The following is a 46964-nucleotide window of genomic DNA, read 5'->3' as shown; positions in this document are numbered from 1 at the left end:
CGCCCCGTTGAATCTGTAGTTAGTGACTTGATGAATTCGTCCATCAAGCTGTCAATTTCGGGAGTTTGTCAACAATGAGCACCAGACTGAAAAAAATTGACTTGGCCAACGCCTTGGGAGTCGATCCCAGCCTCATCACCAGGTACACCGACCGAGGAATGCCTACCACCTCAGTCGCTGCAGCGCTGGAGTGGAAGGAGAGAAACATCCGGCCGCGCGTGAAGGTGGCCAGTGTCGAGAACCCTGGGCTTTTTGATTACGACCAGTCCCGCGCCAAGAGAGAGCACTTCGCAGCCTTGCAGGCCGAGGCGCAGGCGCGCAAAGAACTCGGGGAGCTGGTCGAGATTGCCGATGTTGAGCGCATGGCGGCCCAAATGGGCACCACCATTCGCCTGGCCCTGGAAGGATTGCCTGCCATGCTGGCACCTCAAATTTGCGGGCGCAGCGAGGAGGAAATTGTGGGGGTACTGGCATCCAACGTGGAGCGAGTCCTTGCGGAGATGTCGCGAACCCTGGATGCCATGGGCGAGGCAGAGAGTGCGCGGGGTGGGCGCCATGGGTAAGTGCTCAAGCTTCCGATTCTGTCCGTGTCTTTCTGGTTCTGCGGGTCCTTCAAAAAGGCCTCTGCTGCGGGTGATTCGAGCCGCGTGTTCGGACTGTTCCGCGACCTTCCTAAGGGGGCTATTGCATGACCACGATTGACCTTGACCAACAAGCCACCCAGGCGGCGTTTGGCGAACTGGTGGGTATTGCGCAACCCACCGTGAGCACGCTCATGTCCGAGGGCAAGCTACCCAGCTCTGGTTCGCTGCGCGAGCTGCTGCTGGCCTACTGCCAGCGCCTGCGCGACCAGGCCGCCGGGCGCCTGGGCGAAAACGCCACCCTCGACCTGGTGCAGGAACGCGCCGCCCTGGCGCGTGAGCAGCGCGAGGGCCAGGCCATCAAGAACGCCGTGGCGCGCAAGGAATTCGCCCCCATTGGCCTGCTTGCCGATGTGCTGGGCATGGCCAGCAGTGCCGTGGTGGATCGCTTCGACCAGTTGGATGGTGCGCTGCGCAAAGCCTGCCCCGACCTGCCGGACGAAGCCAAGACAGTGCTGCAGCAGGTGATTGCCAACGCGCGCAATGAGTGGATCAGATCCACCGAGCGGGCGGTTTTTGACCACATCGATGCCATGCCGAGCGCTGGTGACGACCAGGACGACGACACCGCCGAGGAGTCCGCGCCATGAACGCACCCCTGAAACTGGTTCTGATACTGCCATGTCACGAACAGGATGTGATCGGCTTTCGTGGCATCCATGGCGTCATCCCTGAAATCGTGCGCTTGCCGGGCGAGTCCATGCGCCTCATGTTGGAGCGAACAAGCCAGGCGGCCAAGGGTAGCGGGTCGTACATGCTGGCACCAGTGGTGCGGCAGAGGGGCGCAGCATGAGCGCCGCCGTCGAACTGCTGCAGCGCGCCGCCGCTGGCGAACACGTCATGCTGCCCGCCGACCTGGCACGCAAGCTGCTGGCCGCCGCGAATGATGGCGAGGTGGCCACGGCGCTGGGCCTGGGGCTCGCGCAGCGGGTGCGCATGCGCAACGCCGCCCTGGTCGAAGCCGCGCGAGTCCTCTCGACGGACGGGTGCACCACCTGGCAGACCGCCGCCCGTCTGGCCCAGGCTGCGCGGCGCTTTGAACGGGCGCTGTTGCCTGCATTGCAAGCTGGGCAGGCCTTGACCCTCACGCCGCACGAGGCGGCGCTGTGGCGGGCCTACCAGGTGCGCGGCACGCGCATGCTCAGATCCCCGCGAAAGCTGTATTCCTTGCTGATGCTGGAGGGCTGACCAAAAGGGAGGGCGCGGGCAGTGGGGACCGTGGACATTGGATGCAAAGGAGAAACCCCATGTCCATGAACCCCACCAGCCCGCCTCCCATCGACTACGAGCGCTTCGACGCCCGCGAGGTTGCCGCCGCCGCCCCCGATTGGATGGCCCACGCCTTCGGTCAAGCGCTGCCAGGGCGCACCCTTCACCCCATTGCGCGCAGCCTTGACCTTGCAACCGTGGCCCACGCCTTCGGTGTGCTGAACGGCGCACAATCCGGCCCTGCTGGCACGCGTGGCTCTGCTGTCGTTGCGCGCGGCGCCGCGACAAGCGGCTTTCTTGATCTGTTCCGCAGGTACACGGCCCCCGTGCTGCTGCAGGCATACCAGGCCGCAACCCAACGGCCCTACGCGGCCACGCTGGAGCTTCCAGACTTTCGGGCGCAGTCGATCTTTTCGATCGATGCCGCCGTGGGTCTTGAGCGCCTGAATGGCGAGTTCTCTGTCATTTCCCGCCGCCGCGCATTCAATGAAAACACGGCCTACGCCCTGGCGAGCATGCAAAGCTACGCCAAGATTTTCGAGATCAGTCGCGATGACTTGCTGGGCAACGACACCAAGAGCCTCGTGAATTTGCTCCTCGGCGCCGGTTCTCTGGCTGCTGCTGTCGAAGCCGGATTGCTGGCCAGTGCAGTGGAGGACGCACCCGCCCTGTCAGACGGCGCGGTATTCGACGCCACCAACACCGTGGCTTCGGCACTGAGCGCTGAAACCCTAGGTCAGGCCGTTGGCATGCTGCGCACCCAAGGCGCAACAGGCCGACCGCTCAACATTGCGCCCAAGCACCTGGTTGTCGAGCCAGGCCTGGAAATGTTGGCGCGCAAGCTGATTTGCGACGCAGACATGGGCGGTCAGATTCAGATCAGCACCTTGCCGGGCCTGGCTGCCGGCCGCTGGCTGGTGTTGGGTGATCCTGAGCTTGTGCCCTGCCTGACGCTGGTCACGCTGGAGGGTGACTCTCTGAACTACCATGTGCAGCGCCCCTTCAAAAGCGACGGGGTGGATTTGCGCGTACTCCTGACCTCTGGCGCCATGCTCGCGGGCCGCATCGGCATCGTGCGGGGTGGCGCATGATCGGGCGCACCAAGCCACCCAGCGTTGCAGAGCTGACCGCCTGGTTGGAAGAGGAAATGCAGGCTTGTCGTTTCAACTACGCCAGCTCTATGGCAGACCCCGAGCGCGCCTCGTTTTGGGCGCGGCGCCAGGGCTACCTTGAGGCCACGGCCGAGGTGATCGGCTGGTTCCAAGCCGAGCTTGCCGAAAAGTGAACCTAGACACCGAATGAAAAAGCCCTCTTCGTACCGGGGCACCGTGCATGCTGGTGGTTCATGGTTGACAGCAATGCAGGCCAGCAGCGGACGCGCCAATTAAGGCGCTGTGAGCTGGCCACTTTTCCCCGCCCGGCCATGCGCCGGGTTTTTTATTGGCGACCGGCCGCCGGGGGGGTTTTGCGGTGTTGTGGGGGCAAAAATGGGGGCAAGTAGAAAGTTCTAAAGCAAAAAATCAAGCATTCATGCGGGTTTCAAGTCATTTTTCGAATGACTCCGTCCCAAGGCTTGATGGAATCTGCGGCGGTTTGTCATCGCTGCCCTTGCCCCAGCGGCAAAACAAAGCCACCTTGCATTCAGCGGGGTGGCTTTTGTTTTTGGGCCCCGTGCCAGCGGGCCCGCGCGGTGCTGTTGCGGTCGCAGGGCCGACGTTGAGCAGACTCAATGGAAGATGGCGCGCTGCAAGGCAGGATGGCTGCATTGTCCCTAGCTTGTGGAGCCGCCCATGAAGACAGATTGGGTTCTTGTGGCCAACGGATCGATGGCCCGGGTGTTGAGCCGCACCGCGCCTGACGCTGCGCTGGTTCCTGTGATGACAGTGCCCTTTCCGGACGGCCGGCTCAAGGCGCACGACCAGGACAAGGATAGGCCAGGCCATGGAGCCAGCGACACCAGCAGCGCCAGCATCCGGTTCGAGCCGCGCACGACCCGGCGGCGCAAGCTCCTGCAGCAATTCGCCCGGGAAATGTCGCACCGGCTGGACCAAGGCCGCAACGACAGGCACTTCGAATCCTTGACCATCGTCGCCTCCAGCCCCTTCCTGGGCGAGCTGCGTTCCGCGCTGTCACCCCAGGTGAACAAATGTGTGGCGGGCGTCTACGACGTCGACCTGACCGAACTGAGCGCGGACAAGATTGAGAGCCGATTGCGGGATCTGGCGGCCTGAGCTTTGCGGGGGCCAGTGCAGGAGGCGTCGGAGGTCCTCCAAAATTGGTTAGCGGCTTGTCTTAGTTGAAACAAGTGGAACCGGACGCCGCAAGATCGCGGCCGCTGCCTATCATGCGCACAGAAAGCGGTGTGGATGCATGAGGCCGGCTGGATGGCCGATCCCGGGTCGGATGGATGCATCACTTCGCAGTCACGCGGCGATGCCTCTGGAGGACCACCTTGCGCGAGCAGAAGTTCTTGTCAGCACCCAGATTGTTGCTGGTGGATGGCCTCGCTTTGGTGCGAGAAGGCCTCAAGAGCTTGTTTTCCGCGCAAAAAGAGAGCTGGACGATCTTGGAGGCGCAGTCTGGCCCCCAGGCGCTGGACATTCTGCGCCGCGAGCCGGTGGACGTGGCCATCATCGATCTGACCGCGCCGGCCATCAACGGGCTGGAATTGACGCGGCGGATCCAGGCAGAGTTCGGCAAGGTCGCGGTGCTTGTGCTCGCCCTGCACTGCCAGGAGCAGTACATCGTCCGTGCACTGAAGGCGGGAGCACGGGGATACCTCACCATGGATGCCACGCCCACCGAACTGATGGCAGCGATTCGCAAGGTGGCCTTGGGCGGCGTCTATCTGTCGAGCCATGCGGCCGACAGGGTCGTGCTGGAGCTCAATGGCCAAGCGCAGGCGCCGGAGGTCCAGTCATTGTCAAATCGTGAGCTGGACATTCTTCAGCGCATTGTCGACGGCCAGCGCCCCATGGAAATTGCCCACGCCTTGAGCCTGTCGATCAAGACCGTCAGCACGCACAAGAGGCATATCCAGGACAAGCTGCGACTGCCATCGACCGCGGCACTGGTGCGCTTCGGCCTGGAGCACAGACTGGGGCAGGACCTCATGGCAGGACCTCCCGGGTGCCCTGGTGTGGGCACCTGCGTGGATCACGCGGATACGGCGTGCTGAAAGCCATGGGCAGTGCACTCCGACCGATGAGGGCACCCCCATGGACGCGCTGATGAGAGCCATGGTGCTGGAGCATCCAGGCCAGGGACTTCGCCTCGTTCCATGTCCGGTGCCGCGGCCTGGACCAGAACAGATCTTGATCGCCGTGGAGGCGTGCGGGGTCTGCCGGACCGATTTCCATCTGGTGGATGGGGAGCTGCCGGACATGGTCCTGCCCATGACGCCGGGGCACGAGATTGTCGGCCGCGTGGCGGCCATCGGTGCGGCGGTGGATCGCTGGACGATAGGCCAGCGTGTCGGTGTGCCCTGGTTGGGCTGGACCTGCGGCGCATGCCGCTATTGTCGTGCCGGGCAGGAGAACCTGTGCACGCAGGCCCGGTTCACCGGCTACCAGATCCCAGGGGGCTTCGCGCAATACACGCTGGCAGATCAGCGCTACTGTTTTGCATTGCCCGAGGGCCCGGCGGCCGAGGAGTTGGCGCCTCTGCTGTGCGCCGGCCTGATCGGCTATCGGGCAGCTCGCCTCGCTGGATCTGCGCAGCGCCTGGGGGTGTACGGCTTCGGGGCTGCGGGCCATCTGGTCACCCAACTGGCTCGCCGGTGGGGATGCGAGGTGTATGCGCTCACCAGACCGGGTGACGAGAGCACGCAAGCGTTCGCGAGGTCGCTTGGTGCCGTGTGGGCCGGTGGCGCGGACGAGGCGCCGCCCTCTCTGCTGGATGCGGCGTTGATCTTCGCACCGGACGGCAGTCTGGTCCCGACGGCCCTGCGGCACATCAGACCCGGTGGTTGCGTGGTGTGCGCTGGCATCCACATGAGCGATATCCCCTCGTTCCCGTACGCACTGCTCTGGGGCGAGAGAGTGCTGCGCTCGGTCGCCAACCTGACCAGGCGGGATGGCGAGGAGTTCTTTGCGCTGGTGGCACAGGCGCCGTTGAAGGCGCAGGTCCACGTCTTTGCGCTGGAGGACGCCAACCAGGCGCTGGATCGCTTGCGCCGGGGCGACATTCAGGGCGCTGCAGTCCTGTCCATGCGCAGCGGCGCGCAGTGACCGCAGAGGTCCCAGGCATCCGCGCGTGCGCTGGGGGCCTTGCGCCGCATGCGGGATGGCCGGCGCTTGCAGCGCGGGCCTCTGTCCTTCGGATTGAGTGTACTCAATGCCCTGGGATGCCTCGGGGGTGATCATGGGGACGCTGGGGGTTTGGGGATCTGCCCCGCCATTCCACTGCCACGAGGAGTCACCAATGAACGGAGTCAGAACAAGGGACCTGCTGCTGGGCGATCCCTTTGACCCGGCATTGCGCAGCTTTCTGCGCCCGTGGGCCCCCAGCCGAGGAGATGAGTATGCAAGCGAGTGAATCGACCCTGCTCTGGATGTTCGAACGCATGCTGGAGATCAGGCACTTCGAAGAGACCATGGCGTCTGTCTACCTTGAGGGAAAGCTGCCGCCCCACATCCAGAAAGGGCTGGCCTTCGACATCGGTGCAGGGCCGGTGCCAGGAGAGATGCATCTGGCGGCAGGCCAGGAGCCCGTGGCGGTGGGGGTCTGCGCGCACCTCCAGCAGACCGATACCGTGGTGGGCACCCACCGCCCGCACCACTTTGCCATTGCCAAGGGGGTGCCGATGGACCGCATGGCTGCCGAGATGTTTGGGAAGGCCACCGGCCTGGGCAAGGGCAAGGGCGGTCATATGCATTTGTTCGACCCCGTCCACCGGTTCAGCTGCAGCGGCATCATCGGCGCGAGCCTGCCCCCGGCCTGTGGCGCGGCGCTGGCCGCCCGAAAGCTGCAGAAGGACTGGGTCGCGGTGGCGTTTTTCGGCGAGGGAGCGGCCAATCAGGGCGCATTTCATGAGTCCCTCAACCTGGCGGCGCTGTGGAAGCTGCCCGTGATCTTTGTGTGCGAGGACAACAAGTGGGCCATTTCCGTGGCCAAGGAGAACGCCACGTCCATCGAATGGGTCGCCGATCGTGCCGCCGGGTATGGCATGCCTGGCGTCAAGGTGGCCACCAACGATGCGCTGGCGGTCTACGAAGCTGCCGGGCCGGCGGTGGCCCGTGCCCGCAGCGGCGCAGGGCCGACCCTGATCGAGGTGAAGACCGATCGCTACATGGGCCACTTCCAGGGGGACCCCGAGGTGTACCGGCCCAAGGATGAAGTCGCGCAATTGAAGAAGTCGGACCCCATCGAGAAACTGAGCGCGTATCTCCAAAGGCAGGGGCATCTGGACGAAGCCGCCGCGGCCGGTCTTGCCGAGCAGGCCAAACGGCGCGTGTCCGAGGCGTTCGAGTTCGCGCGCCGCAGCCCATATCCCGATCCGCAGGACGCCTTGCAGGACGTCTTTGTCTGAGTTTTGCCGCACGACATTTCTGGAGAGCGAAATGAGCAACAGTCGAAAGCTGACGATGGCACAGGCAATCGCCGAAGCCATCAGCCAGGAGATGCAGCGCGATGCGTCGGTCTTTGTCATGGGCGAGGACATCGGCCGGTACGGCGGTATCTTTGGTGCCACTGCCGGGCTGCTGGACCGGTTCGGGCCGGAGCGGATCATGGATACCCCCATCTCCGAAACCGCATTCATCGGCACGGCCACCGGCGCGGCGGCGGCGGGTCTGCGCCCGATCGCGGAGCTGATGTTTGTGGACTTCTTCGGTGTCTGCATGGACCAGATCTACAACCACCTGGCCAAGAACACCTACATGTCCGGGGGGAACCTGAAACTTCCGGTGGTGCTGACCACCGCGATCGGCGGGGGCTACAACGATGCCGCCCAGCACTCCCAGTGCCTGTATGCCACCTTCGCCCACATGCCGGGCCTGAAGGTGGTTGTTCCGTCCAATGCGTATGACGCCAAGGGGCTGATGATCCAGGCCATCCGGGACGACAACCCGGTGCTGTTCATGTACCACAAGGGTATCATGGGCCTGCCCTGGATGGCCTATCTGGAGGGCAGCAGCAATGAGGTGCCCGAGGCGTCCTACACCGTCCCCTTTGGACAGGCGCGTGTGGCCAGGGAAGGAGAGGACGTCACCATCGTCACGCTCAGCCAGATGGTGCAGAAGGCATTGCTGGCCGCCGAGGTTCTGGAGAAGAGCGGCCTCCGTGTGGAGGTCCTCGATCTGCGGGCGCTGGTGCCGCTCGACCGTGAGGCGGTTCTCAGGTCGGTGCGCAAGACGGGCCGCCTTCTGGTCGCCGATGAGGACTACCTCGGGTTCGGCCTGACCGGCGAGATCGCAGCCATCGTGGCCGAGAACCTGGACACGCTGCGGCTCAAGGCGCCTGTGCGCCGGGTGGCAGTGCCCAATGTGCCCATTCCCTACAGCCGGCCCCTGGAGCGGTTTGCGATCCCGCAGGTCGAGACCCTGATCGCCGCCGTGCAGGACCTGGCCCGCCAATCACTGCCGACGCTCATGGAGGCCTGATGAACATCGCGCTGCCAGTCTCTGCCTGGGAGGGCATCGACGAAACGACCGAAGCCCTGCTCGATCGCTGGCTCGTTCAGGAAGGTGAGGCGGTGCACCAAGGCCAGGCGCTGGCTTCGGCCGTCCTGGTCAAGAGCACCCTGGATATCGAGTCCCCCGCCGCGGGCCGGGTACACCGCATTCTGGTCGAGCCGGGCGAGCGATTCCAGCGCGGGCAGGCGCTGGCCGTGCTGGAGGTGTCGCCGTAGACACACCGTGAAGTGCTGCTTTGCGCGCACGTGAAGGGAGTTTTGCCATGGGCCGCATCCTGATCGTCTATTACTCCCGCACGGGCCATACCAAACGCCTCGCCCAGGAACTGGCGCGCCGGTGCGATGCCGACCTGGAACGCATTGGGGAGCGGGGCTCCCGCCGGGGAGCAGGCGGCTATCTGCGGTCGTCTGTGGAAGCCATGCTGGGCTGGCGCCCCCCTCTGAAGCCCGCACGCCACAACCCGCGGGACTACGACCTTGTGATCCTGGGAACCCCCGTGTGGTTCTGGAACATGTCCAGTCCCATGCGCGCGTGGATACACCGGCATCGCGACGACCTCACCCAGGTGGCGATGTTTTGCACGTACGGCGGCTCCGGGTACACCGACGCGCTGGATGGCATGGAGCGCCTGTGCGGACATGCCGCCGTGGCGCGGCTGGCGCTGACGCAAAGCGCCGCCGAGCAATGCCAGCACGACCCGGCGCTGGACCGCTTCCTGCTGGAGCTCGGGGGGATGGGTTCGGCCGGCGTGGCATCCGACGCAGACCAAGGCCGGGCCCACGCCTGAAACACCATGAGAATGGCGCTGCCGCTGCTGTGGGCCCTGTCGGCATCTGCAGTGCTGGGTCCGTCCTGGGCGGCGGAACGCAACGTGCTGGAGTTCGGGGTCTTGGTTCGACCACAGACCGTGGTGGAGGGTGACTTCACCGCCATCGGCCGGCGCGTGGTGGTGGACCAGGCCGTGGCCTGTGACGCGCTGCTTCTGGGGGGCACGATCGACGTGCGTGCGCCCGTGGGCGAAGACGTGCGGGCTGCCGGCGGCGACATCATGCTGGAGAGCCTGGTCGGTGGCGACCTCATGGCCGCGGGCGGCAATCTTGCGCTCCTGCGCAGCGCACAAGTGGCTGGCCGCGCCGAGATGGCAGGCGGCACCGTGTTGGTGGATGGCCGGGTGGATGGCGCGTTGAATGTGCGAGCCCGCCGACTCGTGCTCAATGGATCGGTGGGCGGCAGCGTCCAGGCGGACATCGAGACACTCGATCTCGGACCGCAGGCCCGGGTGGGTGGAGCGCTGCGCCACACGGCAACGGCCATCACCAAGGACTCGGCCGCCGTGGTCTCCGGCCCACTGGAGCGGGTCGATCAGTTGTTCGGCGACGACGCACGCTGGAGCCGGGAGGGACGGCGCCCCATGCATGCAGGCGGCTGGCCCACCTGGAATGCCTGGTGGTTGATGGTGCCGCTGTCCATGGGCTTGCTCGGCATAGTGACCCTGGCCGGTGTGCTGCTGTTGGCGTTTTCGGGTTTTGCCGGCCAGGCGGCGCGCCAGATTGAACAGGCCCCTTGGCGGGCTTTGGGCGTGGGCGCTCTGTGCCTGCTGGCCTTGCCGGCGCTGTCCGTGCTGCTCTTCTTCACCCTCCTGGGCATCCCGCTGGGGCTGGTGATCCTGGCCTTGTACCCTCCGTTGCTGCTGCTGGGCTGGTTGATGGGGGCCTTGTTTGCGGCGCGCAGATTGCCATCGTCCGCGGGGGGCGACGAGCCCAACGCCACGGCGGTCGGCTACGGCAGGATGCTCGTGGCCGTGATCGCGCTGCTGGTGGTGGGGGCCGTGCCTGTGGTCGGGTCCTGGCTGACAACCGCCACCACGGCCGCCGGCCTGGGGGGCTGCGTGCTGGAGTGGCGCCGTCTTCTGGCCAGAAGGGCGGAAAGCGCTGCTGGAGCGGCACCCCCTGTGAACAGGCTCTGAGACGCACCGCAGGCAAGGGCGGGCGCGTTGCGGCGAGAGAACGGCCGCTGTCAGAGCGGCAGTGGCGCCGTTCCAGGGGGCGCCCGTGCAGCGGTTCTGCGCGCCGGTCCAGACCGCCTTAATGGCGCCGCCTGCTCCGGCGGCCTTCGGGTGCTGCGGGAGAATGTCCGCAGCCCTTCCAGGTCGAGGATCTCGACGTAGCGGTCATTGACCTGCAGCAGGCCGGCCGTGGCAAGCGTGGTGAAAGCCCGGCTCACGGTTTCGTGGGCCACGCCCAGCATGCTGGCCAGGTCCCGGCGGCCCATGCGCAGGACGAAGCGGCGCGGTGATTGGCCCCTGGCGGCCAACTGGCTGGAATGCCGCAGCAGGAACCGCGCCAGGCGCACCTCCGAAGACACCGCTGCCATGATGTCCAGCAGGTCATGGGTGTGCGAGAGCGCAAGGCTCAGCGCCCTGTGCAGCTCCCGCTCGAAAGCCGGCACCTGGCGGCAGAACCCGTCAAGGTCGGACCACAGGATCGCGAACACCGTGGAATCCTCCAACGCGACTGCACTGGTGGGGTGGTGCTTGATGCACAGAGCGTCGTAGGCCAGCAGCGCCCCGCGGTCTGCAAAGGCCAGTACCTGCTCATATCCTTCCTCGTCGGAGTGGGCGATCTTGAAAGTGCCTGTGCGCACGACGTACAGCGCCTCCGAAGGGGCGCCTGCGTGCATAAGGTACCGGCCGGCCGGCACCCGCCGGAGGCAGACGGCCAGGGGGGCGGCGGTGGGCAATCCGCTGGAGGGGCTCTGCGCGCCGGTGGTCAAAACGTGCAGCAGATCGGCCAAGCTACCGCGTTCTGTGGGGGAGGAATCTCCGGCCGGCGCGCTCGCTCCGTGCGCCGCCGGCGCGCTGTCATGCGGGTGATTCATGCTCGACTCCAGGGCCGGAGATGACGGGGATCTCCAATGCGCAGAGCATGCCAGCGGTCACGCCGGCACACCATCGGAATCGGGCGCCGCGTGCGCTCGGAAATCCTTGTTCTGCGCCGCGCCGGATTCCGAGGGCGTGATCAGAAAAATCCTGCCTGCACCGGGCCCGCCGCCCCCGCAAAAACGACGGATGTGAAGAAGCGCAGGTGCAGTACGGACCCGGTCTATCCTGCCCAGGCCGGCGTGATGCCGCCTGGGCGCTCAGCGGCTGGTCAGCGCTTGCCGAAGCCCATCCGCCTTGCCGGTCACGATGCGGCCGGCCAGAACATCGTCCAGCCGCACGGATTGGCCGTAAAACGCGTCGGTCTGGTTCCGGCTGAACATGATGTCGCTGACGCTGGCGCTGACGGCATTGCCGAACAGCCCCACGTTGGAAGACCATGCCACGATGTCGCCCGCCTCCGCGGACGAGGCGACGGACCAATTCACCACGGTCAGCCCCACATCGGCATTCAGCGAGAAGTTGGAGTTTTTCCGGAATGCGTCCACCGCTTTGCTGCTGTTCAGCACGAGTGCAGCAGGCCCCGATTGCGCCCCGATCTGCAAGCCCACGCTGATCGAACCCACATGGTAGAAGACCGGCTCACTCCAGGAGCCGTCGGCCAGTCTGGCCAGGAGCAGGCCCGCTCCACCCCCGCCTCCCAGCCCGAGGGCGATGCGCGTGTACGAAGGCACCAAGAAAAGACCCTGGGCCTGTGTCAGCAAGCGGTCGAGTCTGGCGTCGGATCGCATGGTCTGGACGATCTTGACAGCATCCTCGACATGCTTGCTGGCGGCGCTGGCACTCCTGGCCGCGCGGGTGTCTGCCGGATCGGGATCGGCGGCCGTTGCTTGCGCGAAGGCGGCGCTGACCAGGCACAGGCTCAGCAACAGGCCCTCCCAAACGCCTGCGTGGCCGGCGGTTTTCCACAGAGTGATCATTTTCAGCTCCCGTGCATTGAAGACGAATCCCCGCCCGCCGCCGCCAGAGGCAAGGGACCCAGCGTGCAAGATTAATGCGCAGAGGCTCGGCCCCATTGAGCACACGCAACACGGAGCGGATTGCTGGCGCGACGGGGGCCGGACTCTGGGCCGTGGGGGCGCGGCAGCGGCCCAGACGCCTGCGGAGCGCCGGCGCAGTGGCCCAACCCGGAGCCCGCCCAAGCGCGGTCCGGCAGGCCGGTGGGAGGATCAGTGCCCGCCGATGTGCAGGGCCACCTTGCCGAACTGCGCGCCGGACTCCAGGCGCTCCAACGCCGCGTGCACTTCTTCCAGCGGGAACTCGCTGTCGATCACGGGGCGCAGGCCGGTGCGCTCGACGAAGCCGAGCAGCGCGTGGAACTCGCCCAGGCTGCCCAGGCTGGAGCCGAAGATCTGCAACTGGCGCACGAAGAGGCGGCGCAGGTCGGCCCCGGGCTGGTCGCCGGTGGTAGCGCCGCAGGTGACCAGGCGGCCGCCGCGCACCAGCGACTTCAGGGTCGTGGACCAGACGGCCGCGCCCACGTTCTCGAACACCACGTCCACGCCGCGCCCGTCCGTGAGGGCCATGACTTCTTTCACCACATCCTGGGTCTTGCCGTTAATCCCCTGGTCGGCGCCCAGGGCGCGTGCGCGTTCGAGCTTGGTGTCCTCGCGCGAGGTCACGAGCACGCGCGCGCCTATGGCCTTGGCCAGTTGCAGGGCCGCCAGCGACACGCCGCCGCCGATGCCGAAGACCAGCACCGTCTCCCAGGGCTGCAGGCGCGCCTTGGAAAACAGCATGCGCCAGGCCGTGAGGTGGTTGACCCCGAGGGCGGCGGCTTGCGCCCAGCCCAGGTGGGGCGGCTTGGGAAAGACCTGCGCCGCCGGCACCTGGATCCATTGGGCGAAGGTGCCGTCGCGGTGCTCGCCCAGGAACTGGATGCGCGTGCACAGCGCGCTGTCGCCGCGCTGGCAGAACTCGCAGCGGCCGCAGCCCACGCCGGGGTGGATCACGACCTCCTGGCCCGGGCGCAGCAGCGGGTCGGCGGCGTCGCAGGCCTCGACCACGCCGGCTGCGTCCAGGCCCAGGATCTGCGGCAGGCGGTGCGTGATGCCCGCGCCGCTATTGCGCATGTACAGGTCCACCTGGTTGAGGGTGGCGGCCTGCACGCGCACGCGCACCTCGCCGGGTGCGCGCTCGGGCAGGCGGTGCGCGCCCACCTGCACCACCTCGTTGCCGCCGTGGCCGGTGATGAATGCTGCTTTCATGGCTGGTTAGTCCGTTCCTGGCGCTGCGGCCCGGCGCCAGGCCGGGCCGGGCCGCGGGCCATCACATCTTGCACAGCGGCGAGGCGGCGGGCGCGATGGACGCCGGGTAGGTCTGCTCGATCACCGGACGCAGCACGCCGTCGGCCATCTTCACGCGGGCGACGTAGTTGGGGATGATCATCTGGTTGTCCGCCGCACGCACGGTGGCCTTGCCGTACAGCGTGTCCACCTGGGCGCCGCGCAGGGCCTTGGTCACGTCTTCGGGCTTGACGCTCTTGGCCAGGGCCACGCCCTGGAACAGCACCAACGCGCCGTTGTAGGCCTGGGCTTCGGTGTCGGACGGCAGGCGGTTGTGCTTGGCCTTGAACGCCGCCACGAAGGCCTTGGACGCCTCGGAATCGACGTCGGGCGTGTAGCCCACGTTGCCCGGCATGCCCTCCATCAGCTTGCCCGTGGCGTTGATGATGAAGTCGGACACGACGGCGTGGCCGATCATCGGCGTCTTCAGGCCAAAGTCGGCGGCCTGCTTGATGAAGGGGATGGCGCCCGCCACTTCCGCCACCCAGATGGCATCGACGTTGGCGGCCTTGAGCTGCTGGATGTAGGGCGCGTAGTCCTTGGTGCCCATGGGCACGAAGAGCTTGAGTGCCACCTTCTTGCCCTGGGCGGTGATGGCCGCCTCGAACGACTTGGCCGAATCGTGGCCCCAGACGTAGTCGGCCGCCATGATGGCGAAGTTGTTGCCCTTGATGGTCTTGGCCCACTCGCTGATCATCGCCAGGTCCATGGCGTCGGAGTGGTTGGTGCGGATGAAGCGCGGGTTGCAGGCGTCCTGCGTCAGCTTGTCGGCCTTGGAGATGGTGCCGATCAGCGCCGCATCCCAGCGCGCCAGGTTCTGGCTGATGGCCAGCGAGATCGACGAGGCGATGGGCCCGATCAGCAGGTTGTGGCCTTCGCGCGCCAGCTTCTCGGCGGCGCGGCGGCCGGCGTCGGGCGTGCTCTCATCGTCGCCCTCAGCCAGGAGGATCTTGCGGCCGTCCACGCCGCCCTTGGCGTTGGCCTCGTCCACGGCGAACTTGATGCCGTTGATCACATGCGTGCCCATGGCGGAGTAGGCGCCCGACTTGGTGGACACCAGGCCGATCTTGATGGGGTCCTTGGCCTGGGCCGCGGCGCCCAGGGGCAGGGCGGCCAGCAGCGCGGCGGCGGCAAGCATTTGGTGCATTTTTGTGGTCTTGAACATGGTTGTCTCCTGAAAAATTACCGGAGAAGGTCCGGCGGCCGTTATCACTGGCGTCACACCATCACGTGCTGTTCGAGGTCCTTGAGGCAGGTGCGGGAGTTCTCCACCGGGCCCTCGGCCACCACCGCGCCCTTGGCCATGGCCAGGTAGCGCTGCGCCACGCGCACCACCAGGCTCATGTTCTGTTCGATCAAGAGCAGGGCCGTGCCCTGGGCCGCGACCTGGTTGAAGATGTCGGCGAGCTGGTCCACGATGACGGGCGCCAGGCCTTCGGTGGGCTCGTCGAGCAGGATCAGGCCGGGGTTGGCCATGAGCGCGCGGCCCACGGCCAGCATCTGCTGCTGCCCGCCCGACAGCGCCGTGCCCGGCGTGTGGGCGCGTTCCTGCAGGATGGGGAAGAGCTGGTAGATCGCGGGCACGGTCCACGGCCCCTTGCGGCCCGTGGCGGCGCCCAGGAGCAGGTTCTCCTCCACCGTCAGATTGGCCACGATGCGCCGCCCCTGCGGCACGACGACGATGCCGTGCTGGGCGGCGATGTAGGGCCGGGGGCGCTGCATCGTCACGCCGCCGAACTGGAGGGCCCCGGCGCGCATCTGCGCCAGCCCGAGGATGGTGTTGACCACCGTGGTCTTGCCCACGCCGTTGCGGCCGATGAGCGCCACGCGCTCGCCCGCGTTCACATGCAGGCCCAGGCCGTGCAGGATGTGGGCCGCGCCATAGAAGGCATGGACGCCATGCAGGTTCAACAAGGCGCTCATGCGGCACTCCCCAGGTAGGCTTCGCGCACCCGCGGATCGGCGCGCACGGCGGCCGGCTCGCCGCTGGCGATGACGCGGCCGAGTTCAAACACGGTGACGGCGTCCGAAATGCCGAACACCACATCCATGTCGTGCTCCACCAGCAGCACCGAGACGTCCCAGCGCGCGGTCATCGTGCGCAGGTGCTGCGCCAGGTCCATCGACTCCTTCACCGACAGGCCGGCCATGGGCTCGTCGAGCATGAGCAGCTTGGGCCGGCCCACCAGGGCCAGGGCCAGGTCCAGGCGGCGTTGCTCGCCGTAGCCCAGGTCTTCGGCGATGGCATGGCTCAGGCGGGCCAGGTCCAGCTCCTCGAGCACGGCGTCGGCATCGGCGCCGGGGTCGGGCACGCCCATCTTGTAGGACGCCAGCTCCACCTGCTTGCGCACCGGCATGCCGCCGAAGATGCTGGTGCGCTGGAAGCTGCGCGAGAGGCCGCGCTGGCGGCGCTCGACGGCGCCCAGGTGGCTCACGTCCTCGCCATCCAGCAGGACCGTGCCGCGCGTGAGGCGCCGGCGGCCGGTGATGGCGTCGATGACGGTGGACTTGCCCGCCCCGTTGGGGCCGATGAGGCCGCGGATCTGGCCCTTTTCCAGGGTGAGGCCCACCCCGTCCAGCGCCTTGACGCCGCCGTAGTGGATGGCCACGTCCTGCACTTCAAGCACGTAGGGATTCATGTCGGTCTCCTTGGCGCCGTGCGCTCAGTGGCCGCCGGCAGGATGCATGCCCCGGGCCTTGTGGCCCTTGAGCAGCCGCTGCGCCGCGCCGAGGACGCCATCGGGCGCGAACACGATGACCAGGATCAGGATCGCCCCGAAGATCGCCATCGAATGCGTGGCGTACTCGCCCAGCAGGTCCTTGAACAGGAAGTACAGGATGGCACCCACGATGGGCCCCAGGGCCTTCTTGAAGCCGCCCACCACCACCATCAGCAGCGTGATGGCCGAGACGCTCCAGTGCAGGTTCTCCGGCGAGACGAAACCCGTGTTGAACACCGACAGCAGCCCGGCGATGCCCGTGACCATGGCCGACAGCGCATACACCAGGGCGCGCGGCACGGTGGTGGTGAAGCCGATGAAGCGGGCGCGCTCCTCGTTGTCGCGGATGGCCTCGGTGATGGCGCCAAAGCGCGTGCGCAGGATCAGCAGCAGCGCCACGGTCACCAGCACCATCAGCACCCAGGCGATCATGAACAGCGTGGCCGGCTTGAGCAGCACCGACTGCGGCAGGCCGAACAGGGTGGCGGGCCAGTTCACGCTCATGCCGTCGGCGCCGCCGGTCAGGCCCCGGGCGCGCGAGGCCAGCAGGTAGGCCATCTGGCCGATGGCCAGCGTCAGCATGCCGAACGCAATGCCCGGCACGCGCACGATGACCAGGCCGATGAGAAAGGCCAGCACGCCGATCGCCAGCAGCACGGCCAGCAGGGCCCACTCGGCCGGCATCCAGTCGAGCGCCAGGACGACGCCCATGCCGTAGCCCGCCGCGCCGAAGAACAGCGCGTGGCCAAAGCTGACCAGGCCGTTCTGCTTGAGCAGCACGCCCACGCCCAGGGCGAAGATGGCGTAGATGACGGCCTGCGTGAACATGCCCAGGAGGCTGCTGGAGGTGGTCAGCAGCATGATGGCCGCCCCGGCCAGCAGGGCCAGGAGCGTGAAGGCGCCGGTGCGCATGAGTTCCATGTGTGTCTCCCTCGGCGGTCAGGTGCGGCTGCCGGCCAGCCCGGAGGGCTTCCAGACCAGGATGGCGATCATGAAAATGAAGGGCAGCAGCACCGACACCTCCGGCAGGTACACGGCGCCCACGGCCTGCATCATTCCGAGCAGCAGCGCGGCGATGAAGGCCCCGGCCAGCGAGCCCAGGCCGCCGATCACCACGACCACGAAGGAGTCGATCAGCACGTCCGAGCTCATGTGCGGCGACAGCGACAGAAAGGGCCCCGCCACCACACCGGCCAGGCCGGCCAGCGCGCTGCCCAGGCCCACCACGGCGGCGCTCAGCGCATCGGTGTTGACACCCTGCATGGAGGTGGTCACCGGGTCGGTGCTGGCCGCGCGCACGAACAGGCCCACACGGGAAAAGCGCAGCCACAGCGTCAGCCCCAGGGCCACCGCCGCGCCCACCGCGATCACGCCGAGCCGGTAGGCCGGCACCTCGTTGCCCCAGAGGCTGACCGAGAAGTTCAGCAGCTCGGGCGTGAACAGCGACAGGTTGGCCTTGCCCCAGATGAAGACCACCAGGTCCTCCAGGATGAGCAGCAGGCCGAAGGTCACCAGCATCACGTTGAGCGGCTCGCGGTCCTGCAGCAGGCGAAAGCCGTAGCGGTCGAGCAGCACGCCCACCACCGCCATGATGGCGGGCGCCACCAGCAGCGCCACCCAGAAGTTGCTGTGCTGCGCCACCGAGAAGCCCAGGTAGGCCCCCAGCATGTAGAGCGCGCCGTGGGCGAAGTTCACCACGCGGCGCAGGCCGTAGATCAGCGCCAGGCCCGAGCTCATCACGATGAGCAGGGCGCCGTACACCAACCCGTTGAAGAGATGGATCGTCAGCATGTCTTTGTCTCCTGGTGCCGTGGCCTGCCGTTCATGCAGCGGCTGCCGGCACCTTTTGCTATTGTTTTAGTAGCTTATGGCGCTTGGTTTTACTGGCGAAACGGCATCAAACACCTCAAATTCCACAGGGGCCAACCACCGCCTCAGCGGTGCTCGAAGGCGGGTGTGCGCTTGTCCAGGAAGGCGTGCATGCCTTCATGGGCGTCGTGGCTGGCAAAGCGGCCGTACAGGGCGCGGCGCTCGAACAGGATGCCCTCGCTCAGCGGGCTTTCCCAGGCGCGGTTCACCGACTCCTTGATCGCCACCAGCGCCGGCAGCGAATACGACGCGATCTGCGCCGCCAGCGCCTGGGTCTGCTCCAGCAGCCCGGCGTCGGGCACCACGCGCGAGACCAGGCCGTAGCGGTCGGCCTCCTGCGCGTCGAGCATGCGGGCCGAGAGGCACATGTCCATGGCCTTGGCCTTGCCGATGGCGCGCGGCAGGCGCTGCGTGCCACCCGCGCCGGGCAGCATGGCGAGCTTGATCTCGGGCAGGGCGAAGCGCGCCGACTCGGCCGCCACGATGACGTCGCAGGCCAGCGCCAGCTCGCAGCCGCCGCCCATGGCGTAGCCGGCCACGGCGGCGATCACGGGCTTGCGCACGCTGCGGATGGCTTCCCAGTTGCGTGTGATGAACTGGCCCGCGGTGACGTCCATGAACGTCCAATCGGCCATGGCCTCGATGTCGGCCCCGGCGGCAAAGGCCTTGTCGCTTCCCGTGATGACGATGGCGCCGATGCCGGGGTCGGCATCGAAGGCCCGCAGGGCCGCGCCCAGTTCGTCCATCAGGGCGTCGTTGAGGGCGTTGAGCTGGCGCGGGCGGTGGAGGGTGATCCAGCCCACCCGGCCCTGCGCCTGCACCTGGATCGTGCTGTGCGTCATGCTGTGCTCCGCTCAGGCCTGGCGCATCAGCTCGCGCAGCTTGAACTTCTGGATCTTTCCGGACGGCGTGGCGGGCATGGCGTCGAGGATCTCCAGGCGCTCGGGGATGTACTGCAGCGTCACCTTCTGCGCCTTGAGGTAGTCCACCAGCGTGGGCAGGTCCAGCGTTTCACCGGCCTTGAGCACCACCACGGCGCAGGCGCGTTCGCCCAGGCGCTCGTCGGGGTAGGCGACGATGGCCGCCTGCGCCACGGCGGGGTGGCGGTAGAGCAGGGACTCGATCTCGACGACCGGAATGTTCTCGCCGCCGCGGATGATCACGTCCTTGCTGCGCCCGGTGATGCGGATGTAGCCCTGCGCGTCAATGCGCGCCAGGTCGCCGGTCTCGAACCAGTCGTCGGCGTCCGTGCCGTTGAGGTGCGGGCGCTTGAGGTAGCCGCCGAAGTTGGAGCAGGCGCGCAGCAGCAGGCGCCCGGGCTCGCCCGGGGGCAGGGTCTTGCCGTCGCCGTCCACCACCTTGACTTCCACGCCGGGCAGGGGGCAGCCGTCGGTGGAGGCCGGGCGCTCGTCCGGGTCTTCCGGGAGCGTGAGCGTCACGGCGCCGTTCTCCGACATGCCCCAGGCCGAGACGATCTTGGCGCCCAGCGCGCTGCGCGCCTGCTCGACCATCGGCCCGGGAATGGGCGCGCCCGCGCACAGGAAGGTGCGCAGGGAGGGCACGCCGGCGCCGCCGGCCTGCACGTCCGCGGCCACGGTGCGCGCCAGGTCGGTGAGGAAGGGGGTGGAGGCCATGGTGAAGCTCACGTGCTCATTGCGGATGAGTTCGATGGCCTTCTGGGGCTCCCAGATGTCCTGCAGCACGGCGCTGGCCTGGAGCATGATGGGCATCATCAGCCCGTACATGAAGCCGGTCTGGTGCGCCATGGGCGAGGCCATGAGCACCACGTCCTCGCTGCCCAGGTGCAGGCGCTGGGCGTAGGGGATGATGTTGGCCATCACCGTGTTGGCCGAGTGCATCACGCCCTTGGGCTCGCCCGTGGTGCCCGAGGTGTAGATGAGCTGCGTCACGTCGTCCGGGCCGGGGCGGCTGCGCGTGAGGATGTCCTGCGCGTCGGGGGCGTTTTCCCACTCCGGGCCGCTGAGCAGCGCCTCGAAGCTGTTGGCGCCCGTGCCATCGACGGCCACCACGTGCTGCAGGTGGGGCAGGCTGGGCTGCAGGGCGGTGATCATCTGCTCGAAGTCGAACCCCCGGAACACCTTGGGCGCGATGATGACCTTGGCCTCGCCGTGCTGCAGCATGAAGGACAGTTCGCGCTCGCGGAAGATGTGCATCAGCGGGTTCATCACCGCGCCGATGCGCGAGCACGCCAGGTAGGTCAGCGTGAACTGCCACCAGTTGGGCAACTGGCAGGCGACGATGTCGTTGCGGCCCACGCCCAGGCGCGTCAGGCCCACGGCAATGCGGTCGGCCATGCGCACCAGTTCGCGGTAGGTGAAGCGGCGCAGCTCGCCCGTCTCCACGCGCAGCGCCGTCAGCGCCAGCTTGTCGGGGCAGGCGGCGAGGCAGGCGTCCAGGTCGTCGTTGATGGTGCGGTCGTGCCAGAGGCCCTTGGCGATCATGTGCGCGCGGCGCGGGGGCAGCAGGATGGCGTCGAAATGCATGGTGTGTCTCCGGGTGTCTTTATCAAAAATAGGAGCTGCTGGCGCTTGCTGTACAAGGGTTTCTGCATGTTTTCATACGAAAACCCTTGCGCAGAGAGCGTGAGCCGCTATGATTTTTTTCAGGCGGGAACGAACTTGCGGCCGGCGCGGGCGCGGGCGATGATGGTTTTCATGATCTGCGCCGTGCCGTCGCCGATCTGGAAGCCCAGCACGTCGCGCAGGCGCTGCTCCATGGGGCCGCGGTCGTAGCCGCCGTGGCCGAAGCACAGCAGGCACTGGTGGATCACGTCGTAGGCCAGCTTGGGGCCCCACCACTTGGCCATGCCGGCCTCGGCGGTGTGCGGCAGGCCCTGGTCCTTGAGCCACAGGCCCTGCAGGCACAGGAGGCGCGCGCCCTCGACCTCGGTGTCGTACTGCGCGAGCGGGTGCGTCACGCCCTGGAAGCTTGATAGCGGCTGGCCGAAGGCCTGACGCTCGGTGATGTACTGCCAGGTCTCTTCGAGCGCCACGCGCGCCACGGCCAGGCACTGCAGGCCGATGAGCGAGCGCGAGAAGTCGAAGCCGTGCATCACCTGCACGAAGCCCTTGTTCTCGTCGCCCAGGCGGTGGCTCACGGGCACGCGCACGTTCTCGAAGAAGATGGAGCCGCGCCCGATGGCGCGCTGGCCGTGGCAGTCGAAGCGGTTGGTGGTCAGGCCCGGGGTGTCCATGGGCACGAGCAGCGCGGTCACGCCGTGGGCGCCGTCCTCGGGCCTGCCGGTGCGGCCGAAGACCACGGCGATGTCGGCCTGGTCGGCGGCCGAGATGGAGGTCTTCTCGCCGTTGATGACGTAGAAGTCACCGTCGCGCTCGATCTTCAGGCGCAGGTTGGCGGCGTCCGAGCCACCGCGCGGCTCGGTCAGGGCGATGGCGCAGATCGCTTGCCCGGCGGTGAGCTTTTGCAGCCATGGGCCCACCACCTGCGGGTCGCCGTAGCGCGAGAGAATCTGGCCGTTGAGCGAGGCCAGCAGGTTCAGGTAGGAAAAGCTCAGGTCGGCGCGGGCGATTTCCTCGTGGATCACGCCGGCGGCCAGGCAGCCCATGCCCAGCCCGCCGAACTGCTCGGGCAGCTCGGGACAGATGAACCCGAGGGCGCCCATCTCGCGCAGCAGCACGCGGTCCAGGTCGCGGGTGCGGTCGCGCTCCAGAAAGCCGGGCTTCACGCGCTCCTCGGCAAAACGGCGGGCGGTTTCGGCCAGCGCCTGCAGGTCTTCGTTGATGTAGGGGTTCGGGTTCATCGCCAGGGCTCCCGTGCTTATTTGGCGTACTTGCGGAACTCGGGCTTGCGCTTTTCCTTGAGCGCGTTCACGCCCTCGCGCGACTCTTCGGTGTCGTAGTACAGCTTGAGCGCGTACATGCCCATGCCCGCAATGCCGGCCTGGTGGGCGGTGTCCATGTTGAAGCTGCGCTTGGCGATGGCGATGGCCGTGGGGCTGCGCTCGCAAATGGTCTCGGCCCACTCCTGCACGGTGGCGTCGAGCTGCTCGTGCGGCACGCAGATGTTGGCCAGGCCCATGGCCACGGCTTCCTCGCCCGAGTAGCGCTTGTTCAGGTACCAAATCTCGCGCGCCTTCTTCTCGCCCACCACGCGGGCCAGGAAGGCCGTGCCGTAGCCGGGGTCCACCGAGCCCATCTTGGGGCCCACCTGGCCGAAGATGGCCTTGTCCGAGCAGATGGTCAGGTCGCAGATCGTGCACAGCACGTTGCCGCCGCCGATGGCAAAGCCCTGCACGCGCGCGATCACGGGCTTGGGCACGTCGCGGATGGCGGTGTGCAGTTCCTCCATGGGCAGGCCGATGGTGCCGCGCCCGTCGTAGTTGCCGTCGTGGGCCGACTGGTCGCCGCCGGTGCAGAAGGCACGCTCGCCCGCGCCGGCCAGCACGATGCAGCCCACTGTGCGGTCATAGCCGGCCTTGTTCAGCGCCTTGATGATCTCGTCGCAGGTGGTGCCGCGAAAGGCGTTCATCTTGTCCGGGCGGTTGATGGTGATCCAGGCCACGCCGTTCTTCACTTCGTACAGGATGTCTTCGAATTGCATGTTTTTCTCCAGAGAGGGGTATGGGGAGCGGTCAGCCGTGCATGGTCAGGCCGCCGGACACGCTGAGCACCTGGCCGGTGACGAAGCTGGCGTCGTCGCTGCCCATGAAGGCGATGGCCGAGGCCAGGTCGTCGCCCTGGCCCAGGCGGCCCAGGGGGATGGCGCTCTTGAAGGCCTCGATCAGCTTGGCCGGGTCGCGCGCGCCCTCGGCCACGCCGGCGAGCAGGGCGGTGTCCGTGGGGCCGGGGCACACCACGTTGACGGTGATGCCGTGGCGCGCATGCTCGCGCGCCAGGGTCTTGGACAGGGCCACCAGGCCGCCCTTGCAGGCCGAGTACACGGCCTCGCCCGAGGAGCCGCCGCGCGCGGCGTCCGACGCCACGTTCACGAGGCGGCCATAGCCGCGCTCGACCATGCCCGGCAGCACGGCGTGCAGCATGTGCAGCGCGCCGGTCAGGTTGATGGCGATGAGCTTGTCCCACTCGGCGGGCACGGTCTTGACGAAGGGCTTGAAGATGTCCCAGCCGGCGTTGTTCACCAGCACGGCCACGGGGCCCAGTTGCGCCTGGGTGGCGGCCACGGCCGCGTCCACCTGGGCGCGGTCGGTGATGTCGCACGGGAAGGCGGCGGCCTGGCCGCCGGCCGCACGGATGCCGGCAGCCACCTGCTCGGCAGCCGCCAGGTTCATGTCGAACACCGCCACTCGGGCACCTTCGGCCGCCAGGCGGCGCGCTGTGGCGCCGCCGATGCCGCCGCCGCCGCCGGTCACGATGGCTGTTTTGTTCTCGTATCTCTGCATGGCTTACTCCAAGGTCTGCGAAGTTGTTATCTTCGGGTTCGCCCGCCTTGCGTCTGGTGGGCAATTAAGTAAAGATATTGTCATATTATCGGTCGGCGCTTGCAAGGGGGTAGGCGTCGGTTTTTGTGAAACCTATGGTTTTCCCTATGAAAAATGAAAGCACTACACGCATGGATCTGGCGAATCGGGTCTTCTTTCGCCTCTATCAATGCGCAAACATGTTGCATAAAACAGGCTCCCGGGCCATAGAGGCCGACGGGCTGACGACGCAGCAATGGGCGGTGCTGGGGGCGCTGTCGCGGCCGCAGGCGGCCGAGGGCATGAGCGTGGGGGATCTGGCGCGCTACCTGATGGTGAGCCGGCAAAACCTCTCGGGCGTGATCAGCCGCATGGAGCGCGACGGCCACGTGGGCCTGGCGCCCGACCCGCGCGACCGCCGCTCGCGCCTGATCACCATGACCGAGACCGGCCGGCGCGTGTGGCAGGTGGATGCGCAGCCCAAGATCTTTGCCTACTACGAGGACACGCTCACGGGCTTTTCCGTGAACGACATCGCCCACACCCTGCACTACCTGCTCAAGCTGCTGGAGAACATGCAGCGCATCGACAACGCCCAGGGCGGCGGCCGCGAGACGGACGGGGAGGGGGGCTGAGCGGGCTCAGGCGGCGGGCCGGGCGCGCGCCTTGTCGAGCAGGAAGTCGATGCAGGTGCGCACGGCGTGCGTCTGGTAGCGGCCCGGCATGTAGAGCAGGTACAGGCGCGTGCCGAAGATGCTCAGCCGCCAGGAGTCCAGCGTGGTCAGCACCTCGCCCGAGGCGATGGCGTCCGCGACCACGTAGTCGGGCACCAGCCCCAGGCCCAGGCCGGCGAGGATGCCCTGGCGCAGGAAGGGGAAATGCTCGGAGATCAGCGTGGGCTCGAGCATCACCTCCTGCCGCTCCTCGCCCCGGTAGGCGCGCAGGCGCAGTTGCCGGCCCACGACGCCCGAGGTGATCAGCGGCGTGGTGCGCAACTGCTCCAGCGACTGGGGCAGACCATGCTGCCGCGCGAAGCCGCGCGAGGCGCAGGCCAGGTAGCGCACCGGCCCCAGCTCGCGCGCCACCAACGCGGGCGGCGGCTCGGGCATCACGCGGATGGCGATGTCCACCTCGTCGCGCAGGTTGTCGGCGCGGTTCTCGAACAGTACGTCGAGCACGATGCCGGGGTAGAGCCGCTTGAACTCGATCAGCCAGTCCGACATCACCATCTGCCCGTAGCCGCTGGGCACGCTCAGGCCCACGCGGCCCTGCAGGCCCTGGCCCAGGGTGGTGATGGTCTCGCGCGCGGCGAGCATCTCGTTCTGGATGTTGCGGCCGTGCTCGACCAGGCGCAGGCCCACCTCGGTGGGCTCCACGCGGCGCGTGGTGCGGCGCACCAGTTGCACGCCCACCGACTTCTCCAACTGGTTGAGGTGGTAGCTGACGTTGGCGCGCGTCATCTTGAGCTTGCGCGCGGCCTGGCTCAGGTTGCCGGCGTCGATGATTTCCACCAGCAGCGTCAGGGAGGTCAGATCCATGGGGTTTGTATAAAAACTTTTGACAGTCTGTCAATGGTTCATGTAATTGTCAAGATTGTTTGTCGGCACAACAATCGCTCATCCCATCAGTGACCGGAGAACCTTGCATGAGCATCGAAGCCGAGGCCAGTGCCGACAGCCTGCAATCCCAGGGCCTGGCCCATGCCCTCTTTGCCGAGCGCGAAGCCGCCAACATCCCCGAGGCCAGCGCCGCCGCGCCGCGCCCCGTTGCCGCCATCGCCGTGATCGGCGGCGGCACCATGGGCGCGGGCATCACCGTGTCGGCGCTGGATGCGGGCCTGCGGGTAACCATGGTCGAGCGCGATCAGGATTCCATCGCGCGCGGCCAGGCCAATGTCGAGAAGGTCTATGACGGCCTGATCGCCAAGGGCCGCATGACCCCCGAGGCCAAGGCCGCCACTATGGCGCGCTACACCCCCAGCACCTCGTACGACGACATCGCCCACGTGGACCTGGTGATCGAGGCCGTGTTCGAGGACATCGAGGTCAAGAAGGCCGTGTTCCAGGAGCTCGACCGCGTGTGCAAGCCGCGCGCCGTGCTGGCCACCAACACCTCCTACCTCGACATCGACGCCATCGCCGCCGTCACGGGCCGCCCGCAGGACGTGATCGGCCTGCACTTCTTCAGCCCGGCCCACATCATGAAGCTGCTGGAGATCGTGGTGCCCGCGCGGGTCAGTCCGGACGTGGTGGCCACGGCCTTCGCGCTGGCCCAGCGCATGAAGAAGGTCCCCGTGCGCGCCGGCGTGTGCGACGGCTTCATCGGCAACCGCATCCTGGCCGTGTACAAGCAGGCCGCCGACTTTCTTCTGGAAGACGGTGCCAGCCCCTACGAGATCGACGAGGCCGTGCGCGGCTTTGGCTTTGCCATGGGGCCGTTCCAGGTGACCGACCTGGCCGGTGGCGACATCGGCTGGGCCACGCGCAAACGGCGCCGTGCCGCAGCATTGGCATCGGGCGCCCCCAAGGCGCGCTATGTCGAGGTGGCCGACCGCATCTGCGAGCGCGGCTGGTTCGGCCAGAAGACCGGACGCGGGTTTTATCTCTACCCGCAGGGTTCGCGTGCAGGCCAGCCCGACCCCGAGGTCCTGGCCATCGTGGACGCCGAGCGCGCGAAGAAGGGTGTCACGCCGCGCCAATTCACGCCCGAGGAAATCATGCGCCGCTACATGGCCGCCATGGTCAACGAAGGCGCCAAGGTGGTGCAAGAGGGCATCGCCCTGCGCCCGCTCGACGTGGACGTGACCTTCCTGTCGGGCTATGGCTTCCCGCGCCACCGGGGCGGCCCGATGAAGTACGCCGACATGGTGGGCCTGCCCCAGGTGCTGGCCGACCTGCGGGAGTTCGCCCAGGAAGACCCGCTGTTCTGGAAGCCCGCGCCGCTGCTGGAAAAGCTGGTGGCCGAGGGTCGCAATTTCGACAGCCTGAACAAGGCCGTCTGATTCAAAAACAGGAGCTGGCGGCGCTTGATTGACAGGGGTTTCAGCATGAAAAGAGGCTGAAACCCAATGAAATCAAGCGCAAGCAGCTATCAAAAATCAAGCATTGACACGAGGCACCCACGCATGGATCTCCAATTCACCCCCGAAGAGCAGGCCTTCCGCGAGGAAGTCCAGGCCTTCCTGAAAGACAAGCTGCCCAAGCGCATTTCCGACAAGGTCAAGGCCGGGCAACGCCTGTCCAAAGCCGATCAGGAGGAATGGCACGCCATCCTCAACGAACGCGGCTGGCTCGCCAACCACTGGCCCCAGGAATACGGCGGCCCGGGCTGGGGTGCCGTGCAGAAATTCATCTTCGACACCGAGTGCGCGCTGGCCGGCGGCCCGCGCATCGTGCCCTTCGGCGTGAACATGCTGGGCCCGGTGCTCATCAAGTTCGGAAACGAAGCGCAGAAGCAATACTGGCTGCCGCGCATCCTGAGTGGTGAGGACTGGTGGTGCCAGGGCTATTCCGAGCCCGGCGCGGGCTCGGACCTGGCCTCGGTCAAGACGACGGCGGTGCGAGTCACGGACGCAACGGGCGACCACTACATCGTCAACGGCCAGAAGACCTGGACCACCCAGGGTCAGCACGCCAACATGATCTTCTGCCTGGTGCGCACCGACCGCGAGGCCAAGGCGCAGTCGGGCATCAGCTTCCTGCTGGTGGACATGACGACGCCTGGCGTGGAGCTGCGCCCCATCCGCACGCTGGACGGCGACCAGGAAGTCAACGAGGTGTTCTTCACCGACGTGAAGGTGCCCGTGGAGAACCTCGTGGGCGAGGAGAACAAGGGCTGGACCTACGCCAAGTACCTGCTGACCTACGAGCGCACCGGCATCGCCGGCGTGGGCTTCTGCGTGGCGGCACTGGCCAAGCTCAAGGTGATCGCTGCCAAGGTGCACAAGAACGGCAAGCCGCTGGACCAGGACCCGCTGTTCGCCGCGCGCATGGCCCAGGTCGAGATCGACCTGGAGAACATGAAGACCACCAACCTGCGCGTGATCGCCGCCGTGGCCGGTGGCGGCGTGCCGGGCGCGGAAAGCTCCATGCTGAAGATCCGCGGCACCGAGATCCGCCAGGAAATCCTCTCGCTGATCCGCCGCGCCATGGGCCCCTATGCGCTGCCTTTCATCGAGGAAGCGCAGTACGCCGGCTATACGGAAGCGCCCGTGGGCCCCAAGGAGGCCGCCACGGCCGCGGCCAACTACTTCAACTACCGCAAGCTGTCGATCTTCGGCGGCTCCAATGAAATCCAGAAGAACATCATTTCGAAAATGATCTTGGGCCTGTGAGGTTGCCGCGATGAACTTTGAACACACCGAAGACCGCCGCATGCTGGCGGACACCCTGAACCGCTTCGTGGCCGAACAGGTCGGCATCGAAACCCGCAACCGCGTCGCCTACGGCGACACCGGCATGGACGCCGCGCTGTGGGCGCAGTTCGCCGAGCTGGGCGCCATTGGCGCGCTGTTCCCTGAAGCCGATGGCGGCTTTGGCGGCGCGGGCTTTGACATCGCGGTCGTTTTCGAGGCCCTGGGCCGCGGCCTGGTGGTCGAGCCCTTCCTGGGCGCGCTGGTGGTGGGCCGGGCGCTGGGTGCTGCGGGCACCGCCGCGCAGAAGGAGCGCATCGCCGGCCTGATCGACGGCAGCACCGTGGCCGCGCTGGCGCACGATGAACCCGGATCGCACTATGCGCTCTCGCGCGTGGAGACCCGCGCCGTGCGCAATGGCGATGGCTGGCTGCTCACGGGCCAGAAGGCCGTGGTGGTGCAGGGTGATCAGGCGCAATTGCTGCTGGTGTCGGCCCGCACCTCGGGCGGGGTGGACAGCGAGGAGGGCATCTCGCTGTTCCTCGTGCCCGGCGATGGCGCGCGCCTGACGCGCCGGGGCTATGGCCGCATCGACGGCGGCCATGCCGCCGAGATCACCCTGAACAACGTGCAGGTGGGCCCGGAGGCCCTGCTGGGCGCGGAAGGCCAGGGCTTCGCCACGCTGGAGCGTGCGGTGGGCTGGGGCATCCTGGCCGTGTGCGCCGAGGCCCTGGGTGCCATGGAGGTGGCCAAGGCGAACACGCTCGAATACCTGCAGACGCGCAAGCAGTTCGGCGTGCCGATCGGGAGCTTCCAGGCCCTGCAGCACCGCATGGCCGACCTGCTGCTGGAAGTGGAGCAGGCGCGCTCGGCGGTCATCAACGCGGCGGCGGCCATCGACAGCACGGACCGCACCGAGCGCGAACGCGCGCTGTCGGCCGCCAAGGTCACCATCGGCCGCATCGGCGCCCTGGTGGCCGAGGAGAGCATCCAGTTGCACGGCGGCATCGGCATGACCTGGGAACTGCCCCTGTCGCACTACGCCAAGCGATTGGTCATGGTGGACCACCAGTTCGGCGACGAGGACCACCACCTGGCGCGCTTCATCGCGCTGGGGCGCGCGCATTGACACCCATAGCATCCAAGGAGACACCATGACCCCAGCCTTCATCTGCGACGCCATCCGCACCCCCATCGGCCGCTACGGCGGCGCGCTCTCCAGCGTGCGCACCGACGACCTCGCCGCCATCCCCCTGCGCGCCCTCATGGCGCGCAACCCCCATGTCGATTGGGAGGGCATCACCGACGTGCTCTACGGCTGCGCCAACCAGGCGGGCGAAGACAACCGCAATGTCGCCCACATGGCCAGCCTGCTCGCGGGCCTGCCGCTGGAAGTGCCCGGCGCCACCATCAACCGCCTGTGCGGCTCGGGCCTGGACGCCGTGGGCACGGCCGCGCGCGCCATCAAGGCCGGCGAAGCCGGCCTCATGATCGCCGGCGGCGTGGAAAGCATGAGCCGCGCCCCCTTCGTCATGCCCAAGGCGGAATCCGCCTTCTCGCGCGCCAACGCCGTGTATGACACGACCATCGGCTGGCGCTTCATCAACCAGCGGATGAAGGAAAAGTACGGCGTGGACTCCATGCCCGAGACCGCCGAGAACGTCGCCGTCGAATACAAGATCGAACGCGAAGCCCAGGACCGCATGGCCCTGTCCAGCCAGCTCAAGGCCGTCGCCGCACAGAAGGCCGGCCACCTGGCCCGTGAAATCACCCCCGTCACCATCCCCCAGAAGAAGGGTGACGCCATCGTCGTCAGCCAGGACGAACACCCGCGCGAGACCAGCCTCGAAGCCCTGGCCAAGCTCAAGGGCGTCGTGCGCCCGGACGGCAGCGTCACCGCCGGCAACGCCTCGGGCGTGAACGACGGCGCCTGCGCCCTGCTGCTGGCGAGCGAAGCCAGCGCCGCCCAGAACGGCTTGGTGCCGAAGGCGCGCATCGTCGGCATGGCCACGGCCGGTGTGGCCCCGCGCATCATGGGCATAGGCCCGGCGCCGGCCACGCAGAAAGTGCTGGCGCTCACCGGCCTGAGCCTGGAGCAGATCGACGTCATCGAACTCAACGAAGCCTTCGCCGCGCAGGGCCTGGCGGTGCTGCGCCTCTTGGGCCTGAAGGACGACGACGAACGCGTCAACGCCTGGGGCGGCGCCATCGCGCTGGGCCACCCGCTGGGAGCCTCGGGCGCGCGCCTGGCGACCACGGCGGTCAACCGCCTGCACGCCACGGGCGGGCGCTACGCGCTGTGCACCATGTGCATCGGCGTGGGGCAGGGCATTGCCGTCATCCTGGAGCGGGTGTGAGCAGCGCCATGACAAACGAAGAAATCCTCGCCCAGTTCGGTCCCCGCGAATCCATGGAATACGACGTGGTGATCGTCGGCGGCGGCCCCGGGGGCCTGGCCACGGCCATCCGCCTCAAGCAACTGGCTGCAGACAAAGGCCAGGACATCTCCGTCGTGGTGCTGGAGAAGGGCTCGACGCCGGGCGCGCACATCCTCTCGGGCGCCATCATGGACCCCAAGGCGCTCACCGAACTCATCCCCGACTGGAAGGAAAAGGGTGCCCCCCTGAACCAGCCGGTCACGGACGACGCCTACAGCTTCCTGAGCGAGCGCTCGGCCTTTCGCGTGCCCAACATGTTCCTGCCGCCGTTTGCGCACAACCACGGCAACTACATCGTCAGCCTGGGCGCCGTCACCCAATGGCTGGCCGAGCAGGCGGAAAGCCTGGGCGTGGAGATCTTCCCCGGCTTTGCCGCCGCCGAAGTGCTCTACACAGACGGCGCCGACAACGGGGGCGTGCCTGCGGTACGGGGCGTGGCCACCGGCAACATGGGCCTGGGCAAGGACGGCGAGCCCACCGAGAACTTCCAGCTCGGCATGGAGCTTCTGGGCAAGTACACCATCTTCGCCGAAGGCGCACGCGGCCACCTGGGCAAGCAGCTCATCGCCCAATACCAGCTCGACGCCGGGCGCGACCCGCAGAGCTTCGGCATCGGCATCAAGGAGCTGTGGGAGATCGACCCCGCCAAGCACCAGCCCGGTTTCGTCATGCACACCGCCGGCTGGCCCATGGAGAACGACACCTACGGCGGCGCCTTCCTCTACCACCTGGAGGGCAACAAGGTCGCCGTGGGCTTCGTCACCGGCCTGGGCTACACCAACCCCTACCTGAGCCCCTTCGAGGAATTCCAGCGCTGGAAGACCCACCCCAACATCCGCTGGTACTTCGAGAACGATAAAGGTGAAATCACCGCCAAGCGCCTGTCGTATGGCGCGCGCGCCATCAACGCCAGCGGCCTCAACTCCCTGCCCAAGACCGTGTTCCCGGGCGGCGCGCTCATCGGCTGCGACGCGGGCTACCTCAATGTGAGCCGCATCAAGGGCAGCCACGCCGCCATCAAGACCGGCATGCTCGCGGCCGAGGCGGCGTACGAGGCCGTCACCGCCGGGCGCCAGCACGATGAACTCAGCGCCTACCCCCAGGCCTTCGAGCAAAGCTGGCTCTACACCGAGCTCAACAAGGACCGCAACTTCAAGAACTGGTTCAAGTACGGTTTGAGCGTGGGCACGCTGATGAACGGCTTCGAGCAATTCGTGCTGCGCGGCCACATGCCCTGGACGCTGCACCGCGACAAGGCCGACCACGAGTACTTGAAGCCCGCCAGCCAGTGCCAGCCCATCGACTACCCCAAGCCCGACGGCAAGCTGACCTTCGACCGGCTCTCCAGCGTGTTCATCAGCAACACCAACCACGAGGAGAACCAGCCGGCGCACCTCACGCTCAAGGACGCCAGCGTGCCGGTGCGGATCAACCTGGCGCAGTACGCCGGCCCCGAGAGCCGCTACTGCCCGGCCGGGGTGTACGAGTTCGTGGGCGAAGGCGGCGACCAGCGCCTGCAGATCAACGCGCAGAACTGCGTGCACTGCAAGACCTGCGACATCAAGGACCCGACGCAGAACATCGTCTGGGTCACGCCCGAGGGCGGCGGCGGGCCGAACTATTCGGGCATGTGAGCCGCTCCTGAATACAGAGCTGCCGGCGCTCGCCCCGCAAGGGGGAGCGCCGGTTTTGATGCTGCAGTGGCGCAGGCGCCCAGGGCCGGGGCGGCGGCGATGCTGGCATAGTGGCGCAGCAGTGCAGGCGCCGGCGCGCCGGCCGGTTTGGTGAGGGGGACATCCATGGATCTCAACAGCGATCTGGGCGAGGGCTACGGGGCCTGGCGCATGGGCGACGACGCGGCCATGCTGGCCATCGTCACCAGCGCCAACGTGGCCTGCGGCTTCCACGCGGGCGATCCCGCGGGCATTCTGCAGACCCTGCGCGGCGCCGCCGCGCACGGCGTGGCCGTGGGCGCGCATGTCTCCTACCCCGACCTGGTGGGCTTTGGGCGGCGCCCCATGCAGCCGTCCAGCGCCGAGCTGGTGGCCGATGTGGTCTACCAGATCGGCGCGCTGCAAGGCCTGGCCCAGGCCGCGGGCACGCGGGTGCGCTACGTCAAGCCGCACGGCGCGCTGTACAACACCATCGCGCACGACGAGCGCCAGGGCAACGACGTGATCGCAGCCATGCTGGCCGTGGACCCCGGCCTCACGCTGCTGGCGCTGGCGGGCTCGCCGCTCATCGCACGCGCGCGCGAGCGCGGCCTCGCCGTGGTGGCCGAGGCCTTTGCTGACCGCGCGTACCACGACGACGGCACGCTGGTGCCGCGCCACCTGCCCGGCGCCGTGCTGCACGACGCCGACGCCGTGGCTCAGCGCATGCTCGGCTGGGTGCAGACGGGTGCCATCCCCTCCATCACCGGCCGCAGCGTGCGCGTGCAGGCCGATTCCATCTGCGTGCACGGCGACAGCCCCGGCGCGGTGGAGATGGCGCGGCGCCTGCGCCAGCGGCTCGTGCAGGCGGGCGTGGTGCTGCGGGCGTTCACGGCATGACGCCCGCCACGGCGCTGCCCAGCCCCCTGCTGCGCGTGCGGCCCGCGGGCAGCGAGGCCCTGCTCGCCGAGCTGCCCGACCTGGCCCACACCCTGGCCCTGCACCGCTGGCTGCAGGCCCAGAGCCTGCCGGGCGTGCGCGCGGTGGTGCCTGCGGCGCGCACCCTGCTGGTGGAGTTCGACGCGACGGCCGTGGCGCCGCACGCCCTGGCCGCGCAGCTGCATGCCTGCGCCGTGCAGATGCAAGCGCCGCAGGCCGCCCACCCCGAGGCGGCAGGCCGCCTGGTGGAAATACCGGTGCACTACACCGGCGCAGACCTGCCCGAGGTGGCCGAGCTTATGGGCGTGAGCGTGGCCGAAGTGATTGCCCGGCACACCGGCCAGCCCTGGCAGGCCGCGTTTGCCGGGTTTGCGCCGGGGTTTGTCTACCTGACCGGGGGGCACCCCAGCTTTGACTTGCCGCGCCGCAGCACGCCGCGCACGCGCGTGCCCGCGGGCGCAGTGGCGCTGGCGGGCGCGTTCAGCGCCGTCTACCCTGCGGCCAGCCCGGGCGGCTGGCAGCTCATTGGCGTGACCGAACTGCCCCTGTGGGACTTGCAGCGCCCCGAGCCCGCCTATGTGCAGCCGGGCTTTCGCGTGCAGTTCCGCGATGCCGGGGCGGCGCGCGTGCACCCCGGACCGCCCCGCACGGATTTGAAGCAAAAAACGCCTCCAGCGCCCGTGGATAAAGCGCAGGCAGCTATTGAAATCGTAGCTCCCGGGTTGCAAACCCTGGTGCAGGATGGCGGGCGCCACGGCATGGCGGCCATGGGGGTGTCCGCCTCGGGCGCGCTGGACCTGCCCGCCATGCGCCAGGCCAACCGCCGGGTGGGCAACCCCGCCGGCGCGCCGGTGCTGGAGAACCTGCTGGGCGGCCTGCAACTGCGCTGCCACGGCCGCGCCACGCTGGCCGTCAGCGGCGCGCCGGCGCCCCTCACGCTGCACGATGCCGCGGGCCGCGCCTGGCCGCTGCCCGGCCAGGGCTGCGTGGCGCTGGACGACGGCGACACCCTGCACCTGGGCGCCCCCGCCAGCGGCGTGCGCTGCTATGTGGCCGTGCGCGGTGGCTGGCAGGTGGAGCCGGTGCTGGGCAGTTGCGCCACCGACACGCTGGCGCATCTCGGTCCGCCTGCGCTGCAGGCCGGGCAGCGGCTGGCCGTGGGGCAGGCCGTGCCGGCCGGGCAACTGCAGGCCGTGCAGCCCGGGGTGCCGGAGCCGGCGCCCCTGCCGCGCGCTGGCGAGACCGTCACCCTCGATGTGCTGCTGGGCCCGCGCACCGACTGGTTCGCCCCCGAGGCCCTGGCGCTGCTCACCGGGCAGCCCTGGCAGGTCACCGCGCAATCGAACCGCGTGGGCCTGCGCCTGGCGGGCGCCCAGCCCCTGCCGCGCTGCCGCACGGACGAGCTGCCGAGCGAGGGCACCGTCACCGGCGCCCTCCAGGTGCCCGCCAGCGGCCAGCCCGTGCTGTTCCTGGCCGACCACCCGCTCACCGGCGGCTACCCCGTCATCGGCGCCGTCGCCCGCCACCACCTGGGCCTGGCGGCGCAGATACCGGTGGGCGCGCGCCTGCGCTTTCGCGTCATCGCGCCCTATTGGGAGGAGGTGTTCCCATGATCAGCAAGGTCTTGATTGCCAACCGCGGGGAGGTGGCGGTGCGCATCGCCCGCGCCTGCCGCGACTACGGCGTGCACAGCGTGGCCGTCTACGCCGACCCCGACGCCCAGGCCCTGCACGTGCAGGCCGCCGACGAGGCCTGGGCGCTGGAGGGCGAGCGCCCCGCAGACAGCTACCTGGACATGGCCAAGCTGCTGCACATCGCGCGGCGCAGCGGTGCCGATGCCGTGCACCCGGGCTACGGCTTTTTGTCCGAGCGCGCCGACTTTGCCCAGGCGGTGCTCGATGCCGGCCTGGTCTGGATCGGCCCGCCGCCTGCCGCCATGGCCGCCCTGGGGGACAAGGTGGCGGCGCGGCGTGTGGCGCTGCAGGTGGGTGCGCCCCTGGTGGCGGGCACGCCCGGCCCGGTGCAGGGGGTGGACGAGGTGCGGGCCTTTGCGCGCCGGCATGGCCTGCCCGTGGCCATCAAGGCGGCCCATGGCGGCGGCGGGCGCGGGCTGAAGGTGGCCTGGCACCTGGACGAGGTGGAGGAGCTGTACGCCTCGGCCGTGCGCGAGGCGCAGGCCGCGTTCGGGCGCGGGGAATGCTATGTGGAGCAATACCTGGACCGGCCGCGCCACATCGAGGCGCAAGTCCTGGCCGACCGGCAGGGCCAGGTGGTGGTGCTGGGCACGCGCGACTGCTCGCTGCAGCGGCGCCACCAGAAGCTGGTGGAAGAAGCGCCCGCGCCGTTCCTGAGCGAGGCGCAGCGCGCCCGCATCCACCAGGCGGCACGCGACATCTGCGCCGCCGCCGGCTACGTGGGCGCGGGCACGGTGGAGTTCTTGCTCGGCCGCAGCGGGCAGCTGTCGTTTCTGGAGGTGAACACCCGGCTGCAGGTGGAGCACCCGGTCACGGAGGAGACCAGCGGCGTGGACCTGGTGCTGGAGCAACTGCGCATGGCCGATGGCCTGGCGCTGCCGTTCACCGACACGCCGCCCGTGCGCGGCCACAGCATCGAGTTCCGCATCAACGCCGAAGACCCGGGGCGCGGCTACCTGCCCACGCCCGGGCGCATCACGCAGCTGGTGTGGCCCAGCGGCCCCGGCGTGCGCGTCGACAGCGGCGTGGCCGCAGGCAGCAGCGTGCCCGGCGCGTTCGATTCGCTGCTGGCCAAGGTCATCGTCACCGGCGCCACGCGCGCGCAGGCCCTGGCGCGCGCGCGCCGCGCGCTGGCCGAGTGCCAGGTCGAGGGCGTGGCCACGGTGCTGCCGTTTCACCGCGCGCTGCTGCAGGACGCGGCCTTCACTGCGCAGGATGGGCCGCTGGCCGTGCACACGCGCTGGATAGAAACCGAAATGGTCGCGCGCTTGGACAGCGCCGCGCGCCCCGGCCCTGAGGACGCCGCGCCCCTGCGGCGCTTCGATGTGGAGCTGGACGGCAAGCGCGTGCGCCTGGGCCTGCCGGCGCCGCTGTGGCAGGCGCTGCCCTGCGCGGCGGCTGCACCGCCGGGCGCCGCAGCGGCCCCCGCGCGGGCAGCGGCGGATACGGGCCCGGGGGCTGGCGAGCTGCGCGCCCCGCTGGCGGGCAGCCTGGTCGCCTGGCGCCGCCGCAGCGGCGATGCCGTGCAGGCGGGCGAGGCCGTCGCCGTGCTGGAGGCCATGAAGATGGAAACCACCGTCACGACGCCGCAGGCCGGCACCTTGGAGTGCCTGGTGGATGCGGGCGCGCCGCTGGCCGCGGGGCAATTGCTGGCGCGCGTGCGCTGAGCAGCGGCTCCAGGGGGCGCGCCACCGCAGGGACGCGTACCGCACCGCCCTAGGGTTTGTACGCTTGTACAAGGCTATTGAACAACTGTTCAATGCGCCCATGCCTGCCGCCCTGGTCCGCCCCGCCCACGCTCCTGCCGCGCAGGACGATGGCGCGCGCCCGGACCGCAAGGCCGCCATTCTGCTGGCGGCGGAGAGGCTGTTTGCCCAGCATGGCTACCACGCCGTGTCCATTCGCCAGATCGCCGCCGAAGCCGGCGTGCCGCTGGCCCTGGTGGGCTACTACTACGGCGCCAAGCACGAGCTGTTCCACGCCATCTTCGCGCACTGGCGCCCGACCATCGAGCAGCGCCTGGCGCTGCTGCACGAGGCCCTGGCGGGCAGTGCCCCGCCCCCGCTGCGCCGCGTGGTGCAGGCCTTTGTGGCGCCGGTGCTGGCGCTGCGCGCGAGCGGCGAGGGCGAGTACTACGCCATGCTCGTGGCGCGCGAGCTGGCCTACCGCACGCCCGACACCGACCGCGTGCTCGCCGAGATGTTCGACCCCATGGCGCACGCCTTCATCGACGCCCTGCACCAGTTGCACCCGCACTGGCCGCGCGCGCGCGCCGCCTGGGCCTACCAGTTCGCCATGGGCGCCTTGCTGCACCACCTGGTGGACTACCGCGTCGAGCGCCTCTCGCAGGGACAGAACCAGCCCAACGAGGCCGCGGCCGAGCCGCTGCTCATCGACTTCATCACCGCCGGCATCCAGGCCGTGCTGCCGCCCACCCCCTCACCCTTACAGGAGATCGCACCATGTTGATGACCCGCCGCCTGATCGCCAGCGCCGCGCTGCTGGCCGCTGCCGGGGCCCTTGCGCCCGCCCACGCGCAGCAGACCATCCGCCTCACGGCTGCGGCCGGGCACCCGCCGGTGTTCCTGTGGGTCAAGCTGGTCGACGAGTTCTTCATCCCCGAGGTGGACAAGCGCCTGGCTGCGGCCGGCGGCAAGCACAAGGTCGAATGGACGCGCGCCTGGGGCGGCACCCTGATCAAGCTGGGCGCCGAGTCCAAGGGCATCGGCGACGGCGTGGCCGACCTGGGCTTCGTGAGCACCATCTTCGAGGCCGCCAAGTTCCCCACGCAGAACGTGAGCTACTACGCGCCCTTCGGCACCGACGACATCGGCGCCGTCACGCGCGTGGTCAACGAGATGCAGACCAGCATTCCCGCCATGGGCCAGGCCTGGAGCAAGAGCGGCCTGGTGTACCTGGGCGGCGCGGCGCTCGACGCCTACCACATCTGGACGAGCTTCCCCCTCAAGTCGGTGGACGACCTCAAGGGCAAGAAGATCACCGCCCCCGGCCCCGCGGCCAACTGGATCCGGGACACGGGCGCCGTCGCCGTGGCGGGCAACCTCAACACCTACTACGAGGACATCAAGTCCGGCGTGTCCAACGGCGTCATCACCTTTGCCACGGGCGCCTGGGGCGCCAAGGTGCACGAGGTCGCGCCCTACGTCACCAAGGTCAACTTCGGCGCGCAGTACGCGGGGGGGCTGGCCATCAACAGGGCGCGCTTCGACAAGCTGCCGCCCGAGGTGCAGAAGGTGATGCGCGAAGTGGGCGCCGAGTACAGCCAGCGCTTTGCCGCCGCGCAGTCCGCCGCCGCCGCCGGGCTGCTCAAGAAGATGGAGGAGGCCGGCGCCAAGGTCAGCGAGCTGAGCCCTGCCGAGCGCACGCGCTGGGCCGACACGCTGCCGCCCATCGCCAAGACCTGGGCCGCCGACCTGCAGGCCAAGGGACTGCCGGGCGACCAGGTGCTGCATGGCTTCATGAACGGGCTCAGGAAGGCCGGCGCGCAGCCGGCGCGCGACTGGGCGGCCCGGTAAGCGCGCACCCATGTCGGCACCCACCCCGCCCATGGCGCCTGGCGCGGCGCCCCCGGACTCCTATCGCCTGCCGCTGCCCGGCGGCTTTGCGCGCCTGACGCAGGCGCTCAACGCCCTGGGCACGCTGTGGATCGTGGCGCTCATGCTGCTCATCAACACCGACGTGCTGGGCCGCGAGCTGTTCAACCACCCCGTGCGCGGCGTCACCGAGCTGGTGTCGCTGTCCATCGTGGGCATCGTCTTCCTGCAGTTGGCCGACACCCTGGCGGCCGGGCGCATGACGCGCGCCGACGTGCTGCTCGACCGGCTCAAGCGCACCACGCCCTGGCTGGCGGCGCTCCTGCAGGCGCTCTACCACCTGGCGGGCGCGCTGCTCATGGCCGTGATCCTGTGGGCGGCGTGGGAGCCGCTGGTGGAATCCATCCGCATCCAGGAATACGTGGGCGCTTTGGGCGACTTCACCGCGCCCGTGTGGCCGGTGCGCCTGATCATGCTGGTGGGCATGGTGGTCACGCTCCTCACCTTCGTGTTGCTCGCCTGGCTGGACCTGCGCCGCCTGCAGGCGCTGCGCAGGAGGACCGCATGAGCGCCATCCTGGTCGCCAGCCTGTCGCTGCTGCTGATGCTGGCCCTGATCTGGGCGGGCATGCACGTGGCCGTGGTGCTGGGCGTGGTGTCCTTCGTGGGCGTGTGGCTGATCCGCGGCGACATGGGCGTGGCCGCCAGCCTGCTGGCCCAGGCCAGCCAGGACGCCATTGCCAGCCACATCTTCGGCGTGGTGCCGCTGTTCGTGCTCACGGGCTTTCTGGTGGCGCGCGCCGACGTGGGCAAGGACGCCTTCGAGGTCGCGCACCAGCTCCTGCGCCGCGTGCGCGGCGGGCTGGGCATTGCCACGGTGGCCTCGAACGCGGTGTTCGCGGCCATCACGGGCATCTCCATCGCCTCGGCAGCCGTGTTCACGCGCGTGGCCGTGCCCGAGATGCTGCGCTTTGGCTACCAGCCGCGCTTTGCCGCGGGCGTGGTGGCGGGCTCCTCGGTGCTGGGCATGCTCATCCCGCCCAGCCTGCTGATGATTCTGTACGGCTTCCTGGCCAACCAGTCGGTGGGCGACCTGTTCACCGCCGGCATCGTGCCCGGCCTGGTGCTGGCGCTGGCGTATTCCATCGGCATCGTGTGCATGGCCACGCTGTGGCCGCACACGGTGTACCTGGGCGGCCAGGCGCAGCCGGTGACGCAGGCGCAGTTGCTGCCCTGGGGCACGCTCGTGCTCAAGCTGCTGCCCAGCGTGCTGCTCATCGCCGCAGTGCTGGGCGGGCTGTATGCGGGCTTTTTCACGGCCACCGAGGCCGGGGCCACGGGCGCGGCGATCGCGCTGGCCATCGCCCTGGTGCGGCGCAAGCTCGACCTGCGGTCGCTGTGGAGCGTGCTGACCGAGACCGGCCATGTCACCGTGTCGGTGAGCTTTCTCATCATCTGCGCGACCATCTACACGCGCATGCTGGCCATGTCGGGCATGCCGCAGTTCCTGGTGGAGTCCCTGACGCAGCTGGGCCTGGGGCCGACGGGCTTTCTGCTGGTCTACATCGCCTTCATCATCGTTCTGGGCATGATCATCGACTCCTCGTCCATCCTGCTCATCGTGCTGCCGCTCATGCTGCCGATTGCCGAGCAGTTCGGCATGAACCTGATCTGGTTCGGCGTGGTCACCGTGGTGGCGGTGGAGATCGGCCTGCTCACGCCGCCCTTCGGCCTGTCGGTGTACGTGATCAAGAGCACCCTGCAGGACCCGCGCATCACGCTGGGCGACATCTTCCGCGGCACCATGCCCTTCACCGTCATGATGCTGGCCGTGCTGCTGCTGCTCATCTTCGTGCCGCAGCTCAGCCTGGTGCTGCTCAGAACCCCCGGAGGCTGACGCCATGCATTCCAACCCCCTGTCCGGCTTCACCGTGGACCGCGCGCAGATCCGCACCATAGGCCACGACCTGCAGCGCCCCGAGTGCATCCTGGCCGAGCCCGACGGCACGCTGTGGTCGGCCGATGCGCGCGGCGGCGTGGTGCGCATCGCCGCCGACGGCAGCCAGCGCTTCATCGGCCAGCGGGCCGATGCGCGCTTCGCCCAGGCGGGCGGCGCCAGCAGCGCGGCGCTGGAGCACAAGTACACCACCGGCACGCTGCCCAACGGCCTGGCCTTTGCCGCCCATGGCGACATCCTCATCGCCAACTTCGGCACCGACTGCCTGGAGCTCATGGACCGCGACGGCCACACGCGCGTGCTGCACGAGCGCATCGACGGCCAGCCCATCGGCAAGGTCAACTTCGTGCTGCGCGACCGCAAGGACCGCATCTGGATCACCGTCTCCACGCGCGTCAACCCCTGGACGCAGGCGGCCAGCTCGCGCGTGTGCGACGGCTACATCGCCGTGCTCGACGCGCATGGCCTGCGCGTGGTCGCCGACGGCTTTCACTTCACCAACGAGATCCGCCTCGATGCGCGCGAAGAGTGGCTCTACATCGTCGAGACCACGGGCCCGCACATCACGCGCATGCGCCTGGCCGAGAGCGCGCAGGGCGTGGCCCTGACCGAGCGCGAGGTCTTCGGGCCCACGCACCTGGGCGGCTTTCCCGATGGCATTGCCTTCGACAGCCACGGCAACCTGTGGTGCACCCTGGTCATGGTGGACCAGCTCATCGCGCTCACGCCCCAGGGCGACAAGCAGGTGCTGCTCGACGACGGCAACAGCGCTGCCACGCAGCGGCTGCTCGACCACTTCGCCCTGGGCTGCCTCACGGCCGAAGACATGCTGCAGGCCCGCGGCACGCTGGCGCCCTGGATGGCCAGCGTGACCTTCGGCGGGCCCGATCTGCGCACCGTCTACCTGGGCAGCCTCATGGGCAGCACCATCCCGTATTTCCGCGCCCCGCTGGCCGGCCTGCCCATGGTCCACTGGACCTGAACCCCCAAGGAGTCATCCCATGCCCCGCCGTTTCGTCGATCTGTCGATCTACCTGGAGAACGACGTCATCTCCGACCCGCCGGCCTTTGCGCCCAAGATCCAGTACTTCAACCACCAGAACTCCTTCGAGCAGATGGCGCCGTTCTTTCCGGGCCTGCAGCAGTCGGACCTGCCCGACGGCGAGGTCTGGGCCGTGGAGATGGTGCAGCTCTCCACGCACAACGGCACGCACCTGGACGCGCCCTACCACTTCCACAGCACCATGGACAAGGCGCTGGGCGACAAGAAGCCCGCCTGGACCATCGACGAGGTGCCGCTGGAGTGGTGCTTCCAGCCCGGCGTGAAGCTGGACTTCCGCCACCTGGCCGACGGCTACGTGGTCACCGCCGCCGACGTCGAGGCCGAGCTCGCGCGCATCGGCCACACCCTGCAGCCCCTGGAGATCGTGGTCGTCAACACGCGCGCGGGCAGCCGCTACGGCCACAGCGACTACGTGAGCGCAGGCTGCGGCATGGGCTACGAGGCCACCATGTACCTGCTCGAGCGCGGTGTGCGCCTGACCGGCACCGACGCCTGGAGCTGGGACGCGCCCTTCGTGCACACCGCGCAGAGGTACGCCCAGACGCACGACGCCGGCCTGATCTGGGAGGGCCACAAGGCGGGCCGCGACATCGGCTACTGCCACCTGGAGAAGCTGCACAACCTGGAGGCGCTGCCGCCCACCGGCTTCACCATCTCCTGCTTCCCGCACAAGATCCGCGGCGCCTCCGCCGGGTGGACGCGGGCCGTCGCCATCTTCGACGAGGAGGCGCCGGCCACCGGCGGCTGAATTTCAGGAAAAAAGGGCTGCAGGGCTTACCTGTCAAGCGCAACCAGCTATATAAACAGGAGCAAAAATGCCACTGGACCATACCCACGACCCGCAGGCCCGCAGCTGGCTGGCCGCCGCCCAGGCCGAGGGCTGCGACTTCCCCCTGCAGAACCTGCCCTTTGCCGTGCTGCGCCGCCGGGGCAGCAGCGAGGCCTTTCGCGGCGCCGTGGCCATTGGCGACCAGGCGCTGGACCTGGCTGCCCTGGCCACCACGGGCGCGGTGACCGGCGCGGCGCGCGCCGCGCTGCGCCTGGCCGCCGAGCCCACGCTCAACGGCTTCATGGCCGCCGGGCCCGCCGTGTGGCGCGGCCTGCGCCGCGCCCTGTTCGGCTTGCTGCGCGAGGGCGCGCCCTTCGAGGCCGCGGTGCGCGCCTGCCTCATCCCGCTGGACGCGGTGGAGTACCAGCTCCCGGCGCAGATCGGCGACTACACCGACTTCTACACCTCGCTGGACCACGCGCAGAACTGCATCCGCATCCTGCTGCCCCAGGGCGAGGTGACGCCCAACTTCCGCTGGCTGCCCCAGGCCTACCACGGGCGCGCCTCCACCGTGGGCGTGAGCGGGCAGCGCTTTGCCCGCCCGCTGGGCCAGCGCCTGCCGCCCGGCGCGAGCGCGCCGGTGTTCGCCCCCTGCGCAGCCATGGACTACGAGTGCGAGCTGGGCTGGTGGGTCGGGCCGGGCAATGCCGCGGGCGAGCCCATCGCCATCGCCCAGGCCGAGGAACACCTGTTCGGCGCCTGCCTGCTCAACGACTGGTCGGCGCGCGACCTCCAGGCCTGGGAGATGGCGCCGCTCGGGCCTTTCCACGCCAAGAACTTCGCCACCACCGTCTCGCCCTGGATCGTCACGCTCGACGCCCTGGAGCCCTTTCGCACCGCCTGGACGCGCCCGGCCGAGCACCCCCAGCCGCTGCCCTACCTGGAGCTGGGCGCGCAGCGTGCGCGCGGCGCCTTCGACATCCGCGTCGAGGTGTGGCTGCACAGTGCGCAGGCACAGCAGGCCGGGCGCGGCCCGGTGCGCCTGTCGGGCACGAGCTTCCGGCACCAGTACTGGAGCCCGGCGCAAATGCTGGCCCACCACACGGCCGGCGGCTGCAGCATGCACGCGGGCGACCTGCTGGGCAGCGGCACCATCTCGGGCCCCGGCCCGGGCGAGGCCGGCGCGCTCATCGAGCTGGCGCACGGCGGCCAGCAGCCGGTGGACCTGGGCCACGGCGAGCAGCGCGGCTTTCTGCAGGACGGCGACACCGTCATCCTGCGCGGCTGGTGCGAGGCGCCGGGGGCCGTGCGCATCGGCCTGGGCGAGTGCCGCGGCACGGTGCTGCCGGCGCGCGCCTGACCCGGCCGGGGCCGCACGCCGGATACTGCACGCACGCAGCGCTGCTGCGCCACACCACATCGGACGCGCCCGCTCCAGCCCCAGGAGCCGGCGCATGCCACAGCAGGAGAGGCAACCATGACATGGACGCAGGAGGAAGCCGCCCTCGAAGACGGCTGGGTGCGCTGGCGCCACGACTTCCACCGCTACCCCGAAACCGGGTTCAACGAGCAGCGCACGGCCCGGCAGGTGGCCCAGGTGCTGCAGGCCCTGGGCCTGGAGGTGCACGGCGGCATCGGCGGCACGGGCGTGGTGGCCAGCCTCACGGTGGGGCAGGGGGCGGGCGTGATCGGCCTGCGCGCCGACATGGACGCCCTGGCCCTGGCCGAGGCCGCCCCCGGCCGGGCCTGGGCCTCGCAGCATGCGGGCTGCATGCACGCCTGCGGCCACGACGGGCACATGGCCATGCTGCTGGGCGCGGCGCAGTTGCTGGCGCGGCGGCGCGACTTCGACGGCACGGTGCGCTTCATCTTCCAGCCCGCGGAGGAGCACGGCCGGGGCGCATCCGCCATGCTGGCCGATGGCCTGCTCGAGCGCTTTCCCATGGACGAGATCTACGGCCTGCACAACATCCCGGGCATGCCTGCGGGCCACATCGCCACGCGCGCGGGCGGCATCATGGCGAGCGAGGACAACTTCGCCATCCGCATCACCGGCCGCGGCGGCCACGCCGCGCGGCCGCACATGGCGGTCGATCCGCTGGTCATCGGCGCGGAAATCGTGCTGGCGCTGCAGACCATCGTGGCGCGCGCGCTCGATCCGCAGCAGCCGGCCGTGGTCTCGTGCACCGAGTTCATCACCGACGGCATCCGCAACGCCATTCCCACCGAGGTGCTCATCAAGGGCGACACGCGCAGCTACGCCCCCGAAGTACAGGCGCTGCTGCAGGCGCGCATGCGTGCGCTGTGCGAGGGCATCGCCGGCGCGCACGGGGCGCAGTGCAGCGTGGAGTACACGCACGAATTCGCCCCCACCGTGAACTGGCCGCAGTGCGTGGACGTGGCCGTGCGCGCCGCGCAGGCCGTGGTGGGCGCCGACCGCGTGGACGCCGCCACCCCGCCCATGATGATCTCGGAAGACTTCGGCCGCTTCCTGCAGGCCATTCCCGGCGCCTTCGTGTTCCTCGGCAACGGCGCGGGCACGGAGGCGGGCAGCGTGCCGCTGCACAACGCGCGCTACGACTTCAACGACCAGATCCTGCCCGTGGGTGCGCGCTACTTTGCCGAGCTGGCGCGCACGCGTCTGCCCCGCTTGGCGGCTTGATGGCGCCTGGCCGGCGGCGCAGCCGCCATGGCAGGGCCGCCCGCGCGCCAGGGGCAGGCTCAGTCGTCGATGGAGGCGCTCCAGCGGCTGCCCCAGTCGCGTGCGCGGTCGATGTGGCGGCGGTCGCGCTTGGTCGGCCGGCCTTCGGGCAGCGCAGCGGCCGGCTCGGGGGCCAGGCGGCGCATTTCCTGGGCCTGGGCGCGTGCCGCCAGGCTATCGGCGGTCTCCTCGTAGAGCTGCTGGGCCACCGGCGCCGGGCCGCGCTGGGCGCTGAGCGCGCGCACCACCACGGTGCGCTGCACAGAGCCCTGGCGCAGGGTCACGGTGTCGCCGGGGCGCACCTCGCGCGCGGGCTTGGCCGGCTGGCCATTGATGCCCACGCGCCCCTTGCCGATCTCCTCGGCGGCGAGCGTGCGCGTCTTGTAAAAGCGTGCGCACCACAGCCATTTGTCGATGCGCATGGAATCCGGCGGAGTCATGGCCGGCATTGTGCCGCGCGCGCGCCGCTGGCGCTACCATCGCCATCCATGCCAGACGCCACCGCCTCCATCCCCACACTGCCGCTGGATGCGCAAGGCATCCTCGAACTGGCGGCGCGCTCGATGTTCCAGCTCTTCTCCAGCGTCAGCCAGGGCATGTTCCTGGTGGATCTGAGCGGGCGCATCGTCTGGGTGAACGAGGGCTACCAGCGCTTCTTCCCCGACCTGGGCATCGCCTCGCTGGACGACTTCGTCGGCCGCACGGTCGAAGAGGTCATCCCCAACACGCAGATGCGCCGCGTGCTCGAGACGGGCAAGCCCGAACTCATCGACCTGCTCACCAACCGGGCCGGCACCTTCGTGGTCAGCCGCATTCCGCTGTACGACGAGGCCGGCGCGGTCATGGGGGCGATTGGCATCGTGTTCTTCGACCACCCGGAGACCACGCTGCAGCCGCTGATCAGCAAGTTCGCCCTGCTGCAGCGTGACCTGGACGACGCCCGGCGCGAGCTGGCCGCGCAGCGCAGCCAGCAGTTGCGCGGCGCGGGCGACCGGCGCAGCAAGTACACCTTTGCCAGCTTCGTGGGCTCCAGCCCCGCCGCCGGCGAGGTCAAGCGCCAGGCGCGGCGCGCGGCGCTCTCCAGCAGCCCGGTGCTGCTGCTGGGCGAGACGGGCACGGGCAAGGAGCTGCTGGCGCATGCCATCCACGCCGCCTCCAGCCGCGCCAACGGCCCGTTCGTGGGCGTGAACATTGCCGCCGTGCCCGACACCCTGCTGGAGGCCGAGTTCTTCGGCGTGGCCCCGGGCGCCTACACGGGCGCCGACCGCAAGGGGCGCGACGGCAAGTTCAAGCTCGCCGACGGCGGCACCCTGTTCCTGGACGAAATCGGCGACATGCCCGCCAGCCTGCAGGCCAAGCTCTTGCGCGCCCTGCAGGAGGGCGAGATCGAGCCGCTGGGCAGCAACCAGCTCGTGCCCTTTGACGTGCGCGTGGTCGCCGCCACCAGCCGCGACCTGCTGCACATGGTGCGCGAGGGGCGCTTTCGCGAAGACCTGTTCTACCGCCTGCATGTGCTGCCCATCCGCGTGCCGCCGCTGCGCGAGCGGCCCAGCGACATCCCGGCGCTGGTCGAGGTGCTGGGCGAGGACCTGGCCCTGCGCAACGGCACGCCCCCGCCCGAGCTGCTGCCCGAGGCCCTGGCCCTGCTGGCCGCCCAGCCCTGGCGCGGCAACATCCGCGAGCTGCGCAACGTGCTGGAGCAGGCAGCCATGCGCAGCGACACGCAGACCATCAACGCCGAGCAGTTGCGCGCCATTCTGCGCGAGGCCGGCGAAGAGCCCGCCCCCCCCATGGACCAGGCCGCCCTGGCCGGCGGCCCGCCAGCGCCCGACCTGTTGCTGCGCCCCCTGGCGGTGCAGGTGGCCGAGCTCGAGCGCCGGGCCATTGCCGCATCGCTCGCGGCCAACGGCGGCAACAAGCTGGCCACGGCCCGCCAGTTGGGCATCTCGCGCGCCACGCTCTATGGCAGGCTGGAAAACCCTGACAAATAAGCAGACAACTGTCTGCGATTCAGCCAGCGCGTCTGGCTGAACGGCGGACAGGGGCGGCGCCCGCACCGGCGCGCCGCAGCACGCGCAGGCCGTGGCCGCGCCAGGGCAGGGGGCTGGCACGAATGCTGCACTACCCGGCCACCTGCCCCTGCGAGACCCCG

General features: G+C 68.8%; 47 protein-coding genes and 1 pseudogene. 33 read left to right on the top strand and 15 right to left on the bottom strand.

Annotated features, from left to right (window positions below; translation table 11 throughout):
* Nucleotides 1-74 precede the first annotated feature (74 nt).
* The 14 genes from CGR01S_RS15155 to CGR01S_RS15095 all read left to right on the top strand — a co-directional run bounded on the left by CGR01S_RS15155 (nucleotide 75) and on the right by CGR01S_RS15095 (nucleotide 10451).
* Nucleotides 75-563: a hypothetical protein gene (locus tag CGR01S_RS15155; protein WP_042429154.1), complete on the top strand. Its 489-nt coding sequence runs from the start codon at nucleotides 75-77 to the stop codon at nucleotides 561-563.
* Nucleotides 564-688: 125 nt separating this feature from the next.
* Nucleotides 689-1231, top strand: a complete 543-nt coding sequence (locus tag CGR01S_RS15150) for a hypothetical protein (protein ID WP_042429151.1) — start codon at nucleotides 689-691, stop codon at nucleotides 1229-1231.
* Nucleotides 1228-1434, top strand: coding sequence for a hypothetical protein (locus CGR01S_RS16785; RefSeq protein WP_156967592.1), 207 nt, complete (start codon nucleotides 1228-1230; stop codon nucleotides 1432-1434). Before CGR01S_RS15150 ends, CGR01S_RS16785 begins: the two co-directional genes overlap by 4 nt.
* Nucleotides 1431-1829: a hypothetical protein gene (locus CGR01S_RS15145; protein WP_042429150.1), complete on the top strand. Its 399-nt coding sequence runs from the start codon at nucleotides 1431-1433 to the stop codon at nucleotides 1827-1829. The genes CGR01S_RS16785 and CGR01S_RS15145 overlap by 4 nt, the downstream gene beginning before the upstream one ends.
* Before the next feature lie 59 nt (nucleotides 1830-1888).
* Nucleotides 1889-2941, top strand: coding sequence for a phage major capsid protein (locus CGR01S_RS15140; RefSeq protein ID WP_042429147.1), 1053 nt, complete (start codon nucleotides 1889-1891; stop codon nucleotides 2939-2941).
* Nucleotides 2938-3135: a hypothetical protein gene (locus CGR01S_RS15135; protein ID WP_042429144.1), complete on the top strand. Its 198-nt coding sequence runs from the start codon at nucleotides 2938-2940 to the stop codon at nucleotides 3133-3135. The genes CGR01S_RS15140 and CGR01S_RS15135 overlap by 4 nt, the downstream gene beginning before the upstream one ends.
* Nucleotides 3136-3640: 505 nt before the next feature.
* Complete coding sequence (locus CGR01S_RS16235) at nucleotides 3641-4081, top strand: host attachment protein (protein ID WP_084690744.1); 441 nt, start codon at nucleotides 3641-3643, stop codon at nucleotides 4079-4081.
* Between the two features lie 221 nt (nucleotides 4082-4302).
* Nucleotides 4303-5028, top strand: coding sequence for a response regulator (locus CGR01S_RS15125; protein ID WP_245616822.1), 726 nt, complete (start codon nucleotides 4303-4305; stop codon nucleotides 5026-5028).
* Nucleotides 5029-5080: 52 nt separating this feature from the next.
* Complete coding sequence (locus CGR01S_RS15120) at nucleotides 5081-6079, top strand: zinc-dependent alcohol dehydrogenase family protein (RefSeq protein ID WP_042429170.1); 999 nt, start codon at nucleotides 5081-5083, stop codon at nucleotides 6077-6079.
* A 293-nt stretch (nucleotides 6080-6372) separates the two neighbouring features.
* Nucleotides 6373-7380 carry a thiamine pyrophosphate-dependent dehydrogenase E1 component subunit alpha gene (locus CGR01S_RS15115; RefSeq protein ID WP_042429143.1) on the top strand — a complete coding sequence of 336 codons (1008 nt, stop codon included), beginning with the start codon at nucleotides 6373-6375 and terminating at the stop codon, nucleotides 7378-7380.
* A 31-nt stretch (nucleotides 7381-7411) separates the two neighbouring features.
* Nucleotides 7412-8452 carry an alpha-ketoacid dehydrogenase subunit beta gene (locus CGR01S_RS15110; RefSeq protein WP_042429141.1) on the top strand — a complete coding sequence of 347 codons (1041 nt, stop codon included), beginning with the start codon at nucleotides 7412-7414 and terminating at the stop codon, nucleotides 8450-8452.
* The gene (locus CGR01S_RS15105; RefSeq protein WP_052382585.1) at nucleotides 8452-8700 is read left to right on the top strand and encodes a lipoyl domain-containing protein; all 249 of its coding nucleotides are present in this window, start codon (nucleotides 8452-8454) and stop codon (nucleotides 8698-8700) included. Before CGR01S_RS15110 ends, CGR01S_RS15105 begins: the two co-directional genes overlap by 1 nt.
* Nucleotides 8701-8747: 47 nt before the next feature.
* Nucleotides 8748-9272 (top strand): flavodoxin family protein, encoded by a 525-nt coding sequence (locus tag CGR01S_RS15100; RefSeq protein WP_042429135.1) that lies wholly within the window; start codon nucleotides 8748-8750, stop codon nucleotides 9270-9272.
* A 6-nt stretch (nucleotides 9273-9278) separates the two neighbouring features.
* The gene (locus tag CGR01S_RS15095) at nucleotides 9279-10451 is read left to right on the top strand and encodes a DUF8173 domain-containing protein (protein ID WP_042429131.1); all 1173 of its coding nucleotides are present in this window, start codon (nucleotides 9279-9281) and stop codon (nucleotides 10449-10451) included.
* Nucleotides 10452-10501: 50 nt separating this feature from the next.
* Here CGR01S_RS15095 and CGR01S_RS15090 read toward each other — a convergent pair whose 3' ends face one another.
* From CGR01S_RS15090 to badH, 13 genes are all read right to left on the bottom strand, one after another.
* Entirely contained in the window at nucleotides 10502-11278 is a 777-nt protein-coding gene (locus tag CGR01S_RS15090; protein WP_052382584.1) for a Crp/Fnr family transcriptional regulator, read from the bottom strand.
* Nucleotides 11279-11623: 345 nt separating this feature from the next.
* Nucleotides 11624-12343, bottom strand: a complete 720-nt coding sequence (locus tag CGR01S_RS15085; protein WP_042429126.1) for a lipid-binding SYLF domain-containing protein — start codon at nucleotides 12341-12343, stop codon at nucleotides 11624-11626.
* A gap of 249 nt (nucleotides 12344-12592) precedes the next feature.
* Nucleotides 12593-13630: a zinc-binding dehydrogenase gene (locus CGR01S_RS15080; protein WP_042429124.1), complete on the bottom strand. Its 1038-nt coding sequence runs from the start codon at nucleotides 13628-13630 to the stop codon at nucleotides 12593-12595.
* Between the two features lie 61 nt (nucleotides 13631-13691).
* Nucleotides 13692-14873, bottom strand: a complete 1182-nt coding sequence (locus tag CGR01S_RS15075; protein WP_042429122.1) for an ABC transporter substrate-binding protein — start codon at nucleotides 14871-14873, stop codon at nucleotides 13692-13694.
* Between the two features lie 53 nt (nucleotides 14874-14926).
* Complete coding sequence (locus CGR01S_RS15070) at nucleotides 14927-15631, bottom strand: ABC transporter ATP-binding protein (protein ID WP_042429119.1); 705 nt, start codon at nucleotides 15629-15631, stop codon at nucleotides 14927-14929.
* Complete coding sequence (locus CGR01S_RS15065; protein WP_042429116.1) at nucleotides 15628-16347, bottom strand: ABC transporter ATP-binding protein; 720 nt, start codon at nucleotides 16345-16347, stop codon at nucleotides 15628-15630. Before CGR01S_RS15065 ends, CGR01S_RS15070 begins: the two co-directional genes overlap by 4 nt.
* A gap of 24 nt (nucleotides 16348-16371) precedes the next feature.
* On the bottom strand, nucleotides 16372-17349 hold the full coding sequence (locus CGR01S_RS15060) for a branched-chain amino acid ABC transporter permease (RefSeq protein WP_042429112.1): 978 nt from the start codon (nucleotides 17347-17349) through the stop codon (nucleotides 16372-16374).
* Between the two features lie 18 nt (nucleotides 17350-17367).
* Entirely contained in the window at nucleotides 17368-18219 is an 852-nt protein-coding gene (locus tag CGR01S_RS15055) for a branched-chain amino acid ABC transporter permease (protein ID WP_042429109.1), read from the bottom strand.
* Nucleotides 18220-18362: 143 nt separating this feature from the next.
* Nucleotides 18363-19139 carry an enoyl-CoA hydratase gene (locus CGR01S_RS15050; protein ID WP_042429106.1) on the bottom strand — a complete coding sequence of 259 codons (777 nt, stop codon included), beginning with the start codon at nucleotides 19137-19139 and terminating at the stop codon, nucleotides 18363-18365.
* A 12-nt stretch (nucleotides 19140-19151) separates the two neighbouring features.
* Entirely contained in the window at nucleotides 19152-20801 is a 1650-nt protein-coding gene (gene aliA, locus CGR01S_RS15045) for a cyclohexanecarboxylate-CoA ligase (protein WP_042429103.1), read from the bottom strand.
* A gap of 119 nt (nucleotides 20802-20920) precedes the next feature.
* On the bottom strand, nucleotides 20921-22078 hold the full coding sequence (gene aliB / locus CGR01S_RS15040; RefSeq protein WP_042429099.1) for a cyclohexanecarboxyl-CoA dehydrogenase: 1158 nt from the start codon (nucleotides 22076-22078) through the stop codon (nucleotides 20921-20923).
* 17 nt (nucleotides 22079-22095) lie between these two features.
* A complete protein-coding gene (badI, locus tag CGR01S_RS15035) occupies nucleotides 22096-22878 on the bottom strand; it encodes a 2-ketocyclohexanecarboxyl-CoA hydrolase (protein ID WP_042429096.1) in 783 nt (260 codons plus the stop codon).
* 31 nt (nucleotides 22879-22909) lie between these two features.
* Nucleotides 22910-23677, bottom strand: coding sequence for a 2-hydroxycyclohexanecarboxyl-CoA dehydrogenase (gene badH / locus CGR01S_RS15030; RefSeq protein ID WP_042429092.1), 768 nt, complete (start codon nucleotides 23675-23677; stop codon nucleotides 22910-22912).
* Here badH and CGR01S_RS16870 point away from each other — a divergent pair.
* Together CGR01S_RS16870 and CGR01S_RS15025 are read left to right on the top strand one after the other, a co-directional pair.
* Complete coding sequence (locus CGR01S_RS16870) at nucleotides 23676-23834, top strand: hypothetical protein (RefSeq protein ID WP_169742461.1); 159 nt, start codon at nucleotides 23676-23678, stop codon at nucleotides 23832-23834. The two genes, badH and CGR01S_RS16870, sit on opposite strands and share 2 nt — an antisense overlap.
* Nucleotides 23812-24330: a MarR family winged helix-turn-helix transcriptional regulator gene (locus tag CGR01S_RS15025; RefSeq protein ID WP_042429088.1), complete on the top strand. Its 519-nt coding sequence runs from the start codon at nucleotides 23812-23814 to the stop codon at nucleotides 24328-24330. Before CGR01S_RS16870 ends, CGR01S_RS15025 begins: the two co-directional genes overlap by 23 nt.
* 6 nt (nucleotides 24331-24336) lie before the next feature.
* Here the strand turns inward: CGR01S_RS15025 and CGR01S_RS15020 are convergent, their stop codons facing one another.
* Nucleotides 24337-25233: a LysR family transcriptional regulator gene (locus tag CGR01S_RS15020; RefSeq protein WP_042429085.1), complete on the bottom strand. Its 897-nt coding sequence runs from the start codon at nucleotides 25231-25233 to the stop codon at nucleotides 24337-24339.
* Nucleotides 25234-25367: 134 nt separating this feature from the next.
* On the opposite strand from CGR01S_RS15020, the pseudogene CGR01S_RS15015 reads away from it, so the two are divergent.
* The 16 genes and pseudogenes from CGR01S_RS15015 to CGR01S_RS14940 form a co-directional block, all read left to right on the top strand.
* Nucleotides 25368-26696, top strand: a pseudogene (locus tag CGR01S_RS15015) (3-hydroxyacyl-CoA dehydrogenase); the annotation flags it as partial.
* Nucleotides 26697-26819: 123 nt separating this feature from the next.
* Nucleotides 26820-28028: an acyl-CoA dehydrogenase family protein gene (locus CGR01S_RS15010; RefSeq protein WP_042429081.1), complete on the top strand. Its 1209-nt coding sequence runs from the start codon at nucleotides 26820-26822 to the stop codon at nucleotides 28026-28028.
* A 10-nt stretch (nucleotides 28029-28038) separates the two neighbouring features.
* Nucleotides 28039-29175, top strand: a complete 1137-nt coding sequence (locus CGR01S_RS15005) for an acyl-CoA dehydrogenase family protein (protein ID WP_042429078.1) — start codon at nucleotides 28039-28041, stop codon at nucleotides 29173-29175.
* A gap of 25 nt (nucleotides 29176-29200) precedes the next feature.
* Nucleotides 29201-30403: a 3-oxoadipyl-CoA thiolase gene (pcaF, locus tag CGR01S_RS15000; protein ID WP_042429075.1), complete on the top strand. Its 1203-nt coding sequence runs from the start codon at nucleotides 29201-29203 to the stop codon at nucleotides 30401-30403.
* 8 nt (nucleotides 30404-30411) lie between these two features.
* Nucleotides 30412-32118 (top strand): electron transfer flavoprotein-ubiquinone oxidoreductase, encoded by a 1707-nt coding sequence (locus CGR01S_RS14995; RefSeq protein ID WP_042429162.1) that lies wholly within the window; start codon nucleotides 30412-30414, stop codon nucleotides 32116-32118.
* A 165-nt stretch (nucleotides 32119-32283) separates the two neighbouring features.
* The gene (locus CGR01S_RS14990) at nucleotides 32284-33036 is read left to right on the top strand and encodes a LamB/YcsF family protein (protein ID WP_042429072.1); all 753 of its coding nucleotides are present in this window, start codon (nucleotides 32284-32286) and stop codon (nucleotides 33034-33036) included.
* Entirely contained in the window at nucleotides 33033-34688 is a 1656-nt protein-coding gene (locus CGR01S_RS14985; RefSeq protein WP_042429068.1) for a 5-oxoprolinase subunit B/C family protein, read from the top strand. The genes CGR01S_RS14990 and CGR01S_RS14985 overlap by 4 nt, the downstream gene beginning before the upstream one ends.
* Nucleotides 34688-36436 carry an ATP-binding protein gene (locus CGR01S_RS14980; protein WP_156967593.1) on the top strand — a complete coding sequence of 583 codons (1749 nt, stop codon included), beginning with the start codon at nucleotides 34688-34690 and terminating at the stop codon, nucleotides 36434-36436. The genes CGR01S_RS14985 and CGR01S_RS14980 overlap by 1 nt, the downstream gene beginning before the upstream one ends.
* A gap of 100 nt (nucleotides 36437-36536) precedes the next feature.
* On the top strand, nucleotides 36537-37238 hold the full coding sequence (locus CGR01S_RS14975) for a TetR/AcrR family transcriptional regulator (protein ID WP_042429159.1): 702 nt from the start codon (nucleotides 36537-36539) through the stop codon (nucleotides 37236-37238).
* Nucleotides 37232-38305: a C4-dicarboxylate TRAP transporter substrate-binding protein gene (locus CGR01S_RS14970; protein ID WP_042429062.1), complete on the top strand. Its 1074-nt coding sequence runs from the start codon at nucleotides 37232-37234 to the stop codon at nucleotides 38303-38305. Before CGR01S_RS14975 ends, CGR01S_RS14970 begins: the two co-directional genes overlap by 7 nt.
* 10 nt (nucleotides 38306-38315) lie before the next feature.
* Nucleotides 38316-38891, top strand: a complete 576-nt coding sequence (locus CGR01S_RS14965) for a TRAP transporter small permease subunit (RefSeq protein WP_084690738.1) — start codon at nucleotides 38316-38318, stop codon at nucleotides 38889-38891.
* Complete coding sequence (locus tag CGR01S_RS14960) at nucleotides 38888-40219, top strand: TRAP transporter large permease (RefSeq protein WP_042429059.1); 1332 nt, start codon at nucleotides 38888-38890, stop codon at nucleotides 40217-40219. Before CGR01S_RS14965 ends, CGR01S_RS14960 begins: the two co-directional genes overlap by 4 nt.
* A 4-nt stretch (nucleotides 40220-40223) precedes the next feature.
* Entirely contained in the window at nucleotides 40224-41261 is a 1038-nt protein-coding gene (locus tag CGR01S_RS14955; protein WP_042429056.1) for an SMP-30/gluconolactonase/LRE family protein, read from the top strand.
* Nucleotides 41262-41280: 19 nt separating this feature from the next.
* Nucleotides 41281-42090 (top strand): cyclase family protein, encoded by an 810-nt coding sequence (locus CGR01S_RS14950; protein WP_042429053.1) that lies wholly within the window; start codon nucleotides 41281-41283, stop codon nucleotides 42088-42090.
* A gap of 67 nt (nucleotides 42091-42157) precedes the next feature.
* Nucleotides 42158-43471 carry a fumarylacetoacetase gene (gene fahA / locus CGR01S_RS14945; RefSeq protein WP_042429050.1) on the top strand — a complete coding sequence of 438 codons (1314 nt, stop codon included), beginning with the start codon at nucleotides 42158-42160 and terminating at the stop codon, nucleotides 43469-43471.
* Between the two features lie 117 nt (nucleotides 43472-43588).
* Nucleotides 43589-44773: a M20 aminoacylase family protein gene (locus CGR01S_RS14940; RefSeq protein ID WP_042429047.1), complete on the top strand. Its 1185-nt coding sequence runs from the start codon at nucleotides 43589-43591 to the stop codon at nucleotides 44771-44773.
* Between the two features lie 59 nt (nucleotides 44774-44832).
* Here the strand turns inward: CGR01S_RS14940 and CGR01S_RS14935 are convergent, their stop codons facing one another.
* Nucleotides 44833-45252, bottom strand: a complete 420-nt coding sequence (locus tag CGR01S_RS14935; RefSeq protein ID WP_042429044.1) for an RNA-binding S4 domain-containing protein — start codon at nucleotides 45250-45252, stop codon at nucleotides 44833-44835.
* A 48-nt stretch (nucleotides 45253-45300) separates the two neighbouring features.
* Between CGR01S_RS14935 and CGR01S_RS14930 the strand changes: the two genes are divergently transcribed.
* Nucleotides 45301-46803 carry a sigma-54 interaction domain-containing protein gene (locus tag CGR01S_RS14930; RefSeq protein ID WP_042429041.1) on the top strand — a complete coding sequence of 501 codons (1503 nt, stop codon included), beginning with the start codon at nucleotides 45301-45303 and terminating at the stop codon, nucleotides 46801-46803.
* Nucleotides 46804-46964: the final 161 nt, after the last annotated feature.

Source organism: Comamonas granuli NBRC 101663 (assembly GCF_000739995.1).
GTDB lineage: Bacteria > Pseudomonadota > Gammaproteobacteria > Burkholderiales > Burkholderiaceae_C > Simplicispira > Simplicispira granuli.
The sequence above is the reverse complement of the archived record's forward strand: the minus strand, read 5'-3'. Positions and strand labels throughout refer to the sequence as shown.

Coding starts and splice junctions, on each gene's coding strand:
- CGR01S_RS15120 (WP_042429170.1), top strand. CDS start 5,081: ATGAGAGCCATGGTGCTGGAGCATCCAGGCCAGGGACTTCGCCTCGTT.
- CGR01S_RS16235 (WP_084690744.1), top strand. CDS start 3,641: ATGAAGACAGATTGGGTTCTTGTGGCCAACGGATCGATGGCCCGGGTG.
- CGR01S_RS15100 (WP_042429135.1), top strand. CDS start 8,748: ATGGGCCGCATCCTGATCGTCTATTACTCCCGCACGGGCCATACCAAA.
- CGR01S_RS15150 (WP_042429151.1), top strand. CDS start 689: ATGACCACGATTGACCTTGACCAACAAGCCACCCAGGCGGCGTTTGGC.
- CGR01S_RS15060 (WP_042429112.1), bottom strand. CDS start 17,349: ATGGAACTCATGCGCACCGGCGCCTTCACGCTCCTGGCCCTGCTGGCC.
- CGR01S_RS14965 (WP_084690738.1), top strand. CDS start 38,316: ATGTCGGCACCCACCCCGCCCATGGCGCCTGGCGCGGCGCCCCCGGAC.
- CGR01S_RS16785 (WP_156967592.1), top strand. CDS start 1,228: ATGAACGCACCCCTGAAACTGGTTCTGATACTGCCATGTCACGAACAG.
- CGR01S_RS15135 (WP_042429144.1), top strand. CDS start 2,938: ATGATCGGGCGCACCAAGCCACCCAGCGTTGCAGAGCTGACCGCCTGG.
- CGR01S_RS15065 (WP_042429116.1), bottom strand. CDS start 16,347: ATGAATCCCTACGTGCTTGAAGTGCAGGACGTGGCCATCCACTACGGC.
- CGR01S_RS14995 (WP_042429162.1), top strand. CDS start 30,412: ATGACAAACGAAGAAATCCTCGCCCAGTTCGGTCCCCGCGAATCCATG.
- CGR01S_RS15145 (WP_042429150.1), top strand. CDS start 1,431: ATGAGCGCCGCCGTCGAACTGCTGCAGCGCGCCGCCGCTGGCGAACAC.
- CGR01S_RS14960 (WP_042429059.1), top strand. CDS start 38,888: ATGAGCGCCATCCTGGTCGCCAGCCTGTCGCTGCTGCTGATGCTGGCC.
- fahA (WP_042429050.1), top strand. CDS start 42,158: ATGCCACTGGACCATACCCACGACCCGCAGGCCCGCAGCTGGCTGGCC.
- CGR01S_RS14940 (WP_042429047.1), top strand. CDS start 43,589: ATGACATGGACGCAGGAGGAAGCCGCCCTCGAAGACGGCTGGGTGCGC.
- CGR01S_RS14935 (WP_042429044.1), bottom strand. CDS start 45,252: ATGACTCCGCCGGATTCCATGCGCATCGACAAATGGCTGTGGTGCGCA.
- CGR01S_RS15010 (WP_042429081.1), top strand. CDS start 26,820: ATGGATCTCCAATTCACCCCCGAAGAGCAGGCCTTCCGCGAGGAAGTC.
- CGR01S_RS15075 (WP_042429122.1), bottom strand. CDS start 14,873: ATGTTCAAGACCACAAAAATGCACCAAATGCTTGCCGCCGCCGCGCTG.
- CGR01S_RS15140 (WP_042429147.1), top strand. CDS start 1,889: ATGTCCATGAACCCCACCAGCCCGCCTCCCATCGACTACGAGCGCTTC.
- CGR01S_RS15055 (WP_042429109.1), bottom strand. CDS start 18,219: ATGCTGACGATCCATCTCTTCAACGGGTTGGTGTACGGCGCCCTGCTC.
- CGR01S_RS14950 (WP_042429053.1), top strand. CDS start 41,281: ATGCCCCGCCGTTTCGTCGATCTGTCGATCTACCTGGAGAACGACGTC.
- aliA (WP_042429103.1), bottom strand. CDS start 20,801: ATGCATTTCGACGCCATCCTGCTGCCCCCGCGCCGCGCGCACATGATC.
- aliB (WP_042429099.1), bottom strand. CDS start 22,078: ATGAACCCGAACCCCTACATCAACGAAGACCTGCAGGCGCTGGCCGAA.
- badI (WP_042429096.1), bottom strand. CDS start 22,878: ATGCAATTCGAAGACATCCTGTACGAAGTGAAGAACGGCGTGGCCTGG.
- CGR01S_RS15025 (WP_042429088.1), top strand. CDS start 23,812: ATGGTTTTCCCTATGAAAAATGAAAGCACTACACGCATGGATCTGGCG.
- CGR01S_RS15085 (WP_042429126.1), bottom strand. CDS start 12,343: ATGATCACTCTGTGGAAAACCGCCGGCCACGCAGGCGTTTGGGAGGGC.
- CGR01S_RS15095 (WP_042429131.1), top strand. CDS start 9,279: ATGAGAATGGCGCTGCCGCTGCTGTGGGCCCTGTCGGCATCTGCAGTG.
- CGR01S_RS15005 (WP_042429078.1), top strand. CDS start 28,039: ATGAACTTTGAACACACCGAAGACCGCCGCATGCTGGCGGACACCCTG.
- pcaF (WP_042429075.1), top strand. CDS start 29,201: ATGACCCCAGCCTTCATCTGCGACGCCATCCGCACCCCCATCGGCCGC.
- CGR01S_RS14985 (WP_042429068.1), top strand. CDS start 33,033: ATGACGCCCGCCACGGCGCTGCCCAGCCCCCTGCTGCGCGTGCGGCCC.
- CGR01S_RS14975 (WP_042429159.1), top strand. CDS start 36,537: ATGCCTGCCGCCCTGGTCCGCCCCGCCCACGCTCCTGCCGCGCAGGAC.
- CGR01S_RS15115 (WP_042429143.1), top strand. CDS start 6,373: ATGCAAGCGAGTGAATCGACCCTGCTCTGGATGTTCGAACGCATGCTG.
- CGR01S_RS15155 (WP_042429154.1), top strand. CDS start 75: ATGAGCACCAGACTGAAAAAAATTGACTTGGCCAACGCCTTGGGAGTC.
- CGR01S_RS16870 (WP_169742461.1), top strand. CDS start 23,676: ATGGCTTACTCCAAGGTCTGCGAAGTTGTTATCTTCGGGTTCGCCCGC.
- CGR01S_RS14930 (WP_042429041.1), top strand. CDS start 45,301: ATGCCAGACGCCACCGCCTCCATCCCCACACTGCCGCTGGATGCGCAA.
- CGR01S_RS14970 (WP_042429062.1), top strand. CDS start 37,232: ATGTTGATGACCCGCCGCCTGATCGCCAGCGCCGCGCTGCTGGCCGCT.
- CGR01S_RS15105 (WP_052382585.1), top strand. CDS start 8,452: ATGAACATCGCGCTGCCAGTCTCTGCCTGGGAGGGCATCGACGAAACG.
- badH (WP_042429092.1), bottom strand. CDS start 23,677: ATGCAGAGATACGAGAACAAAACAGCCATCGTGACCGGCGGCGGCGGC.
- CGR01S_RS15080 (WP_042429124.1), bottom strand. CDS start 13,630: ATGAAAGCAGCATTCATCACCGGCCACGGCGGCAACGAGGTGGTGCAG.
- CGR01S_RS15050 (WP_042429106.1), bottom strand. CDS start 19,139: ATGACGCACAGCACGATCCAGGTGCAGGCGCAGGGCCGGGTGGGCTGG.
- CGR01S_RS14955 (WP_042429056.1), top strand. CDS start 40,224: ATGCATTCCAACCCCCTGTCCGGCTTCACCGTGGACCGCGCGCAGATC.
- CGR01S_RS15070 (WP_042429119.1), bottom strand. CDS start 15,631: ATGAGCGCCTTGTTGAACCTGCATGGCGTCCATGCCTTCTATGGCGCG.
- CGR01S_RS14990 (WP_042429072.1), top strand. CDS start 32,284: ATGGATCTCAACAGCGATCTGGGCGAGGGCTACGGGGCCTGGCGCATG.
- CGR01S_RS15020 (WP_042429085.1), bottom strand. CDS start 25,233: ATGGATCTGACCTCCCTGACGCTGCTGGTGGAAATCATCGACGCCGGC.
- CGR01S_RS15110 (WP_042429141.1), top strand. CDS start 7,412: ATGAGCAACAGTCGAAAGCTGACGATGGCACAGGCAATCGCCGAAGCC.